Origin of the sequence: Roseobacter sp. SK209-2-6 (genome assembly GCF_000169455.1) — a bacterium.
Classification (GTDB): Bacteria; Pseudomonadota; Alphaproteobacteria; order Rhodobacterales; family Rhodobacteraceae; genus Pseudophaeobacter.
On record NZ_AAYC01000001.1, the window covers coordinates 377,844 to 434,195 of the forward strand.

Annotated in this window: 57 protein-coding genes (2 of these 57 running past the window's edge); 29 read left to right on the top strand and 28 right to left on the bottom strand. The window is 59.2% G+C overall.

Annotated features, from left to right (window positions below; translation table 11 throughout):
- The 11 genes from RSK20926_RS01930 to ftsH form a co-directional block, all read left to right on the top strand.
- Positions 1-97: the final stretch of a hypothetical protein gene (locus tag RSK20926_RS01930; RefSeq protein ID WP_037253290.1), read on the top strand. It extends 539 nt beyond the left edge of the window; the window shows 97 of its 636 coding nt (coding positions 540-636); its start codon lies off the left edge, out of view; its stop codon occupies positions 95-97.
- Positions 63-665 (top strand): RNA 2',3'-cyclic phosphodiesterase, encoded by a 603-nt coding sequence (gene thpR, locus RSK20926_RS01935; RefSeq protein ID WP_008204061.1) that lies wholly within the window; start codon positions 63-65, stop codon positions 663-665. The genes RSK20926_RS01930 and thpR overlap by 35 nt, the downstream gene beginning before the upstream one ends.
- A 94-nt stretch (positions 666-759) precedes the next feature.
- Positions 760-1,149: a tol-pal system-associated acyl-CoA thioesterase gene (gene ybgC, locus RSK20926_RS01940; protein WP_037253293.1), complete on the top strand. Its 390-nt coding sequence runs from the start codon at positions 760-762 to the stop codon at positions 1,147-1,149.
- 149 nt (positions 1,150-1,298) lie between these two features.
- Positions 1,299-1,994 (top strand): protein TolQ, encoded by a 696-nt coding sequence (gene tolQ, locus RSK20926_RS01945; RefSeq protein ID WP_008204063.1) that lies wholly within the window; start codon positions 1,299-1,301, stop codon positions 1,992-1,994.
- Between the two features lie 3 nt (positions 1,995-1,997).
- Positions 1,998-2,489 carry a protein TolR gene (gene tolR / locus RSK20926_RS01950; protein ID WP_008204064.1) on the top strand — a complete coding sequence of 164 codons (492 nt, stop codon included), beginning with the start codon at positions 1,998-2,000 and terminating at the stop codon, positions 2,487-2,489.
- A 15-nt stretch (positions 2,490-2,504) separates the two neighbouring features.
- On the top strand, positions 2,505-3,650 hold the full coding sequence (locus RSK20926_RS01955; protein WP_008204065.1) for a hypothetical protein: 1,146 nt from the start codon (positions 2,505-2,507) through the stop codon (positions 3,648-3,650).
- A gap of 130 nt (positions 3,651-3,780) precedes the next feature.
- The gene (tolB, locus tag RSK20926_RS01960) at positions 3,781-5,118 is read left to right on the top strand and encodes a Tol-Pal system beta propeller repeat protein TolB (protein WP_008204066.1); all 1,338 of its coding nucleotides are present in this window, start codon (positions 3,781-3,783) and stop codon (positions 5,116-5,118) included.
- 119 nt (positions 5,119-5,237) lie between these two features.
- Positions 5,238-5,735: a peptidoglycan-associated lipoprotein Pal gene (gene pal / locus RSK20926_RS01965; protein WP_037253522.1), complete on the top strand. Its 498-nt coding sequence runs from the start codon at positions 5,238-5,240 to the stop codon at positions 5,733-5,735.
- 4 nt (positions 5,736-5,739) lie between these two features.
- Positions 5,740-6,564: a tol-pal system protein YbgF gene (gene ybgF, locus RSK20926_RS01970; RefSeq protein WP_037253297.1), complete on the top strand. Its 825-nt coding sequence runs from the start codon at positions 5,740-5,742 to the stop codon at positions 6,562-6,564.
- Positions 6,561-7,817 carry a tRNA lysidine(34) synthetase TilS gene (gene tilS, locus RSK20926_RS01975; protein ID WP_008204069.1) on the top strand — a complete coding sequence of 419 codons (1,257 nt, stop codon included), beginning with the start codon at positions 6,561-6,563 and terminating at the stop codon, positions 7,815-7,817. Before ybgF ends, tilS begins: the two co-directional genes overlap by 4 nt.
- Before the next feature lie 75 nt (positions 7,818-7,892).
- Positions 7,893-9,812 carry an ATP-dependent zinc metalloprotease FtsH gene (ftsH, locus tag RSK20926_RS01980; RefSeq protein WP_008204070.1) on the top strand — a complete coding sequence of 640 codons (1,920 nt, stop codon included), beginning with the start codon at positions 7,893-7,895 and terminating at the stop codon, positions 9,810-9,812.
- Between the two features lie 157 nt (positions 9,813-9,969).
- On the opposite strand, the gene RSK20926_RS01985 is transcribed toward ftsH, so the two are convergent.
- Positions 9,970-11,187 carry an MFS transporter gene (locus RSK20926_RS01985; RefSeq protein ID WP_008204071.1) on the bottom strand — a complete coding sequence of 406 codons (1,218 nt, stop codon included), beginning with the start codon at positions 11,185-11,187 and terminating at the stop codon, positions 9,970-9,972.
- A gap of 193 nt (positions 11,188-11,380) precedes the next feature.
- On the opposite strand from RSK20926_RS01985, the gene RSK20926_RS01990 reads away from it, so the two are divergent.
- The 4 genes from RSK20926_RS01990 to folD all read left to right on the top strand — a co-directional run bounded on the left by RSK20926_RS01990 (position 11,381) and on the right by folD (position 15,221).
- Positions 11,381-11,956 (top strand): MOSC domain-containing protein, encoded by a 576-nt coding sequence (locus RSK20926_RS01990; RefSeq protein WP_037253300.1) that lies wholly within the window; start codon positions 11,381-11,383, stop codon positions 11,954-11,956.
- Between the two features lie 187 nt (positions 11,957-12,143).
- A complete protein-coding gene (locus RSK20926_RS01995; RefSeq protein ID WP_008204073.1) occupies positions 12,144-13,820 on the top strand; it encodes a formate--tetrahydrofolate ligase in 1,677 nt (558 codons plus the stop codon).
- Between the two features lie 162 nt (positions 13,821-13,982).
- Positions 13,983-14,288: a chorismate mutase gene (locus tag RSK20926_RS02000; RefSeq protein ID WP_008204074.1), complete on the top strand. Its 306-nt coding sequence runs from the start codon at positions 13,983-13,985 to the stop codon at positions 14,286-14,288.
- Between the two features lie 42 nt (positions 14,289-14,330).
- Positions 14,331-15,221: a bifunctional methylenetetrahydrofolate dehydrogenase/methenyltetrahydrofolate cyclohydrolase FolD gene (gene folD / locus RSK20926_RS02005; protein ID WP_008204075.1), complete on the top strand. Its 891-nt coding sequence runs from the start codon at positions 14,331-14,333 to the stop codon at positions 15,219-15,221.
- A gap of 149 nt (positions 15,222-15,370) precedes the next feature.
- Here folD and RSK20926_RS02010 read toward each other — a convergent pair whose 3' ends face one another.
- Complete coding sequence (locus RSK20926_RS02010; protein WP_008204076.1) at positions 15,371-15,871, bottom strand: hypothetical protein; 501 nt, start codon at positions 15,869-15,871, stop codon at positions 15,371-15,373.
- Between the two features lie 12 nt (positions 15,872-15,883).
- On the bottom strand, positions 15,884-16,282 hold the full coding sequence (locus RSK20926_RS02015) for a DUF2306 domain-containing protein (RefSeq protein ID WP_008204077.1): 399 nt from the start codon (positions 16,280-16,282) through the stop codon (positions 15,884-15,886).
- A 115-nt stretch (positions 16,283-16,397) separates the two neighbouring features.
- Here RSK20926_RS02015 and RSK20926_RS02020 point away from each other — a divergent pair, with 115 nt between their 5' ends.
- Complete coding sequence (locus tag RSK20926_RS02020) at positions 16,398-17,180, top strand: LytTR family DNA-binding domain-containing protein (RefSeq protein WP_008204078.1); 783 nt, start codon at positions 16,398-16,400, stop codon at positions 17,178-17,180.
- 20 nt (positions 17,181-17,200) lie between these two features.
- Here RSK20926_RS02020 and RSK20926_RS02025 read toward each other — a convergent pair whose 3' ends face one another.
- The 3 genes from RSK20926_RS02025 to RSK20926_RS02035 form a co-directional block, all read right to left on the bottom strand.
- Entirely contained in the window at positions 17,201-17,608 is a 408-nt protein-coding gene (locus RSK20926_RS02025) for a PaaI family thioesterase (protein WP_008204079.1), read from the bottom strand.
- 88 nt (positions 17,609-17,696) lie between these two features.
- Positions 17,697-18,350, bottom strand: coding sequence for a ligase-associated DNA damage response endonuclease PdeM (gene pdeM / locus RSK20926_RS02030; protein WP_008204080.1), 654 nt, complete (start codon positions 18,348-18,350; stop codon positions 17,697-17,699).
- A gap of 118 nt (positions 18,351-18,468) precedes the next feature.
- Entirely contained in the window at positions 18,469-20,883 is a 2,415-nt protein-coding gene (locus RSK20926_RS02035) for a ligase-associated DNA damage response DEXH box helicase (RefSeq protein ID WP_008204081.1), read from the bottom strand.
- Positions 20,884-20,991: 108 nt separating this feature from the next.
- Here RSK20926_RS02035 and RSK20926_RS02040 point away from each other — a divergent pair, with 108 nt between their 5' ends.
- Together RSK20926_RS02040 and RSK20926_RS02045 are read left to right on the top strand one after the other, a co-directional pair.
- Entirely contained in the window at positions 20,992-21,369 is a 378-nt protein-coding gene (locus RSK20926_RS02040; RefSeq protein ID WP_050773024.1) for a hypothetical protein, read from the top strand.
- Positions 21,370-21,668: 299 nt separating this feature from the next.
- Positions 21,669-22,013, top strand: a complete 345-nt coding sequence (locus tag RSK20926_RS02045) for a ribonuclease E inhibitor RraB (RefSeq protein WP_008204083.1) — start codon at positions 21,669-21,671, stop codon at positions 22,011-22,013.
- A 57-nt stretch (positions 22,014-22,070) separates the two neighbouring features.
- On the opposite strand, the gene RSK20926_RS02050 is transcribed toward RSK20926_RS02045, so the two are convergent.
- From RSK20926_RS02050 to RSK20926_RS02105, 13 genes are all read right to left on the bottom strand, one after another.
- Positions 22,071-23,378 (bottom strand): ATPase, encoded by a 1,308-nt coding sequence (locus tag RSK20926_RS02050; RefSeq protein ID WP_008204084.1) that lies wholly within the window; start codon positions 23,376-23,378, stop codon positions 22,071-22,073.
- 201 nt (positions 23,379-23,579) lie between these two features.
- On the bottom strand, positions 23,580-24,086 hold the full coding sequence (locus tag RSK20926_RS02055) for a prepilin peptidase (RefSeq protein ID WP_008204085.1): 507 nt from the start codon (positions 24,084-24,086) through the stop codon (positions 23,580-23,582).
- Positions 24,087-24,088: 2 nt separating this feature from the next.
- The gene (locus tag RSK20926_RS02060) at positions 24,089-24,937 is read right to left on the bottom strand and encodes a tetratricopeptide repeat protein (protein ID WP_008204086.1); all 849 of its coding nucleotides are present in this window, start codon (positions 24,935-24,937) and stop codon (positions 24,089-24,091) included.
- Positions 24,938-24,977: 40 nt separating this feature from the next.
- A complete protein-coding gene (locus tag RSK20926_RS02065; protein WP_008204087.1) occupies positions 24,978-25,580 on the bottom strand; it encodes a tetratricopeptide repeat protein in 603 nt (200 codons plus the stop codon).
- A 2-nt stretch (positions 25,581-25,582) separates the two neighbouring features.
- Positions 25,583-26,551 carry a type II secretion system F family protein gene (locus RSK20926_RS02070; protein WP_008204088.1) on the bottom strand — a complete coding sequence of 323 codons (969 nt, stop codon included), beginning with the start codon at positions 26,549-26,551 and terminating at the stop codon, positions 25,583-25,585.
- Positions 26,552-26,561: 10 nt separating this feature from the next.
- Positions 26,562-27,530 (bottom strand): type II secretion system F family protein, encoded by a 969-nt coding sequence (locus RSK20926_RS02075; protein WP_008204089.1) that lies wholly within the window; start codon positions 27,528-27,530, stop codon positions 26,562-26,564.
- A gap of 2 nt (positions 27,531-27,532) precedes the next feature.
- A complete protein-coding gene (locus RSK20926_RS02080; RefSeq protein ID WP_008204090.1) occupies positions 27,533-28,981 on the bottom strand; it encodes a CpaF family protein in 1,449 nt (482 codons plus the stop codon).
- Positions 28,982-29,010: 29 nt separating this feature from the next.
- Entirely contained in the window at positions 29,011-30,249 is a 1,239-nt protein-coding gene (locus RSK20926_RS02085) for an AAA family ATPase (protein WP_008204091.1), read from the bottom strand.
- Positions 30,250-30,414: 165 nt separating this feature from the next.
- Complete coding sequence (locus RSK20926_RS02090; protein ID WP_037253530.1) at positions 30,415-31,044, bottom strand: OmpA family protein; 630 nt, start codon at positions 31,042-31,044, stop codon at positions 30,415-30,417.
- A gap of 21 nt (positions 31,045-31,065) precedes the next feature.
- The gene (locus tag RSK20926_RS02095; protein ID WP_037253308.1) at positions 31,066-32,454 is read right to left on the bottom strand and encodes a type II and III secretion system protein family protein; all 1,389 of its coding nucleotides are present in this window, start codon (positions 32,452-32,454) and stop codon (positions 31,066-31,068) included.
- A gap of 215 nt (positions 32,455-32,669) precedes the next feature.
- Complete coding sequence (gene cpaB, locus RSK20926_RS02100) at positions 32,670-33,527, bottom strand: Flp pilus assembly protein CpaB (protein ID WP_008204094.1); 858 nt, start codon at positions 33,525-33,527, stop codon at positions 32,670-32,672.
- 109 nt (positions 33,528-33,636) lie between these two features.
- A complete protein-coding gene (locus RSK20926_RS22970; RefSeq protein ID WP_008204095.1) occupies positions 33,637-33,813 on the bottom strand; it encodes a hypothetical protein in 177 nt (58 codons plus the stop codon).
- 101 nt (positions 33,814-33,914) lie between these two features.
- Positions 33,915-34,109 (bottom strand): hypothetical protein, encoded by a 195-nt coding sequence (locus tag RSK20926_RS02105; protein WP_008204096.1) that lies wholly within the window; start codon positions 34,107-34,109, stop codon positions 33,915-33,917.
- Positions 34,110-34,467: 358 nt separating this feature from the next.
- On the opposite strand from RSK20926_RS02105, the gene RSK20926_RS02110 reads away from it, so the two are divergent.
- Positions 34,468-35,325 carry a lytic transglycosylase domain-containing protein gene (locus tag RSK20926_RS02110; RefSeq protein ID WP_008204097.1) on the top strand — a complete coding sequence of 286 codons (858 nt, stop codon included), beginning with the start codon at positions 34,468-34,470 and terminating at the stop codon, positions 35,323-35,325.
- An 84-nt stretch (positions 35,326-35,409) separates the two neighbouring features.
- Here RSK20926_RS02110 and RSK20926_RS02115 read toward each other — a convergent pair whose 3' ends face one another.
- The 7 genes from RSK20926_RS02115 to tldD form a co-directional block, all read right to left on the bottom strand.
- On the bottom strand, positions 35,410-36,444 hold the full coding sequence (locus tag RSK20926_RS02115; RefSeq protein ID WP_037253311.1) for a fatty acid desaturase: 1,035 nt from the start codon (positions 36,442-36,444) through the stop codon (positions 35,410-35,412).
- Between the two features lie 205 nt (positions 36,445-36,649).
- The gene (locus tag RSK20926_RS02120; RefSeq protein WP_083805710.1) at positions 36,650-37,663 is read right to left on the bottom strand and encodes an MBL fold metallo-hydrolase; all 1,014 of its coding nucleotides are present in this window, start codon (positions 37,661-37,663) and stop codon (positions 36,650-36,652) included.
- Positions 37,664-37,916: 253 nt separating this feature from the next.
- Complete coding sequence (locus RSK20926_RS02125) at positions 37,917-38,546, bottom strand: 3-oxoacid CoA-transferase subunit B (RefSeq protein WP_008204100.1); 630 nt, start codon at positions 38,544-38,546, stop codon at positions 37,917-37,919.
- Positions 38,547-38,549: 3 nt separating this feature from the next.
- The gene (locus RSK20926_RS02130; protein ID WP_008204101.1) at positions 38,550-39,269 is read right to left on the bottom strand and encodes a CoA transferase subunit A; all 720 of its coding nucleotides are present in this window, start codon (positions 39,267-39,269) and stop codon (positions 38,550-38,552) included.
- A 330-nt stretch (positions 39,270-39,599) separates the two neighbouring features.
- Complete coding sequence (gene topA, locus RSK20926_RS02135) at positions 39,600-42,284, bottom strand: type I DNA topoisomerase (RefSeq protein ID WP_008204102.1); 2,685 nt, start codon at positions 42,282-42,284, stop codon at positions 39,600-39,602.
- A gap of 273 nt (positions 42,285-42,557) precedes the next feature.
- Positions 42,558-43,829 (bottom strand): DNA-processing protein DprA, encoded by a 1,272-nt coding sequence (gene dprA, locus RSK20926_RS02140; RefSeq protein ID WP_008204103.1) that lies wholly within the window; start codon positions 43,827-43,829, stop codon positions 42,558-42,560.
- Positions 43,830-44,178: 349 nt separating this feature from the next.
- Entirely contained in the window at positions 44,179-45,600 is a 1,422-nt protein-coding gene (tldD, locus tag RSK20926_RS02145; protein ID WP_008204104.1) for a metalloprotease TldD, read from the bottom strand.
- A gap of 218 nt (positions 45,601-45,818) precedes the next feature.
- Here tldD and coxB point away from each other — a divergent pair, with 218 nt between their 5' ends.
- The 10 genes from coxB to RSK20926_RS02195 all read left to right on the top strand — a co-directional run bounded on the left by coxB (position 45,819) and on the right by RSK20926_RS02195 (position 54,979).
- Positions 45,819-46,658 carry a cytochrome c oxidase subunit II gene (gene coxB / locus RSK20926_RS02150; RefSeq protein WP_037253316.1) on the top strand — a complete coding sequence of 280 codons (840 nt, stop codon included), beginning with the start codon at positions 45,819-45,821 and terminating at the stop codon, positions 46,656-46,658.
- Positions 46,659-46,762: 104 nt separating this feature from the next.
- Positions 46,763-47,704, top strand: a complete 942-nt coding sequence (cyoE, locus tag RSK20926_RS02155) for a heme o synthase (RefSeq protein WP_037253539.1) — start codon at positions 46,763-46,765, stop codon at positions 47,702-47,704.
- A 1-nt stretch (position 47,705) separates the two neighbouring features.
- Positions 47,706-47,870, top strand: a complete 165-nt coding sequence (locus tag RSK20926_RS02160; protein WP_037253318.1) for a hypothetical protein — start codon at positions 47,706-47,708, stop codon at positions 47,868-47,870.
- Positions 47,870-48,457, top strand: coding sequence for a cytochrome c oxidase assembly protein (locus RSK20926_RS02165; protein ID WP_008204108.1), 588 nt, complete (start codon positions 47,870-47,872; stop codon positions 48,455-48,457). The genes RSK20926_RS02160 and RSK20926_RS02165 overlap by 1 nt, the downstream gene beginning before the upstream one ends.
- Before the next feature lie 24 nt (positions 48,458-48,481).
- Complete coding sequence (locus tag RSK20926_RS02170; RefSeq protein ID WP_008204109.1) at positions 48,482-49,291, top strand: cytochrome c oxidase subunit 3; 810 nt, start codon at positions 48,482-48,484, stop codon at positions 49,289-49,291.
- Positions 49,292-49,422: 131 nt separating this feature from the next.
- Positions 49,423-50,097, top strand: a complete 675-nt coding sequence (locus tag RSK20926_RS02175) for an SURF1 family protein (protein WP_008204110.1) — start codon at positions 49,423-49,425, stop codon at positions 50,095-50,097.
- A gap of 4 nt (positions 50,098-50,101) precedes the next feature.
- Positions 50,102-51,490: a threonine synthase gene (gene thrC, locus RSK20926_RS02180; protein WP_008204111.1), complete on the top strand. Its 1,389-nt coding sequence runs from the start codon at positions 50,102-50,104 to the stop codon at positions 51,488-51,490.
- Positions 51,487-52,749: a M16 family metallopeptidase gene (locus RSK20926_RS02185; protein WP_008204112.1), complete on the top strand. Its 1,263-nt coding sequence runs from the start codon at positions 51,487-51,489 to the stop codon at positions 52,747-52,749. The genes thrC and RSK20926_RS02185 overlap by 4 nt, the downstream gene beginning before the upstream one ends.
- Positions 52,749-53,333, top strand: a complete 585-nt coding sequence (locus RSK20926_RS02190; protein WP_008204113.1) for a GNAT family N-acetyltransferase — start codon at positions 52,749-52,751, stop codon at positions 53,331-53,333. Before RSK20926_RS02185 ends, RSK20926_RS02190 begins: the two co-directional genes overlap by 1 nt.
- A gap of 209 nt (positions 53,334-53,542) precedes the next feature.
- A complete protein-coding gene (locus tag RSK20926_RS02195) occupies positions 53,543-54,979 on the top strand; it encodes an FAD-binding oxidoreductase (protein WP_083805711.1) in 1,437 nt (478 codons plus the stop codon).
- A gap of 317 nt (positions 54,980-55,296) precedes the next feature.
- Here RSK20926_RS02195 and RSK20926_RS02200 read toward each other — a convergent pair whose 3' ends face one another.
- Positions 55,297-55,836: an adenine phosphoribosyltransferase gene (locus RSK20926_RS02200; protein WP_008204115.1), complete on the bottom strand. Its 540-nt coding sequence runs from the start codon at positions 55,834-55,836 to the stop codon at positions 55,297-55,299.
- A gap of 236 nt (positions 55,837-56,072) precedes the next feature.
- Positions 56,073-56,352, bottom strand: partial view of a LysE family translocator gene (locus tag RSK20926_RS02210; protein WP_008204117.1) — the 3' end only. The gene runs 356 nt beyond the window's last position; 280 of the gene's 636 nt are visible here — the last part of the coding sequence; the start codon falls outside the window, past its right edge — the gene reads right to left on this strand; its stop codon occupies positions 56,073-56,075.

A 56,352-nucleotide genomic window follows, 5' to 3' on the forward strand; every position in this document is an offset into this window, starting at 1 on the left:
GGCGGGTATCATCGCGGCCGCCTATGACCGGATGATGCCACCCAGTGCGGATGACGCCAGCCATGCGCTGCGGCTCTTTGCGCGGCTGCAGGGCTGAACCTGTGCGGGTCTTTCTGGCGCTGCCTCTGCCAGAGGCCCTGCGCGACGACCTAGAGGATCTGGCCCTGACCCTGCGGGCGGGGCGCCTGGTGCCTGCCGAAAACTATCACGTGACCCTTGCTTTTCTAGGGGAGCAAAGCGAGGCGGACCTGGAGCGACTTCACGTAGAACTCCAAAAGCTCTCCTCGGCGCCGTTTTCTCTGCAGATCGAAGGATTGGAAGCGCCTGGAAGCAAAGCGCCGCGCGTACTTTGGGCGAAACTCGCATCCAATCCAGAGCTAACGGCGCTCCACAAGGCGATCCGGGGAAGGCTGCGGCTCTGTGATATGGATCTCCCGCGAGAGAGATTTCGCCCACACATCACCCTGGCGCGTTTCGCCCGTCCGCTGCGGCGCGGGGACGCGATGGAGATTGCCTCTTTCTTGCAGGCGGAGGGCGGCTATCGCCCAAATGCCTTTCCTTACAGCGGTTTTGCACTGTACCAATCGCGGTTGACCTCGGATGGTGCCCTCTATGAGGAACTTGCGCATTACCCGTTTCAGTCAGAGCCTCAGGAAAACCCATGAAAAGCAGAACCCTACGGCAGAACCGCTAAGCTCCCTTGCTGATGCCGAGGCCAGCGCCTAGGGTGCCGCCGCAGTGAACAGGAGGTTCCCAGCCATGGCGCATCAGTTCCCTTTGAGGGTCTATTACGAAGATACGGACATGGGCGGCGTTGTGTATTACGCCAATTACCTACGCTTTATCGAACGTGCCCGCAGCGACTGGGTGCGCAACCTTGGCAATGATCAAAACGCCATGCGCGACGAGGGGTTGATCTGGGTGGTGCAGCGGGTTGAGGCGGATTACATTCAACCTGCCAAATTCGATGATGTTCTCCTGGTGGAAACCGAAGTGCTAAAGGTTTCGCCGGCGCGCCTGGTCATGGGGCAGGAAGTTTCCCGCGATGGCGAAGTGCTGTTTCGCGCCAAGGTCAATGTCGCCTGTATCCAGGCAGAGTCCGGCCGCCCGCAAAGGCTTCCGGCAGAGATTCGCGCATTGCTGCAATAATCACGCCTCTCACTCTTGTTTCATTGGCTTTTGCGCATGATCTGCGATAGCTTGAGGCCAAATAAGGCCGCAAAACAGGCCATCTCGGGGCAGAGCAACCCGGAAACTCATGAGGCGCTGGGATCACCAGCATAGAATAGAGCAGGCAAATGGAAGCAGAAACTCTGGCGCTGGCGCAGGAGATTGATTTCTCCATGTGGGGCCTTTTTGCGCGGGCAACCCTTACGGTCAAACTGGTGATGCTAATGCTGATCGTAGCGTCGATCTGGTCCTGGGGCATCATTTTCCAGAAGCTGATCAATTATCGCCTGGCTCGCAGCGAGGCGGCAGAGTTTGACCAGGCCTTCTGGTCGGGGGAACCTCTGGATGGGCTGTTTGATCACCTCGGGCCGGAACCTTCGGGGCGCGCGGCACGTATCTTTGCGGCTGGAATGGCGGAATGGCGGCGCAGCCACCGCAGCGACGGCGGCTTGATCCCCGGTGCCCAGGCAAGGATTGATCGCTCCATGGATGTGGCCATCGCCAAGGAAACCGAAGATCTGCAAAGTGGCCTTTCGATCCTGGCGACCGTGGGCTCCACCGCCCCCTTTATTGGCCTCTTTGGCACGGTCTGGGGGATCATGAACGCCTTTATCGAGATTGCCGAGCAACAAAACACCAACCTGGCTGTTGTGGCACCGGGCATTGCAGAGGCCCTGTTGGCGACGGGGCTTGGCTTGCTGGCAGCGATCCCGGCGGTGATTTTCTATAACAAGCTGAGTGCGGACAGCGATCGGATCCTGGGCGGCTACGAGGCCTTTGCCGATGAGTTCGCCACCATTCTTAGCCGTCAATTGGATTCCTGAGCGATGGGTGCCGCTGTACAGCAGCCGCAGGGAGGTGGCCCAAGACGTCGTGGGCGACGGCGCGGGCGCTCCAAGCCGATGGCAGAAATCAATGTGACCCCCTTTGTGGATGTCATGCTGGTGCTGCTGATCATCTTTATGGTGGCCGCCCCTCTCTTGACCGTAGGTGTTCCGGTTGACCTGCCCAAAACCGCCGCCGGAGCCTTGCCCGGTGAGCAGGAAGAGCCTCTGACTGTGACCATGTTGGCAAGCGGGGAGATCCAGATCCAGACCACTGCCGTGGCGCGCGAAGACCTGGTGGGTAAGCTGCGCGCCATCGCGGCAGAGCGGGACTCTGGCCGGGTCTATCTGCGTGCGGATGGGGCCATTTCCTATCATGATGTGATGCAGGTCATGGGCGCACTCAATGCGGGTGGCTTTGAAAATGTGGGGCTGGTGACCGATATCGGTGGATCAGCGCTGGACGCGGGCACGCCCGCTGTAGCTGGCCAATAGGCGAGGGATCTCTCGGTGCAGACCGGAACCAAAATCTCTCTGGCAGGACATGGGGTGCTGATGGGCTGGGCCGTCTTTGGCGGCTGGTTCTCTGCTGCGCCCGAAGCCGTGCAGGTGCAAGAGGTTTCGGTGATTTCAGCGGCTGATTTCGAACGGCTGAGCCAGCGCCCCGCAGCCCCGGTAATTGCGCCAGAGCCAGCAGCACTAAGCGAACCAGAACAGCCCGTAGAAGTTCCGCAGCTAAACACAACCGCCGAAACCCAAGTGGAAACTTCCCAGCCTGAGACGGTGCAGACGCCTGCTGTGGAAGTCCCGCCGGAGACCGTCCCGACGCCGGATCCCGCGCCAGAGGTTGCCCCGCAGCCCCCTGAGATCCTGGATGCGCCTGAAAGCAGCAGTATCATTGCGGCGCTGCCGGAACCGGAACAGCTGCGCCCAGCCGAACGGGTGGCACCAGAACCGGTTGCAGCGCCAGAGCCTGAAGTGGCAATTGATGATATCGTTCAGCCCGAGGTCTCTACGGATGTCGGCGCTGAGGCGGAACAGGAGGCGCAGGAAGAAACCGCCGAGGAAGCGGCCAGTGATCGAATTGTCACCGAGGCGAATGAAGATGAGGAGGCGGAGCTGGAACCTGCCCCTGTCGTCTCGGCGCCGAGCACCTCTTTGCGGCCACAGGTCAGGCCGCGCCGCCCACAGGCCCCAGAGCAACCGACCGAGGTTGCCGAGCCCCTGGATGATGCCGAAAGCGAGGCCCAGGATCAGGCAAGTGCAATCGAAGATGCGCTGGCTGCAGCCATCGCGGGCGGCGGCGAAGTAGAGGCGCCCGAGCCCTCTGGCCCGCCGCTCACCTCGGGTGAGAAAGACGCTCTGCGCGTTGCGGTCTCAAAGTGCTGGAATGTCGGCTCGCTCTCGTCAGACGCGCTGCGAACCACGGTCGAGGTTTCGGTCACCCTTAGCCAGGACGGCAAGCCTGATCCGGGCTCCATAAGGATGATCTCCAGCACCGGTGGCTCGAACTCGGCGGCCAAACAAGCCTATGAGGCCGCGCGCCGCGCAATCATTCGCTGTGGCGCGCGCGGTTTTCAGCTCCCAGCCGAGAAATACAGCCAATGGCGCGAAGTTGTGATGACCTTCAATCCAGAAAAGATGCGGATCAAATGAGACATGGCTCTATTTTCCAAAGGCGCGCCGGTTTCGATCCTGCGTCGAAAGAGCCGGAACTTCCCCTGACCCGGATAGCAAAACCCATGTTAATGACTTTGAAGCTTATTCAGAAAAGGACGCGGAGCATATGAGATCCAGTTCAACATCTCTTGCCGCAGGCCTGATGCTTGTACTTGCGGGGCTGTTTGCCGCCGCCTCTGCCCAGGCCCAGTCTGGTCCATTGCGCATTGAAATCACCGATGGTGTGATAGAACCTCTGCCCTATGCCGCGCCGAGTTTCATTGCCGATAACGCTGCTGCCGCTGAACTGGCGCGGGAAATCACCCGCGTGGTCGCCAGCGATCTGAGTGGGACAGGCCTGTTCCGAGAAGTTCCTGCATCCGCGCATATTTCCAAAGTGAGCGATTTCAATGCACCGGTGCGCTTTGCGGATTGGAAAGCGGTAAATGCTCAGGCGCTGATCACCGGATCTGTCTCCGCTCAGGGAAATCAGCTCACGGTGCGGTTTCGCGGCTATGACGTCTTTGCCGAGAAAGAGCTAGGCTCGGGCCTGCAATTCAACGGCACCAAAGAGGGTTGGCGCCGTATGGCGCATAAGGTGGCAGATGCGATTTACAGCAGGATCACCGGCGAGAGCGGCTATTTCGACAGTCGCGTGGTCTATGTCTCTGAGACGGGACCAAAGAACGACCGCCGCAAACGTTTGGCGATTATGGATTACGACGGCGCCAATGTGCAGTATCTGACCGATAGTTCTGCCCTGGTGCTGGCACCGCGCTTCTCTCCCACCGGGGATCGGGTGCTCTACACCAGCTATGAAAGCGGGTTTCCTCAGATTCATGTGTTGGATGTGGGGCGGGTGCAGCGCCGTGTCCTCTCTGCGGATCAGGGGATCATGACATTCGCACCGCGCTTTGCACCGGATGGCCGCACGGTGGTTTATTCGCAGACGGCAGGCGGCAACACCGATCTATTCACCATGGATATCGCAAATGGCAGTCGCAAACGGCTGACCAGTGCACCCTCGATCGAGACCGCACCCTCCTTTTCGCCAGATGGCAGTCAGATCGTCTTTGAAAGTGACCGTTCGGGCAGTCAGCAGCTTTACGTGATGCCCGCAAGTGGCGGCGAAGCCCGACGTATCAGCTTTGGCAAGGGGCGCTATGGAACCCCGGTCTGGTCGCCACGTGGGGATCTGATCGCCTTTACCAAGCAAAGCAAGGGGCGCTTTCATATCGGGGTCATGCGCACCGATGGCAGCGAAGAGCGCCTGCTGACGGCCTCTTTCCTGGATGAGGGGCCCAGCTGGTCCCCAAACGGGCGGGTCATCATGTTTACGCGTGAAACCCAGGGCGCCAATGGGCGGGCCTTGCTCTACTCCGTGGATATTCTGGGGCGGAACCTAAAGCCTGTCAGAACCCCGGATGGGGCCTCGGATCCGGCCTGGTCGCCACTACAGAAATAGCGGCGTAAGCAGATTGGCGCAGAAAAAACAAGGGCGGGAAGTCATGAATGGTTTAGCTGCCCGGCCTGTGTTAAATTGAGCAAAAGACGGGAAAAGGAATGGGCGGAATGGGCATAGTGATGAGCGGTTTGAAAAAGGCCACCTTGCTGGCAGTCGTGCTGGGCCTGTCGGCCTGTAGCAACGCTGTCTGGGACAATGCAGGCGGAAGTGGAACCGGCACAAGCCCGGGAGGATCCAATCTGGATCCGGCCAGCCCGGCCTATTTCCAGCAGGAGGTTGGGGATCGCGTGCTTTTCCCGGTTGATCAGTCGACGCTCTCGGCAGAAGCGACCACGATCCTTCAGGGGCAGGCCCGCTGGTTGACCGCCAATCCTGACTATGTGGTGACCATTCAGGGGCACGCTGATGAGCAGGGCACCCGCGAGTATAACCTTGCACTGGGCGCGCGTCGTGCAAATGAGGCACGGGATTTCCTGATCGGCCAGGGGATTGCTGGTACGCGTATCCAGGTTGTCAGCTTCGGCAAGGAACGCCCGCTGGAAATCTGCTCTGCCGAAAGCTGCTATGCCAAGAACCGCCGTGCAGTGACCGTGCTCGCAGGTGGATTGACGGGATAAGCCAATGCGTCTGATGCGAGCCCTTTTCCTTTCTACGGCCCTGATGGTGCCTCTGCCCCTGGCGGCGCAGGATCAAGAGACACTGGCGGATATTCGTCAGGAGCTGACGGTTCTGCATGTGGATATTCAGCGTCTGAAGCGAGAGCTCTCCACCACCGGAGGCGCCAGTTCCGGGGTAACCGCTGGTGGTTCTGTTCTCGATCGGGTCGGCGCGATTGAGCGTGCATTGCAGAGCCTGACTGCGCAGACTGAACAGTTGCAATATCGCATCAATCGCATCGTCAGTGATGGCACCAATCGGATTGGAGATCTGGAATTCCGTCTGGTTGAGCTGGAAGGCGGAGATATTGCCGCCCTGGGTGAAACCACCACATTAGGCGGTGAAGATCAGAGCACGCAGGTAGAAACCGGTCCTGAAGTTCAGCCGGGCGGCGGGACCGAACTTGCAATCGGCGAACAGGCAGATTTTGACACCGCCGCAGCCGCATTGGATGCGGGCGATCATCAGGTTGCCATCGATAAATTTGCGCTCTTTGCGCAGTCCTACCCCGGTAGTCCTTTGACACCTGCTGCGGATTTCAAACGCGGCAAGGCGCTGGACGGGCTGGGAGATACACGCGAAGCCGCAAGGGCCTATCTTGCGGCCTTCACGGGAAATGCCACCGGAGAGGTTGCGCCGAATGCTCTATTCGAGCTTGGCGCGGCTCTGGGACGTTTGGGGCAGGTAGAACAGGCCTGCATTACCCTGTCAGAAGTGGAAGTGCGCTTTCCTGGCCAGAGCATCGTTGCCCAGGCCGCTGTGGAGATGGCTGCACTCGGCTGCTCTTGACCAGGGCTGGCAGCGATATTGCGGCACTGCTGAGGTCGCAATTCGGGGCTTCGCCACCGCCTCGGGTCGGGGTTGCGGTATCCGGCGGCGGTGATTCCCTTGCGCTGCTCCATCTGCTCAAATCCTGTTTTGACGGTGAACCGGTAGAGATCCTGGCCGCAACTGTGGATCACGGGCTGCGCAAGGAGTCCGCCGAAGAAGCCAAATGGACTGCCGAAGTCGCACGCGGGCTTGGGCTGCGTCACGAGGTTTTGATCTGGGAGGATGGCCCAGAGGAAACCGGGAACCTGCAAGAGCAGGCCCGCCATGCCCGCTATTCCCTTTTGACCAACTGGGCCCGCAGGAATGGCATTCCGATCCTGACCCTTGGGCATACAGCTGATGACCAGGCAGAGACCGTCTTGATGCGGTTGAGCCGCGCTGGGGGAGTCAATGGTCTGGCTGGTATCCCGCAACGCCGTACTCTGAATGGTGTCACCCTTTTGCGGCCTTTGCTGGAGGTGCGTCGCGAAGCCCTGCGCAGCTATCTGCGTGACGAGGGGCACGATTGGATAGATGACCCAAGTAATGACGACAGCAGATTTGAGCGGGTGCGTTTTCGTAAAGCGCTAGAGAATCTGGCAGAGCTTGGGATCACCGTTCCAGCGCTTGCAACTGTTGCACAGAATATGAGTAAGGCGCGCAAGGCCCTGGATTGGCATGTTTTTCTGGCAGCGCGCGACATTGCACGATTTGAAGCTGGGGCAATGGTGTTTGACCTGCGCAAGTTCCGGACCCTACCGGATGAGATCGCGCATCGGTTGTTGCAGCAAGCAATCCAGTGGATTTCCGGAAACCCTTATCCTGCGCGGCGACTGCCAATGATTGAAGCCGCCGAGCAGGCCAGACGTGGCGGCTCTGCCACGCTTTCGGGCTGTCGAATCATGAGCCGGAAATGCGGCGTTTGGGTGTGCAGAGAATTTGCAGCCGTGGAACACAGTAGCGCCCCTTCGGGGGGGATCTGGGACGGGCGCTGGCGAGTCTTTGCCGGAGAATTCGGCCAAAGTGAATTGCGCCCGCTCGGGGCGGAAGGCATGAAACAGTGCCCCGAATGGCGTTCGCAAAACCTGCCTGGCCCGGTTCTGGAGGTCACGCCTGCGCTCTGGCAGGGCGGAAAATTGATCGCCGCACCACTGGCAGGATATGCCAAGGGAACCACCGCAGAATTGGTAAATAGCGAAGAAGAGTTCTTTGCATCGCTTTTATCGCATTGAACCTGACTGAATGTTCCTTATTTTAAGCGCAACGGGGCTGTCCTGGGAGGGCAGCCGGATATTGGGAGATTTGCCTTGGGCAACGCACGTAACATTGCATTCTGGGTTGTGCTTTTCCTGCTGGTCTTGGCGCTGTTCAATCTGTTCAGCGGATCTGGCAGCACGATGCAGAGCAACGAACGCACTTTTTCGGATTTTGTCACTGCAGTTGAAGATGGCAAGGTCGCTGCCGTCACGCTGGATGGTGAGCAGGTTCGTTTTAGGACGACCGATGATCAAAACCACGTCACGATCAAGCCGGCCGATGCAGAAGTCACAACTCTTCTGATCGAACATAACATTCCGGTTCGGGCCGAAAAGCAGCAGCAGTCTGGCTTCCAGTCCTTCCTGATCACGCTTCTGCCCTTCCTCTTGCTGATCGGTGTCTGGATCTATTTCATGAACCGGATGCAGGGCGGTGGCAAAGGTGGCGCCATGGGCTTTGGCAAATCCAAGGCCAAGATGCTGACCGAAAAGCACGGCCGTGTCACCTTTGACGATGTTGCAGGCATTGACGAAGCCAAGGAGGAGCTGGAAGAGATCGTCGAGTTCCTGCGCAACCCGCAGAAATTCTCCCGTCTCGGCGGCAAGATCCCCAAAGGCGCGCTGCTGGTGGGCCCTCCGGGTACTGGTAAGACGCTCTTGGCCCGTGCCATTGCAGGCGAGGCCGGCGTACCCTTCTTCACCATCTCGGGCTCTGACTTTGTTGAAATGTTCGTGGGTGTTGGTGCAAGCCGCGTGCGTGACATGTTCGAACAGGCGAAGAAAAACGCGCCTTGCATCGTTTTCATCGATGAAATCGACGCTGTGGGCCGTCACCGTGGTGCCGGTTATGGCGGCGGCAATGATGAGCGCGAGCAGACCCTGAACCAGCTCTTGGTTGAGATGGACGGTTTTGAAGCCAATGAAGGCGTCATCATCCTGGCCGCCACCAACCGTAAGGACGTGCTAGACCCCGCACTTCTGCGTCCTGGCCGTTTCGACCGCAACGTGACTGTCGGCAACCCTGATATCAAAGGCCGCGAAAAGATCCTGGGCGTGCATGCCCGCAAAACCCCGCTGGGCCCAGACGTGGACCTGCGCATCATCGCGCGTGGTACACCGGGTTTCTCTGGTGCGGATCTGGCCAATCTGGTCAATGAGGCCGCCCTGATGGCCGCCCGTGTTGGTCGCCGTTTTGTTACCATGGAAGATTTCGAATCTGCCAAGGATAAGGTGATGATGGGGGCAGAGCGCCGCTCGATGGTGCTGACCCAGGATCAAAAAGAAAAAACCGCCTATCATGAAGCCGGCCATGCCGTTGTCGGCTTGGCCCTACCGCTGTGTGACCCAGTCTATAAGGCTACGATCATTCCCCGTGGCGGCGCCCTGGGTATGGTTGTCTCGCTGCCAGAGATGGACCGGTTGAACTACCACCGCGATGAGTGTCAGGAAAAGCTGGCGATGACCATGGCGGGCAAAGCGGCTGAGGTCATCAAATACGGCGAAGACCATGTCTCGAACGGCCCTGCTGGTGACATCCAGCAGGCCAGCCAGCTGGCGCGCGCCATGGTGCTGCGTTGGGGGATGTCGGACAAAGTCGGCAATATCGACTATGCCGAAGCCCACGAAGGCTACTCCGGGAATACCGCAGGCTTCTCGGTCTCGGCCAATACCAAAGAGCTGATCGAAGACGAAGTTAAGCGCTTCATCCAGGAAGGCTATGACCGTGCTTTGCAGATCCTCAAGGACAAGAATGAGGAATGGGAGCGTCTGGCACAGGGGCTCTTGGAATATGAGACCCTCACCGGCGAAGAGATCAAACGCGTCATGAATGGCGAGCCGCCCAGCGAAAGCGGCGACGACGCGGATGACGAGGGCACCGGAACGGCCTCTGTCACAGCGATCCCCAAGGCCAAGCCCAAGAAAAGCTCGGGCGATGAAGCGGGTGACATGGAACCGGAACCCACTTCCTGATCTGACCTCCTACAAGAATATGAAACCCCGGCCCTTAGACAGCGGCCGGGGTTTTGTTTTGCGCCAGTTCCGTCTCCGGGTTCTGCAGTCAGGATGCATCCGTCCGGGCCGTTGCGAGGGCAGGAACTTGGGATGCGGTCTTGCAGCGCTGTGACGCTCAGTCCAACCGCAGCCGTGCCAAGGCATAGATCAACAAAACAGCGCAACAGAAGGCGGCCATCAGGAAGGGCGCACGTAGGGCGAGGTCCCGGCCCATTGGTTCTTCCAGAGCGGAGACGACAAAGCCACCGGCCATGGCGCCTAGCGGCATCGAACCCCAGCCAAAGAAGCGGTAGATGCTGTTCACCCGGCCCAGCAGTTCCGAGGGGATGCGCCGCTGGCGCCAGGAGACGGTGATGACATTCCACAGCATGGCGGCGGCGAGGACCGCAAACAGGGCTGCGGCCATAACCACAGCGCTGCTGCTGAAGCCAACAATGCCATAGCCGATGCCCCAGACCGCAATTCCCAGATACAGACAACGGTTCAGGCCGATCCAGCGGATGGCATAGGGGGCGGCGAGGCTACCGGTGATAGCGCCCAGGGCCTCAATCGAGAGGATTGCGCCGTATTCCGCAGCCCCCAGCCCCAGAACATCCTGAGCAAAGAGGATCTGTACGGTGATTGTCGCGGTGGCCAGAAAATTCGCGATCCCCAGAACGATCGCCAGCCGCAGGAGCTTGGGATCTTCCCGCATGAAGCGCATCCCCGCCAGCAGCGCTTCTTTGAAGCGCAGTCCTGAAGGGCGCGGAGGTTGCATTCGGATAAGGTAGACGCAGCCAGCCGCCAGGATGAGCGCAGCAATATCCAGCCCGAAGGGCAGCCCGATCCCGGCTGCTATCAGCACCCCGGCCAAAGGCGGGCCGATGAACTGGCCGGTCAGCTGCTCCGCGCTCCACATCTGCCCATTGGCGCGCTCCAGATCCTGCTCCCCAACAATTGAGGGAAGGATAGTCTGGGCAGCATTGTCGCGTAGCACCTCGGCAGATCCCAGCAGAAAGGCCAGTCCGGCAAGGATCCAGACACTGCCCTCAGCGGGTGTGCCCAGGGCGAGCAAGAGGATGCCTGCAACGATGCCAGCGCGCAGCAGATCAGCCTTCGCGATCAGGCTGCGCCGGTCGCTCCCGTCAATAAACACACCTGCGGGAACAGAAAAGAACAGCCAGGGAAGGCGGGTGGCTGCTGCAACTGCGGCAATGGCCGTCGGGTCGCGAGTCATCAATGAGGCCAGCCAGGGCAGGGCCAGGACAATCATGCCATCGCCAAGATTGGTCAGGGCACCTGCGGTGAACAGCAGCCGGTAGTTCCGGTTTCGAACTAAAAGCGGTGAGGCCATGGCCGCGCTCCTCTCAAAAGGTGGTGAATACCTGCCCGGTCATGATGTGGCGGTCAATGGCCTGCCAGTGCCTGATGCAGCGTCACTCAGGAGATTGCTGCGCTTTCCGGGCTTTTCATTGGAGTGGTACTCTCTATGGTTCGCGGCAACAGATCCGATGGGCGTGGGGCCCAGGAGAGACAGGAGCGCGAAAATGCCGGTATTGCTGGAAACAGAGTTTGTTGGGGAAATCATCTGGGCCGGAGCCACGGCGGCAGGCGGCGGATTGGCTTCGGAGATGACCGATCAGCTGGAACTAGGCTTCCACGGTCTCACCGGGGTGCGCCACGCGGGGGAGAACCGTGCCTCCTGTGTTCGGGTCAGTAATCTCTATCCCAAGGGCACCGAAATCCGCAATGTGCGCCAGCTGAGCATTCTGAGTGCCGAAGAGCTGGAACTGATCGCTGCCGATATGGGGCTGGAGGCTGTCAATCCAGCGGACCTTGGCGCCAATCTGGTGCTGAAGGGTATTCCCGACTTCACCTTTGTGCCGCCTTCTTCCCGTCTGCAGGCACCGGATGGGACGGTGCTCACCATTGATATGGAGAACCGTCCCTGCATCTTCCCGGGCAAGGAAATCGAGAAATCACATGCCGGTTTTGGCCCCAAGTTCAAACCGGCAGCCAGAAACCGGCGCGGTGTGACCGCCTGGGTCGAGCGCCCCGGTGCCCTGCGCATCGGTGATAAGCTGAAGCTGTTCATTCCGGACCAGCGCGCCTGGGCGCCCTGATTCCGGCGCGCTTGCAGGGCACGAATTTCATATTGTGGACATTCGTATCCCAATCTTTGGGGCGACGCCGCTTCACGGCCGGATAATGTCGGAAATCACGCGCGCTTTTTGACGCATTCTGGCTAAATCTGAGCCGGAATCGGCGTCTCGGCGTCGGTATAGGATTTTCACATTCAGGAACCAGGCCATGAGCTACAAGAGTGATATCGAGATCGCCCGTGAGGCGAATAAGCTCCCGATCCAGGAGATCGGTGCAAAGATCGGCATGTCGAACGACGACCTGCTGCCCTATGGCCACGACAAGGCCAAGGTGAGCCAGGAGTTCATCAACTCCGTGCAGGGCAAAGAGGACGGCAAGCTGATCCTCGTCACCGCGATCAACCCGACCCCGGCGGGCGAAGGCAAGACCACCACCACCGTGGGTCTGGGCGACGGCCTGAACCGCATCGGCAAAAACGCGATGATCTGCATCCGCGAAGCCTCCCTCGGCCCGAACTTCGGTATGAAGGGTGGCGCTGCAGGTGGCGGCTACGCACAGGTTGTGCCGATGGAGGAAATGAACCTCCACTTCACCGGCGACTTCCACGCCATCACCTCTGCCCACTCGCTGCTGTCGGCCATGATCGACAACCACATCTACTGGGGCAACGAGTGCGACATCGACGTGCGCCGCGTTGCATGGCGTCGTGTGGTCGACATGAACGACCGTGCCTTGCGCACCATCACCGCCTCTCTGGGTGGCGTGTCCAACGGCTTCCCACGTGAAGCAGGCTTTGACATCACCGTGGCTTCCGAAGTTATGGCGATCCTCTGCCTGGCAAACGACCTGAAAGACCTGGAAAAGCGCCTGGGCGACATCATCGTTGCTTACCGCCGTGACAAGACCCCGGTCTACTGCCGCGACATCAAGGCAGAAGGCGCAATGACCGTTCTGCTGAAAGACGCGATGCAGCCAAACCTGGTACAGACCCTGGAAAACAACCCAGCGTTCGTGCACGGCGGGCCCTTCGCCAACATCGCACACGGCTGTAACTCCGTGATCGCAACCAAAACCGCGCTGAAACTGGCTGACTATGTTGTCACCGAAGCGGGCTTTGGTGCGGACCTCGGTGCTGAGAAGTTCATGAACATCAAGTGCCGCAAGGCAGGCATCGCACCTTCCGCGGTTGTCCTGGTTGCGACCGTGCGCGCGATGAAGATGAACGGCGGCGTTGCCAAGGCTGACCTCGGCGGCGAAAACGTCGACGCGGTTGTCAATGGCTGTGCAAACCTCGGCCGTCACATCGAGAACGTCAAATCCTTCGGCGTGCCGGTTGTTGTGGGTATCAACCACTTCGTCACCGACACCGACGCAGAAGTTCAGGCCGTGAAAGACTACTGTGCGGAGCACGGTGTTGAGGCGGTTCTGTCCCGTCACTGGGAGTTGGGCTCCGAAGGTTCCGCGCCGCTGGCGGAAAAAGTTGTCGAGATCGTTGAAGGTGGCACCGCCAACTTCGCACCGATCTATCCCGACGACATGCCGCTCTTCGAGAAGATCGAAACCATCGCCAAGCGCATCTACCGCGCTGACGAGGTGCTGGCGGACAACAAGATCCGCAACCAGCTGAAAGAATGGGAAGCAGCGGGCTACGGTAACCTGCCGGTCTGCATGGCGAAAACCCAGTACTCGTTCTCCACCGATCCGTCCCTGCGCGGCGCGCCAACCGGTCACTCAGTTCCAGTGCGTGAGGTTCGCCTCTCTGCCGGTGCTGGCTTTATCGTCGCAGTCTGCGGTGAGATCATGACCATGCCAGGTCTGCCCCGCAAACCTGCAGCGGAAAGCATCTGCCTCAATGACGATGGCCAGATCGAAGGTCTGTTCTAAGACATTGCAAGCGAACTCAGCGGCCCGGGATTTTCTCGGGCCGCAAGAGTTTTGGGCGCAGGTCAAATTGCCGAACGCGGCTATTTGGCGAATTTGCACCCCCAGTGAAAAAGGGTTAGAGCCTCGAACAGCCCTATGCAGCAATAGCCGAGGCTCTGACTGATGACCAAACTGATCCCTCCGCAGGACTGTTCCGACATGCCGGAGCTGCGCCGCCAGATCGACGAACTGGACGAGATGCTGGTGGAGCTGCTGACGAAGCGCGCGGGCTATATTGACCGCGCCATCGAACTCAAGAGCCAGAATGGCTGGCCGGCCCGGATTCCTGCACGCGTCGAAGAGGTCATCGCAAATGCCCGCGCCAAGGCGGGCCAAGCTGGCCTGGACCCCGATTTGATCGAAGGGCTGTGGCGCCAGCTGGTGGAATGGTCGATCATGCGCGAAGCGCGCGTGATTCACGAGACATAAGGCAGACCCGCATTTCGGGGCTGCGGCAAAAGGAAGAGTGAAATGGCAGCAAATATCATCGACGGCAAAGCATTCGCCGCCACTGTCCGCGAAAAAGTGGCTGGCCATGTGGCCCGCCTGAAGGAAGAACATGACATCACCCCCGGCCTCGCCGTGGTGCTGGTGGGTGAAGATCCTGCCTCTCAGGTTTATGTGCGCTCCAAGGGCAAACAGACCGTCGAAGTCGGCATGAACTCCTTTGAGCACAAGCTGGACGCCGACACCTCCGAAGCGGATTTGCTGGCTGTTGTCGACAAGCTGAACAATGATCCCACCGTGCATGGTATCCTGGTGCAGCTGCCGCTGCCGGGTCATCTGAACGAAGACCTGATCATCAACTCCATCGCGCCTGAAAAGGACGTGGACGGTTTCCACATCTCCAACGTGGGCCTCTTGGGCACTGGTCAGAAATCCATGGTTCCCTGCACCCCGCTGGGCTGCCTGATGATGCTGCGCGACTACCACGGGTCCCTGTCGGGCATGGATGCGGTTGTCATCGGTCGTTCCAACATCGTGGGCAAGCCAATGGCGCAGCTGCTCTTAGGGGATAGCTGCACCGTGACCATCGCGCATAGCCGCACCAAGGATCTGCCCGAAGTGGTCCGTCGTGCCGACATCGTTGTTGCCGCCGTGGGCCGCCCTGAAATGGTGCCAGGCGACTGGATCAAGGAAGGCGCCACCGTCATTGACGTGGGCATCAACCGGATCGAGCGTGACGGCAAGAACAAGCTGGTGGGTGACGTCGATTTCGCCTCTGCCGCTGAGCGCGCCGGCGCCATCACACCGGTTCCCGGTGGCGTTGGCCCGATGACCATTGCTTGCCTGCTGGCCAACACTGTCACCGCCTGCTGCCGCGCTAATGGCCTGGCAGAGCCGGAAGGCCTGACCGCCTGATTTCAGATCTATGTCTGCGAGGACTGGAAAGGGCTCCCTTTGGGGGCCCTTTTGTTTTTGCGACGAGGGAAGGCACCGATCGCGGGTGGGGGGGAAGCCCCCGCCCATGGGGGCGGTCGGGGGCTGCCCGCCCTGCGGCCGGGTGTTTACTACTGTGTGGATGCGCGGGTTTGTCCTGCCCACAAAACAATCCGCAGCGGCCGACCCAGAAAGGTGCCGGAGGCCAGTCCCAGCAACGCGGGAAAACCGATGCCATAGGCCGCCTGCGCAGTGACCTCGGGCGCGAGGGCGTCCAGCAGGCCATTGGCAAAGTTCGCCCAGAACAACAGCATCATCACCGTGAGGCTCAGCCATTCGCCCGTAACCTTGGCCCGCAATCCCCGGCGCCAGAGGGTCCAGCGCCCCTGCAGGGCAAAGCCGACAATAGCCCCACAGGCATAGGCCAGTCCCCAGGCGAGAAAGGCGCGCTCTGGCTGGCTTTGCGCCAGGAGGGTGGGCACATTGGTCAAGGCAATGAGGGGCATGGCAAAATAGGGCAGGATCAGCATCTCCCGTGTCCTGCTGGCGTGAAGCCCCAGAAGCACCAGCAGCAAGAGCAGAGGCCAGATCCAAACCGGTGCGCTGGTGAAAATTCCAACGATAATTTCCATGGTTGAATTCCTTTAAAGGCCAAAGAGAACGGCATGCATCAGCCGGCCGGGCAGGAGGGTGAAGGCCCCGGCCCCCATCAGAGCGCCATAGGTGAGCCAGGTCATCGCCCGGCGATGGGCAATGATGCGTCTGTGTCGTGCCGCAACAATTGCTGCCGCCAGGGCGCCAAGGGTGAAGAGAGACAACAGATGGACCGGGCTGAAATTGCCGATGAGCTTGATTTCCTGGATCCAAAAACTGCTGACTGCGACCAAACCCATCAGCAAGACCCAGCTCCACCCCATCCAACGATGCAGCCCGGTGCCCCGCGGCAGCGCGAACTGGGCGATCGTCAGGGGGATTAGCGTAAAGGCAGCAAAGGCGTGTAGTTGGATGGCGAGCGGGGCCGAAAGAAGGGGCGTGAGAGTCATTCCATGTCCTTGGTTGAATATCCTGGCCCAGACGTGGCAGGGTTCGCGTCAACGAGGCAAAGACCTTTGCGCCAATGCCCTTTGAAATTCGCGAGTTGCAGGGAAGTCTGGACAGATGTCATTCACGATGCGTCAAAGGATGGGGGCGCCAAAGCTCGTCTTTCTGTGGCTGCTGATCACCGGTTTTGCGGCTGCGACCGGGCCCTTTGGGACCTTTGAAGATATGGGCCTGCCAATGCGCTGCGCCTATTGGGGCTTCATATCCGGGGTTTCGATACTGCTCACGCTGCTACAGCAGCATCTTTTGCGTGGCCGACCAGAGGGGTGGCGCTTGCTAGCGCAACTTCCCTATGGAGTTTTGCTCGCATCACTGGCCCATGGCATGAACCTATGGATCTTTCCCGGCTGGGGCGGCTGGAATGACTTTGGCTTCCTGCTGGCAGTGACCCTGTCCGTCGTGCTGCTGGTAGAGATCGCAGTTTTTGTCCTGCGAAATTACTTTTTGCAGCCTGGCCCGCAAACAGATCCGCCATCAGGGCAGGCGCTGCCGGAAGAAGCAGGCCAAGCGCAGAGCGAGGTTGATCCGCAAGAAAACTTCCTCAGACGTTTGCCACTGGAGAAACGCGCCGCGCTGGTCCGTTTGGAGGCGCAGGATCACTACCTACTGGTGGTGACGGCCAAAGGCAGTGAGACCCTGCTGATGCGCATGGCGGACGCCGAAGCAGAACTGCAGGGCGCGGGGCTGCGTGTGCACCGCTCCCATTGGGTTGCACCTGCGGGCGTCACTCGGCATCTGCGCCAAAAGGGACGCGACTTCCTGGTCACGCAGGATGGCAGCGAGATACCGGTGAGCCGCAGCTACCGTCCAGCGGCACAGGAGGCCGGGCTGATTACCTGATCCCGTTGCGGGCCTCTGGTTTAGGCGCTGACAGGAACCATGGTGCCTTGCAAAATCGCGATCAGCTTTTCATCAGAGCCCGTCACGGCGTGAACCTCGGCGCTGACCACCACCAGGCGACGCCCCGGTTTGATCACCTTGCCTGTCGCGCGCAGGTAGTCCCCAGCGCCGGGTGCGAGCAGGTTGATCTTGATCTCGGCAGTCATCACCTCCTGATCCTCTGGCAAGAGCGTCAGGGCAGCGTAGCCGGCCGCGCTGTCACCAATGGCAAATGTCAGGGCCGCATGGGCGACCCCATGTTGCTGGCGGCTGCCGGGTAAGATCGGAGCCGTGATAACCACATGACCTGCACCAACCTCCTTCAGCTCTGCGCCCAGGGTTTGCATCATGCTTTGACCTGCGAAACTCTTGCGGATGCGCAATTCCATTGGCTGACCTCTCCTGATTTTCTTGGCTCTCTATCTAAGGGAAAAACCAAGATGCGGCAGCCGGAACGCTGCGACCTGCTTATTACCACTATCGACGTGGCATTGGGATGGGCATAGGCTGCTTGCCCGTCAGGATCGCCAGCGCGCCTGGCTGCATCAACCCGCTGAGTGCGGGATCACTGCTGCGCAAACCCCCGGTAAAGGTGCCAAAGGCGGGCAGGATCAATCGCCTCTTATCCAACAGGAAAGCGGGCCTGGATGTGCCCCGCAACCGCGCTTTGGGATGATAATGCCCCGAGATCTCAGCCTCCGCCGCAGGATTGGCGATATGGCGGAATGTCAGAGGCCCAAGCGCAAATTCAGCAAGATGTTCGCCCCCAAATGGGGTTGGGCAGGGATCATGATTGCCCTCGACCCAGATCCAGCGTCTGCCACGGGTGAGGTGATCCAGATGGTCCTTATCTTGCTGTGTCAGCGCCAGGGCGGCTGCATCATCGTCAAAACTATCACCCAAGCAGATCACGCATTGGGGTGAGAACTGCGCTATCAACTGCTGCAGGCGATCCAGGGTATCGCGGGTTTCATAAGGGGGAAGCGCAGTGCCGCCACGCCGGGCCTGACGCTCTGCCTTGCCCAAATGCAGATCAGAGACACAAAGACAGCCCTCTGCATCCCACCAGAGTGCCGCGGAGCCTAGCGCGGTAAGCTGCGCGCCTGCAAAAGTGAACTCAAATCCTGACATGCCCTGTCTTTGCCGGAACTGGCGACAAGTGCAACCCAGTCTTGCGCAGAACTGGCCAGCTCGATCCGGGACCCCAAAAGGCCTGACTGGGACATGGATAGCGGCAGTCGGCACAGCATCAGGGCAGGCTGCTCAAGCCCGACTTTTCCATCAATGCCGCAGCATCCCGTTGCAGGAGTTTTTCTTCGGCAGCACCTTTTACCGGAACCTTGCCCATCTCCAGGAGCAGAGGGGCCGCAAGTGGGGAGATCCGCTCAAGACGTTTGAGGGTAACACGGCCATCGATCCGTTTGATCATCTCTTCGATGCGGCCAAAATCCACCAACCCGCGCCGGGCCTCTTCGCGGGTGATTTCCATCAGCAGATGGTCGGGGTCGTATTTGCGCAGCGTGTCATAGAGGATATCGGAAGAGAATGTGGCCTGGCGTCCATTCTTGCGCGCCCCCGGCGTGTTACGCTCTATCAGCCCTGCGATTGTCGCGGCCCCGCGGAAGGCGCGTTTCATCACCGCATTGCCCGCAAGCCACCCCTCTAGCCCATCGCGCAAAGCCGCAAGATCAAAGAGCGGCGCCGGATCTTTCAACGCCTCCAATCCCCAAATCAGAGTAGCATAGTCCGTTGCGACAAAGCCCAAGGGATCCAGCCCCAGCTCCTCCATCCGTTTGGTGAGCAATAGCCCCAGGGTCTGCTGCGCATTGCGTCCGGCGAAGCCATAGATGCAGGCGTGTTCGCGCGCCTCGTGGGGGAAGCTCTCGATCAGCAATTCGCCTGTGCGGGGCAGCTGTGAAACCTGGGCCTGCAGCTCCAGCCAGTCGGTGGTATGTGCGGGCAAACCGTTCCAATCCTGTTGTCTGAACAGCTCCAGAATGCGGCTGCTCAGCTGTGTTGAGGTGGCAAATTTGGTGCCGGAGAAAACCGCGATTTTGGGCCTTTTACCGGCATTGCGACTGACCTCAACAGTCATTTCGCGCAGGCCTTCATAGCGAACGGTCTGGCCTCCAATCAGGAATGTATCACCGGGGGTGAGAGTGGCGGCAAAGGCCTCTTCGATCTCGCCTAGGGGTTTGCCGCCCCGGCTGCGTTTCAGGCGGACCTTCATCAGGTCCGCATCCTGAATAGTGCCAATATTCATCCGAATGCGTTGCGCTGACCGTGGGTCGCGCAGCTGCCAAAGACCGTCGGGGCGCTGCAGAAGGCGCTGCCATTGATCATAGGCGCGCAGGGCATAGCCACCGGTGGCGCAGAACTGCAGGCAGGCGTCGAATTCATCGCGCGTTAGCCCGGAGTAGGGGCCGCAGGAAGTAACTTCGCGGTAGAGCTCTTCGGCGGCAAAGGGGCCTGCGCAGGCGCGGATCAGGATGTGTTGGCAGAGGACATCACGCGGGCCTGTGCCCCGCACCTCCCCATCGAGGGTCCCTTCCTGAACCGCTTCCAGAGCTGCGCGGCATTCCACCACCTCAAATCGGTTGGCAGGCACCAGCAAGGCTTTTGAGGGGGCATTGTAGCGGTGATTGGCCCGGCCGATCCGCTGCACCAGGCGTTTGACATTCTTGGGCGCGCCGATCTGCACCACCAGGTCGACATCGCCCCAATCGATGCCCAGATCCAGCGAGCCGGTGCAGACCACCGCCCGCAACTCTCCGCGCTGCATGGCGGCTTCGACCCGTTCGCGCTGATGCCGGTCAAGGGAGCCATGATGGATACCGATGGGCAGTGCTTCGTCATTGGCCAGCCAGAGGTTTCGGAAAAAGATCTCTGCCTGGGCGCGGGTATTGTGAAAGATCAGCGTGGTCTTATGCACCCTGATTTGCGCCATGACAGCAGGGATGGCATGGGCGGCACCGCCGCCAGCCCAGGGCGGGGCGGTGTCCGTCTCCAGCATCTGGATATCGGGCTTGGGTCCGGGATCCGCTGTCAGGATTTCACAAGGCGAGGGATGGTTGGCCAGGTAGTCGGCAATCGCCTGAGGATCATCAACGGTGGCTGAAAGACCCACCCGCCGAAGGTCCGGACAGAGGCCCTGCAACCGACTGAGAGCCAGCATCAGCTGATCGCCTCGTTTGCTCTCGGCCAGGGCGTGGATCTCATCCACAATCACCCGTCTGAGGCCGTTAAAAATGCGCGGAGCATCTTCATAAGAGGTCAGTAGCGCCAGGCTTTCGGGTGTGGTCAGCAGGATATGCGGCGGGTCGGCGCGCTGGCGCTTACGGCGGGATTGCGTGGTGTCGCCGGTGCGGTCTTCGATACGGATCGGCAGGCCCATTTCCTCGACAGGGGCGCGCAGGTTGCGTTTGATATCCGCCGCCAGAGCTTTGAGCGGTGAAATGTAAAGCGTGTGCAGCCCCTGGTGGCTGCCTTCTGCGAGATCGGCAAGGGTGGGCAAAAAGCCAGCCATAGTCTTGCCCCCGCCTGTGGGCGCGATGAGCAGGGTCGCGGGCTGCCTTGCACGCGCCAGCATCGCCATTTGATGGGGATGGATCTGCCAGCCACGGGCCTCGAACCAGGCGCTGATTTCCAGGGGGAGTTGTGTCATTCCAGCAGCTTAACCAAAGGCGACAGCAAGCGGAACTTTTTTGCGCCGTAGGGCGATGGAAAGGGGCTGGCGCAGCGTTACGGAAGTGAAACCACTTAGAAGGCAGGAGTGTCTGATGCAGGAGTGTCTGATGTCCTCTTCCATATCTTTGCGCACCTGGCGCTGAACTGGCGGCCTTTCGAGAGCTATCTGAAACGCCCCACCGTGCAGGCTTTTCTGGGGGGGAGCGCGCTGCTTTTGCTGCTTTCCTTTTGGCCGGGAGGACAGGAGGGTGGCAATATCCAGCAAAAGGTCTTTGAAATCCTGACAACGGCAGAAATCGAGACGGTTATTCTCCTCTGCGGTCAAGAACTTGATGCGGGGCTGAGGTCACTACAAGCGGCCGGTCTGGAGGTCACGGGAGAGACTTCGATTTCAACGCTGGCAGAGGGGCATCGCGGAAAGGAAATGCGGATCCTGCGGCTTCTCTTTGCCGGAGATGCCTAAGGCTTGATAGATGAGGCCAAATGCTCCCGCGTCTGCAGGTGCCTTTGCCTGGCGTCAAAGTCCCCTTGGCCGACTTGGGCCTTGCCTTCGGCCCTGACCCAGGGCCGAAGGCTGCACCGTGCGGCAGCACGGTGCCATGCCCAACGGGAGCGGTTCATGTGAATGAACCGGCGACTGGCGGGAGCGCTTTGGGGAAATAGCAAGTCGCAGATCGGGCAGGGGGCTGCGCTGTTGCCTGCAAAACTCCATTGCAAAGCAAACACAGCAACTTATGGTTGAATGGAAATGGAGGTATAGGTTTGGATCATGATTTCAACGCTCAACGACGGGAAACGGAAAACACCCTAGTTGATCTGGCCGAAAGAAATTGCCCTTTGCCTGCGATAGCGGATTTTGATTTCTATTTTGTTTCCAATGGGTCGGGCGCGCGTCCAGAACCTGCGGTGTCAGATCTGAAGCGACAGGGATATGCTGCCGTTTACAGTGAGGAATACAATGAGATTCAGGTGGTAGTCTATGCCCTCAGCGTGCTGCCGGAAGCGATCTGGCAACGTGAAAAGCTCTTGACGGAGATTTGCCTGCGCCAGGGGTTCACCCCTGATGGCTGGGGGTTCTTGAACAGTTCCAAACTAAACGAGGTCTGAGCGCAGTCCCCCAAATTGGCACATTCCTGCAATTCTTTTGCAGGAATGTGCAGCAACCTACTTCACGATATGCTCGTCCTTCACGAACATATTTGCCCAGGCGCGGTCGATCAGCTCCGGTGACATTTGATAGGGGATGCCCTCAAACTCGCAAATAGCGATCATCTGATCGATCAGAAACACCGGCTGGTAATTGGCGTAGATATTGTCGATTTCCGGGTAGCGAACCCGCAACAGATGCACCAGGGCGGCCTCATCCAGAGGCATGCCTTTCTTGCGGGCGACCATGGCAAAGATCTTGAGGAAGTTCTCCTGGTTTGGCCCGTCGATTTTGATCTTAAAGAAGATCCGGCGCAGGGCCGCCTGGTCGAAGATCTCATTCGGGTGAAAGTTGGTGGAGAAGATCACCAAGGTGTCAAAGGGCACCTCGAACTTTTCGCCGGATTGCAGCGCCAGGATGTCCTTGCTTTCTTCCAGGGGCACAATCCAGCGGTTGACCAGCGACTGCGGCGGTTCCGCCTGACGGCCAAGGTCGTCAACGATGAAGATGCCGCCAGTGGATTTCAGCTGCAAAGGCGCCTGATAGGTGCGCGCGGTTGGATTGTAGACCAGGTCGAGCATATCGAGCGAGAGTTCACCACCGGTAATCACAGTGGGGCGTTCGCATTTTACATAGCGGGTATCGAAGCCTTTGCGGCGGCGCAGTGCATTGGGATCCTCAGGCGCATCTTCGACAGCCGTATGTACAATCGGGTCATAGACCGTGATCACCTGGCCTGCATATTCGATGGCGCGGGGCACATAGACATGATCCCCCAGAGCATCACGAATACCGTTCGAGATCGAGGATTTACCATTCCCGGGCGGGCCATACATCAGGATGGAGCGCCCGGCACTGACCGCTGGCCCCAGATGACTGAGCAGGCTGTCGGGTAGGACCAGATGCCCCATGGCGCTGGTCAGTTGATCCCGTGTCACCATGATATTGCGGATCGACTGGCGTTTGACCTGCTCACGGTAGACATCCAGGGGCACCGGCATGGCGCCAAAATATTCTGATTGGGCCAGAGCATCCAGGGCGCGGGCTTTGCCAGCGTCGGTCAGTTGATACCCCATTTCAGAGCCGCTATTGGCGCTGAGCGTGCCGGTGGCCTCCAGCAGTTTTTGTTCACGCGCCAGATCAATCAGCTCTTGGGTCACTATACCGGGCAGGCACAGGGCCTCGGCCAATCCGGTTACCATGTTGATGTTCTTGCGGAATATCGTCTTGAGCAGAATATCCCGCATCATCACGATCGGGAGCTGCATTTCCGCCATGCCCTTTGGGGCGGGTGGCGCAATAACCGGAGTGTTCTGCATGTTCATGGCGGGACCTGCTCTTGCCTGGGTGCCTCCCGAAGGGGGCGGATTTGGACAACAGTCTATTCACCACTGTGGCAGGATGAGGGCGCAGTCAGAGCATTTCCGCGAAACCTCTGGTGCAATTTGATCGATATTTTCAAAGAGCGCAGACTGGAAAGGACTACAGCGTGTTTCTGTGGCCGCCGGGCTAGGCTCCGGGCTAGGCTAATGCCCGAAAAAAGCGGTCAAGATCATATAGATTGACAGTGTCGCCCCCAGGCAGAGCCCCATGGGGAACTTGCTGCCGGTGTTCCAGCTTTTCCACCCCGGCGCGAGGCGCCGCAGGCCCGTGTGTTTGACTAGCCGGTGCGTTGCAAAGGCCGCCAGGAGATTGGCGCAGAAAATGGTCATCAGGGCGGGGAGATCACTAAAGGCGATGAAAGGCGCTGCCGCTCCGGCAAATTTCGCATCGCCAGCCCCGATCATGCCGGAGGAATAGAACAGAAAGCCAAAGGCAATGCCAATCGGAAGATGCAGCAACTGCCAGCCATAGTCTGCCCATGTCGGCATAACAAACAGCCCCACCAGAACATAGACCGCCGCAAGGCTGTCATTGATCCAGTTGGGGATACGCATGCCACGCAGATCGGTCAGGGCTGCCGCATAGCAAAGCGGCAGCACAAAAGGCAGAAACCAAAGCGCGGCTTTGGCTTGGCCAGCAAGGATCACCATGATCAGCTGTTCTCCAGCGCTTCCAGTGCCTTGGCGGCCGCCTCAAAATACTGTGGATGGGTGGCAACCGCGTCACGCAGCAGGCTTTCGCCCTTTTTCACATCGCCCTGTTTGACCGCAGTCAGTGCCAGGGTATGCAGCAGTTCAGCCTGTTCGCGTTGGCTCATCGGAACCACTGGCAGGGTGTAGTTGCGCTGCGCTCCTCGTGCGAGCACCAGATTGTTCTTGGCGGTAAAGAGGCTCTGATCCTGGCGGATGGCCTCGCCAAAGAGGCGTTCGGCGGCGGCAAAGTCACCGCGGGCCAATTTGGAATAACCCCAGTTATTCATAACCTTAGCCGGGCGAGTGGTTAGACCAGTTGCAATCTCATAGAAACTGTCAGCCTTTTTCCAATCCTTGTTTGCATCCGCAACAACGGCTTCCAGGCGGTAGCGTTGATAGGTCTCAAGGGTGGGTGGGATGCTGTCCAGCACCTCCTTGGCGTCTGTCCAGCTGTTGGTGCGGATCAGGGCATCTGCCAAGCCCAGGCGATCTTCGTCGCTGGCCCCTTCCAGGGTCAGGGTGCGTCTCCAGGCGGGAACCGCTTCGGTAAAGCGCTTGGCCCGAACCAGTGAGATGGCGAGGCCGCGTTGCAGATCAATCCGATCCGGGGCGCCTTTCAGCGTGGTTCGAAAATGTGCGACGGCCTCATTTGGATCGGCAACAGTCAACATCACATCGTTGAGATTGCTCTCATCAATGACATTCACGTCCTGAAAGGCGCGCTCAACTGAGTCATCGGCTTTGGGGGCGCAGGCCGACAGCGCAACAGCGCCTGCCAAGCATGCGGAAATAAATCCTGTGTGGCGCATGTTTCTGCGTCCTTTTTCTGCTCTGCCTGGGTGCACTCTCTCAGAGTGAGCTACGAATCAGATAGCTCCCTCCGTGCTGGCGCACCAATTTGAAGTCATTATTATTATTGCTCTGCGGATCACTATGGGCCGAATTTTCGAATTTTTCGAGGGCTAAGCGCAAATTATCCCGAATTGCGTCACTTTCGCCATTATCCAGCGCATAGGCACGTTTGAAAACCTGCACCGCTTCGGCGGTTTCGCCCTGTTCCATCAAGACGATGCCCAGGTTGTTTTGCGCCGCAGGCCAGTCCGGGCTTTCCTTGGCGGCACGGCGCAGCAGATCCTCTGCCTGGCCCAATCGTCCCAATCCCAGATTGGCACTGCCCAACCCAGAGAGCACCTCGGCGGTGAACCCATGTTCCAGTGCCGCACGGGAGAAGGCATCCAGCGCCAGTTCATATTGGCCGGCAGCCATCAGGCGATGGCCAACAATCAGGCCGTCTTCGGCCTCCTTGCGCAGGTCGACGCCCGGTGCCCAGACACCATTCGCGCCCGGATTTGGCGCAGCTGTGGAACAGGAAACCGCCGCTGATGCGAGTGCAAGAGCGGCGGCGGCTTTAAGGATGCGCTGAACGGAAGGGGCCCGTTCGGATCGTGTCATGGCTAGTTGCCTGTATTGCCCATATTCAGAATGCCCTGCACCGAGGGGCCAACCAGAATGATCAGCAGCGGCGGCACGGTCAGCATCATTGTGGCAAGTGTCATCTTCACTGGCAACTTGTTTGCGGCTTCTTCTGCGCGCATGACCCTTTTGTCGCGCATTTCTCCGGCATAGACCCGCAGGGCATCTGCGATTGAGGTACCAAAACTCTGCGACTGGATCATCACGGTGACAAAAGAGGAAATATCCTGCACGCCGCATCGGGTTCCCATGTCTCGCAGCACTTTCTCCTTGTCCTTACCAGCCTTCATTTCCTGGGCGACGATCTCGAACTCATAGGCGAGATCCGGAAAGGAGGCGCGCAATTCGGTTGCAACGCGGACGATGGACTGGTCCAGCGATTGACCGGCTTCGACGCAGACCAGCATCATATCAAGCGAGTCCGGGAAACCCTGTTCGATCTTCTGGCGGCGCTCTTCCACCCGGCGGGTGACCCAGTATTTGGGCAGCATATAGCCCACGGCGCCAGGGCCGACGATGCGGATCAACAGCTGTTGGGTATCAAAGGTCATGTCTGCGTTCAGCACATAGACATAGAACATGCCCCCAGCCAAACCGATGAGCGCCAGTGCCAATTGCGCAAAGAAGAAGAAGCGCACCGCGTCTTTGGACAGGTAACCCGCCTGACGCAGTTTCAGCTCCATCGCGGAGAGTTCTTCTGCGTCCTGTGGTTCCAGAAAGGTGGCAAATTTCTGCAGCTGTTCGTTGCGATCATTCTGACGCAACCGTTCTTTGCTGGCGCTTTTGCGGGTCTCCGGCGCTATGTTGCGCTGGAGCTTTTTCAATGGATCCTCTGGCTGCCGGATCAGATAGATCGCAGCAAAGGCAATGAGGGCAAACCCGAAGAACCCAAGCACCAGGAGGGGGCCGAAGGGGCCGAGTTGGTTTTCCAGACCAGAAAGAATGTTCATTTCGGCCTCCTTATACCTTGATATCGGTGAGGATGCGCATCACCAGCAGATTGACCGCGAGCATGATCCCAACGGCAAAGCAGGCCGGAATGAAATAGGGATGATCCATGACGCTATCATAGTAATTGGGGTCCTTGACCAGAATGGCGATCAGCGCCAGCAAGGGGAAGGCAGAGAGGAACTTGCCTGACCACTTTGCCTCGGCGGTGATAGCTTTCACCTTGCGGAACAGGCGGAAACGGGCGCGGATAACACCGGCAAGACCAGCGAGAACCTCTGCCAGGTTACCACCCGATTGCTGTTGGATCGTGACCGCAACCGAGAGGAAGCGCAGATCCTGAATGTTCAGGCGTTCCGCCATTTCCTTCAATGCTTCGCCAATATCGCGACCATAGGCGCTCTCATCGGCGATGATGCCAAATTCCGTCGCCAGGGGGTCTTCGATCTCATCCGATACGATCTGCACGGTGGAGGTGAATGGGTGACCAACCCGCAGGGAGCGCACCATCAGTTCAACCGCATCCGGCAGCTGCTCTTCGATCTTGGCCATGCGGGTGGCGGCTTTCTTGTTGACCCAGAAGAAGACGCCACCAACCCCGATAACAATCGACGCCATGATGCGCAGCGGCAATCCGGTGCTGGTGCCAACAGAAAGACCGGCAAAGGCAAAGGCAGCCACACCCATCATGATGAGCATCAGCTGCTGCGGGGAAAAGGCGATGGCCGCTTTCTGCGCGCGTTCCGCCAACATGGAGTAGAGCGGGATGGTTTTGGTCTTGCCGTGCTGACCGATCTCTTTGCGCAGCTGTTCCAGCACTTGTTCACGGGTGCCGCCTTTTTCCATCATCGACAGACGGCGGTTCACCTGGCTGTTGCGGCTGATCGATTTGCCAAAGGTAACAAGGTAGAGCCCTTCGACGAAGACAACAACGCCGACAAAGATCAGGATATAGATGACTGGTTCTATGGGGATCTGCATCTTCAGCCCTCCATCACGGTGGGTTCATAAATCGAGGGTGGCAGGTCATATCCCCAGAGGCGGAAGCGCTCTGAATAGTGGCTGCGGACACCGGTGGCGGTGAAATGGCCGATGATCTTATTGTCCGGCGTCAGGCCAACGCGCTGAAAGCGGAAGATCTCCTGCATCGAGATGACATCGCCCTCCATCCCGGTGATTTCGGTGATCGAGGTCATCCGGCGAGAACCATCCTGCAGGCGTGAGGCCTGAACGATCACATTGACAGCGGAAGAGATCTGGCTGCGCACCGCCTTGATTGGCATTTCGATGCCTGCCATGGCGATCATGTTCTCCAGGCGCGAAATACCATCGCGGGCGGAGTTGGCGTGAATGGTGGTCATCGACCCGTCATGGCCGGTGTTCATCGCCTGCAGCATGTCGATAACTTCTTCGCCGCGGGTTTCCCCCACGATAATGCGGTCCGGGCGCATCCGCAGGGCGTTCTTCAGACAGTCACGGGGGGAGACTTCGCCCTTGCCCTCGACGTTGGGGGGGCGGCTTTCCATCCGGCCCACATGGGTCTGTTGCAACTGCAGTTCCGCCGTATCCTCGATGGTGAGGATGCGCTCGGCATTGTCGATAAAGCTCGAAAGCGCGTTGAGCGTGGTGGTCTTACCGGAGCCGGTACCGCCAGAGACGATCACATTCAGACGGGTCGAGACGGCGGCCTGCAAATAGGCGGCCATTTCTTCGGTGAAGGCACCGAATTCAACCAGATCATCAATCGCCAGTTTGTCTTTTTTGAATTTCCGGATCGACACCAGGGATCCATCCACCGCAACCGGTGGCACCATGGCGTTGAAGCGCGAACCATCCTGCAAGCGAGCATCCACATAGGGGTTGCTCTCATCGACGCGACGCCCCACTGCCGAGACGATCTTGTCGATGATCCGCATCAGGTGCTTTTCATCTTTGAAGGCGATGTTGCTCAGCTGCAGTTTGCCGTCGCGTTCAATAAAGATCTGATGTGGGCCGTTGACCAGAATATCGCTGACAGTCTCGTCCTGCAGCAGCGCTTCCAGCGGGCCGAGGCCTTTGACCTCGTCATAGAGTTCTTTGTTGAGCTGCTGGCGATCTTCCCGGTTCAGAACGATGCTTTTCTCTTCGAGGATCTCGGTCGCAATGGCCGAAATCTCGTTGCGCAGCTCTTTCTCGGTGGCGTTTTCAAGGGCCGCCAGGTTGAGGTTGTCCAGGAGCTCGCGGTGCAGCTGGACCTTGATTTCGTTCATGCGCTCTTTGCGCTTGCGCTCTTTGTCCTGGCTGCCCACCTCGGCGGCAAGGCGCGCGATAGGGCGCCGGAGCGATGTCGAGGCGGATTGGGTTGGCGCCGCAGCTGCAGGGCTGGGCGCCGCAGCGGCCGGCGCTGGCGCGGCTTTGGGTTTAGACGCTTGCTTCTTGTATTTGGAAAACATGTGAGACCCCCCGGTTTCTCAATGATGCTCTAGGCTGCCGCCTCGGTTTCACCCGCACCCAGGTCATGCAGGGACCGCGCCAGTTTGGCGATTTCCTTGCGCAATGGGTTCTTTGGGTTCGAGACTGCAAGAGGCTGACCGTGATCACAGCTTTGCGTGATCGGCTTGCCGCCGTCGGGCAGTTGCAAATCGATAGAAATGCCGAGGCTTTCCGCCATCCGCTTGACCCGGCTTTTGCCGCTGAGGTCGGTGAATTTCGGGGCCCTGTTCAGGGCAAAACGCAGTTTTTCAAAGGGCAGGCCTTCGGACTGCAGCGCGCGCTTCAGGCGCAGTGCATTCTGGGCCGAGCGCATGTCCAGCTCGATCGTGGAGAAATAGACATGGGCCATCTGCAGCACGGTTTCAGACCATTGCACCAATGTGTGGGGCATGTCGATGATGACAAAGTCAAAATGGCTGCGGGCCATCTCGACCACGCGTTCGATATCTTCAACCGTCAGAAAATCCAGCGGGATCATATCGCTAGGAGCGGTGAGAACCTGCAATTTGTCCTGAAAGGACAAGAGCGCCTGACCAAAGAGATCGGCATCCATGCTCTCCGTTTCGCCCAGCATTTCCATGACCGCTTCGCGGCGGGGCAGGTCCAGATAGGTCGAAACCGATCCCTGCTGCAGATCCAGGTCCAGCAGACAGACAGAGGGTGTTTTGGCAGAGCTCAACTCTGCCAGTTCCCAGGCTAGATTGACCGCAAGGGTGGTAGAGCCGGTGCCGCCTGCCAGACCGTGGCAGACAATGACCGCACCTTCGCGACGGTTGTCTGCCTGTAACTGATGGGTGGCCTCAGCTGGGGCTGGCTCTGGCTCTGGCGTGCTAAGGCGGGTGATGGCTGCCTGCAACTCCTGCTCTGGCAGAGGGTAGGGGATGAACTCATCCGCGCCCTGGCGCAGCAGCGTGTGCAGGGAGGCAGGGCTGACTTCTTCTGCGATCAGAATGACCTTGATGCCGCGCGATTTTGCCTGAGTGATAATCTCACCCATCAGGCCCAGGTTTTCCTCATCGTCGGCATCTAGTGCCATCGCGATGAATTCCAGCGCCTCCGCCTCGCTCTGACCAAAAAAGGCCAGCGCCTCATTAAAGCCGAGGTCACCCCAGGATTCGCCGAGAGCGGTTTCCATGTCTTCAATCAGCAGGTCGAAATTCTGCACGTCACGGCTGACGGTGCAGGCAACAATTGCGGATGTTTCGGCTTGCGGCTGATCGCTGCTCATCGGTTATTCCCCTTTCTCGGAAAGCCGCCCATCCAGGATTCTGGATACAGGCCGCCTCTGATAGGAATGTCGATGAAGATCTGGGCGATATTGGGGCCAAAAAGCCCCAATTATTGGGAATTGTTAAGAGTTCTTAAGCCTCAGCGAGCCTAAGCAAAACCGTTGCTATTCATTGTCATATGCGACCGAATGGGTGGTCGTTGTCGCAGGAATAGCGCTCGCCAGATACTCGCGATAGACGATCTGGGCATATTTCCCATCCAAAACAGTGGGATGGCGCTTGAGGAAACCACTTACCTCGGTCACAGTCCGGCGGTTCCGGCGTTCGCGATGCGCGGTGACAATGACCGGGCGCGTTTCGCCAAAGGAAACCAAGGCCTCCAGCCTGTGGCGGCTGATCCCCTGGCGCACCAGGTAGTTAACTGCGGCCTGCGCTCTGCGGCGCCCCAGGCGTTTGTTATAGGCATCAGAGCCAACCGAATCGGTATGTCCATAGACCCGGAAGCGCACTTCTGGGAATTGCTTGATCCAATGGGCCTGGCGATCCAACGCTGCCCGAGCGGTTGCATCCAGTTGCGCACTGTCGAAATCAAAGGTGATGGTCGAAGGCACTTCTTTTGCAAAGCGCTTTGCAAGTTGAATGGCAAAGCTGAGATCACCACTCATCACGGCGGAGTTCTCATTGGCTGCCTTGCCAAAAATCTCGTCACCCAGTGGTTCACCGGCTTCGCGGTGAGTACAGGCAGTGAGGGAGAAGGCCAGCCCCAGTCCCAGAAGTGTTGTGCGTTTCATCATCATCAGGCCTGTCCTTTTGCCTTAGTCCAGCACATAGCCGTAAGAGCCGTTATAGTCCTGACCCGCGACCTCATTCACAGGGCCAGAGCGGTTGTGCTCGGTACGGCCAAAGAGGAAGAGTTCATTCTCGCTGGGCGGTTTGACCCGATCTGTTGGCAAGGTCAGCGCTTCGCCGCGGGTTGGGGTGACCAGATGGGCGCTGACAATGATAACCAGCTCTGTCTGTTCACGCTGATAGCTTGCGCTCCGGAAAAGGGCGCCAATGATAGGGATGTCGCCCACCCATGGCACCTGACCATTGCTATCGGTGAACTCATCCTGAACCAGCCCGGCGATGGCAAAGCTCTCACCATCACGTAGCTCGACGGTGGTTGAAGTGGCGCGGCGGGTGAAACCGTTGATCGTCAAGCCATTTTGGACAACGGTCGTGGTCGGGTCGATCGCTGAGACAACCGCTTCCAGTTCCAGGTTGATGACATCCTGATCAACCACGCGCGGAATGAAGTCGAGTTCGATTCCGAAAGGTTTGTACTCAATGCCAATGCCGTCAGCGTCAACCACGGGAATGGGATATTCCCCGCCCGCCAGGAAGGAAGCTTCCTGACCCGATAGGGCTGAAAGATTGGGTTCTGCCAGGGTGCGGACAATGCCCTTTTGTTCCAGGGCTTCCAAGAGGACGCCAACCCTGAAAGAACCAGCGCCAAAGCTGATCGCTACGGCCCCTTCTGTACCTTGAGTGACCTGAACCGGGTTGCCAAGACCATTGTTGCCATCCAGCCAGGTGCCGGTTTCACCAATCACATCGCCACTGTTGCCAAAGGCAAGGGAAGAGGAAAGGGTCTTGGAGACAGAGCGCTCCATCTCCGCAAAGCGAACCTTGAGCATGACCTGTTGCACGCCGCCGACGCTCATCAGGTTGCTGACGCGTTCTGGGGCGTAGCGTTCTGCCAGGTCCAGGGCGCGCTGCAAGCGGGCGGAGCTGGAGACCGTGCCTGACAGTACGATACCGTCATTGGCGGTGCGCACTTCGATTTTCTCACCCGGTAGGATCTGGCGCAGGCGTTCTTTGAACTCGGAAACATCGGCCGCGACGCGCACATTCACATTGGTGATCAGCTTTCCGGCGCCATCCAGGAGTGTCAGCGTGGTCAGACCAGGCGATTTACCCAGCACATAGATGGTGCGGTCGGACAAAGAGGAAATATCGGCGATATTCGGGTTTGCAATGCTCAACTCTGCAAAAGGAGCATCGCTTTCCACCACTATCGCACGGTTCATGGGAACATCCAGCGTGATGGAGGTTCCCTGTTTCACAACCCTCAGCCCATTGGCCTGTGCAGGCTCTGCCACAGGCAAAGCCATGAGCGAAAGCCCAGTCAGGACTGCCGCGCAAAATCGACGAATTTTCATGTGACCTGCCTTTCCGATCACGCCTCAATATCGGGTCTTTGTCGCCCGTTCTTTTGCCACAGTCTGGGGTAGTTTACGTTTTATTGCAAGAATCAAAGGCTTCGCGCCAGAAATTGAGGTGAAACCTCTGTGGGGTGAGAGCAACAGCAAAGACCGGGCTCCCTTTTGCAGGGAACCCGGTGGATCAGGTAAGCGGCTGAATTTTGAGCGTATTTTTAGTCTGCGCAGGGAATTGGGATTGCTACGACCTCTGCCCCACGACGGGTGCGGATGGTGCAGACCCTGTCTTCCTTGATCGCTTCTGGTGTCTGAACAGCGCCCAAGCCCAGGAGTTTGCGTTGGTCTACCTCGATGGCGGAGGCTACTGTGTCATCACCTGCCCCGACCAGAGACAGCGACAGGCGACCGGTTGTCTGCGCCTGCGCCAAGGCTGCGACCTGTTCTGGTTGCACCGCAACAGTAACGGTTCGTGCAATCATCGCCCCGTTCACATCGGTGCTGGCGCTTTGGTCAACGGCGATCAGTTCGATACTGGATTCGATCAGCCGGGTCATTTCCCCGTCTTGACCACTTGCGCCCCGTGCAACACCGGTCCAATAGACATCAACCCGGTCCCCCGGGCGCAGGAAGCCGGAGACGCCAGAGGTCACATCCACCTTGATTGCAAAGGCGCGCATGCCGCGCTGCAACTGGGATGTGATCCCCGCATCTTCACCGGGTTTTGTCACCTTGACCGCTAGAATGGCTTCATTGGGTTCAATCATGCGCAGAACCACACGCTGATCGCTTGGCTTTGCGGTTGGAAAGAGCTCTGCTTCCATCTCAAAGGCGCCTTCGGGCAGAGATTCCGTTGGCCAGCGAACTTTCTTTACCGCTTCAGCGGTCAAGCGCTCGCCGTATTTCAACTGCTTCACCGCAACATAGATTTCGGTGGTTGGTATGACCTCAGCTCGGTTGGCACGTTCATGCGCCAAAGCAGCCTGGTGAGCAGAGATGTATTTTTTGGCCATCATGACGGCACCGCCTGCGAGAGCAACACCAACAATCAGAACCAGTCCAAAAACTGCACGCATCCTGTGACCTCATTTGGTTATGGCAGGCCCCTTGCAGAAAGGGGCCTGCTGATAAGTCAATCATGTCGCGTCCTGAGTACTGCCTTCTGGCAGGCCAGATCGGAAGTGATCAGCCAAAACTCCAGTTAGTCATAAAGGCAGCAACCGTATTCGCCAGGCCCATCGCCCCTCCTTCAATCATGGAGGAGATGAGGGCAGCCAGGCCCGCGAGTGCAGCGGCGAGGATGACCCAGTCAACGGTCACGGCGCCATCATCACTTGCGATAAACGACCAAAATTTACCCATGTTAACCCCCGCTTCATGCTCGGCTAGGGAAAAGGGGCCACGTCTTGCCTTTGAAGACGCGGCCCCAAAACTATACTAGGTTAGGTAAAGCGAATGGCCGCTTAGTTACCTTGGGTACCCAGGTAAGACTCGGTGTTGTCTGCCAGGCTGGAAGCACCATCTTCAACGGCCTGGTAAACAGCAGCGGCCATCGCAGCAACGGCGGCGGTCAGAACAACCCAGTCAACGGTCACGGCGCCAGATTCGTCTTTGCGGAAGTCTTTTGCAGTGCGGAAGCTTTTGATGAATTTGATCATTGTTTAGTCCCTCCAAAGGATCTCTAAGTGTTTCGTTATCCCGCCGTCCTGATTGGGTCTGTCTCTCTCTTTCACCGACCCTGTCCGGCTTGGATGAGTACATATAGCCGGTAGAGCGTGGCAGGATTTGGGCTGGAATCTGGAATTTGCGCGCAAATTTTAACGATCTCGCAATATTTTCCATAACCCTCTGAAAGGAATTAATTTTTGCTTTAACTATTCGTTCATATACGGTGAGGCGTTGTGGCGGAATTGGCGAAATGTGGCAGATCTGCCTGAATTCCGGCCCAAATTCTAGTGTTTTCAACCGGACCAAGCGAAGGTAGCAGTGAGTTTTCACATCCCTTGGGCGGTATTTATGGGCAGAAAATTGGTGAAACAGCTTGCTGGCCCCCTGTTTTGGGGGTGGGCTATCTGTATGGGCGGTGCAGGGCTGGCTCAGGAGGGGGGCGATTCTGCTGTTGCGGCGCAACCCTCCGCCTTTCCAGAGTTTTCGGCCAAGCGGATTCGCGCACCAAAGCCGGGGACACCGCCCAAGATCAACATCCAGATCGAAACCGCGCCACAATCCTCTTTGACACAGGCAAGACCTGCCGAAACCACGGATGGGCAAGATCAGGCGCCAAGCAGCCGCTACAGCTGGTTCTGGGAGCGTGTTCCTGCGGCAATCTCGGATGTGGGGGCCGTTCAGCGCTTTGACGCGGCTATGGCGGCCCTGCGCACCGCCTCTGCGCCGGTACCGGCACCTCGGTTGCAACTGCTGCAGGAGATCATAGAGGCGCAGCAGGTGCCCATTCTTCTGTCCAGCGTTGGCAAGCAGGTCTCACCTGCGCTGGTGCTGGCCGTCATATCTGTCGAGTCGGCGGGCAAGGCAGAGGCTGTCAGCTCTGCCGGGGCGCAAGGGCTGATGCAGTTGATGCCAGACACCGCCGCGCGCTTTGACGTCAGTGACGCTCTGGTCCCTGAGCAGAACATTGCAGGTGGGATCGCCTATCTGGACTGGCTCCTGCAGGAGTTCGAGGGCGACGCGATCCTTGCGCTTGCGGGCTACAATGCAGGGGAGGGGGCTGTTCGGGCTCATCAGGGGGTTCCTCCCTTTGCCGAGACGCGGGACTATGTGCCCAAGGTTCTTGCGGCCTACGATGTGGCCCGCAAGCTGTGTAAGACGCCACCGGAATTTATCAGCGATGGCTGCGTGTTCCAGACCTTCAAATGAAATGATCTGCAGGTCGCAACAAAAGCAAAAGGCGCCCCTGCAAGAGAGCGCCTTTGGATTGGAAACTATGAGAATGCGGCGGGCTTAGCCGTAGAGGGCGCGTGCCTGTGCAAAGGACAGGAGGCGTCGGCTGTCCTCATCCCAGAGGTGCAGTTTCGCGCAGGCGATGCTCTCCCGGATGGTGAGCCGGTTGTTTTCGGCCAATTCGCTGTAATCCTCCAGAACCTGGGGGAGGCGATAAAAGGGGATACGGCTGTAAAGATGGTGCACCTGATGGATGCCGATATTGGCGCTGAACCATTGCAGTACCTTGGGCAACACATAGTAAGAGCTGCCATGCAGGGCGGCATCATGCAGTTGCCAATCGGTCTGGCTGTCCCAATGGGTGGTCTCAAACTGGTGCTGCACATAGAACAGCCAAAGCCCAAGGGTCGCGGCCAGCAGGGTTGAGGGCAGGAAAATCAGCAGGATCGGCATCCAGCCGCCAAAATACCAGATCGTGCCAAGGATTAGCACCAGGGTCAGATTGGTTCCCATGGCGCTGAACCAATAGCGTGCATGGGTCATCAGCCCATAGGGAATGCGGTTCTGCAGCAAGAAGACATAGCTTGGCGCCAGCACAAAGAGGGTCAGCGGATGGCGGTAGAGGCGGTACTGCAGCTTCCACAGCGGCGAGAGAGCCCGGTACTCAGCAACGGTCTTGGTATAGATGTCGCCCATGCCCCGTTTGTCCAGGTTGCCAGCGGCACTGTGGTGTTCTGAATGGGTCCGGCGCCAGACATCATAGGGGGTGACGGTCATGACACCCAAGATACGGCCAACCCAATCGCTCACCGCACGGTTTTTGAAAAAGGCGCCATGGCCACAATCATGCTGGATGGTGAAAAGCCGCAGCAAAAAACAGGCATTCAGCAAAGAAATCCCAAAGGCGAGCCAATAGCTCACAGAGAGTGACCACCAGGCCAGCGCCCAGAGCGCAAGAAAGGGCAGGGCCGTAACCGCCAGCTCAAAGCTGCTGCGTCCCAGGTTGGGCTCGCGGTATTGCGCCAGGATCTTCACCCAATCGCGGGCGGAACGCATTTGAGGTTTGTCTGCGGATGTCGGTGTACTCTCGGTCATGCGCCTGCCATGAATTTTCTATGAGACCCCGATAAACTACTTCTGCCGCATGGCAAGCCATTATTGACCCTGCGGCAAAGAGAGCGCGGCGATGCCGTCTAAAACAGAACACTTCGCCGTGATTTCACTGCCAAGAGTGAAGCTATCGAAAGGTCATTTCTCTTGTCTTCGCCTTAGCCGGGCAAAGTGGTGATTTGTGATCTCTCTAATCGTGCGACAGAGGCGATTGCGGCGAAAGCTGTCCAACAGCAAGATTCATCGTTTGACCGATTTTCATCACCTGTGCGTTTTCAGCTCCAAGCCCAATCCGCTCAGCTGCATCGCGAAACAACTCAGGTGCTTCGAATGGATTCTCTGGTGTTAGTGAGATTGTCCCCCAATGCATACCGATAGCGGTCCCCGCCCCCAGCTTCTGCGCCAGGGCGGCGGCCTCTGCCGGGTTGATATGGGCGCCTTTCATCAATTTGCGCGGCTCATAGGCCCCAATTGCCACCAGGGCGAGGTCAAAAGGAGCTTCGCGGGCGGTAATCTCGTCAAAGATCGGCCCATCCGCCGTATCGCCGGAAAACCAGATGCGGCCCTCGTCGGTTGCGATGCCAAAGCTGGCCCAGAGGGTTTTGTTTCGATCCCCCAGACCACGGCCCGAGTTATGGATTGCGGGCAAGGTGGTGATCTGTAGCCCGGTACTCTGCCAGCTCTCCCACCAGTCATGTTCAACAACCCTGCGGTAACCCAGCTGGGTAAAGTAGCGCCCCAGCCCAAGGGGCGTGATGACCGTCACCTCTTCTTTGTAGCGGTAGGCCCGAAGCGTCGGCAGGTCGAGGTGGTCATAATGCCCATGGCTCAGCAGCAGAACATCGGCTTTTGGCAGCTCAGCACCGCTGATCGGGGCAGGGACATAGCGTTTTGGGCCAAAGCCGACAGGACCGGCCCGCTGCCCCAAATAGGGGTCCGTGAGGATGGTTTTGCCATTGAGGCGGATGATAAAGGCTGAATGACCCAGCCAGGTCACGCTGGGATTGCTGGCCGCTTCCAATTGCCGCCTGAACTCCGCCTGATCCAGCACATGACCCGCGGGGATCGGCCGATTGAACTTGCTGAGCATCTGCTTGCGGATGAAAGCCCACATCTCCCCTTTGCTGCCTTCGCGTCTGGGGCTGCCGGGCGGGTTGCAAAACCTCCCGTGCGATGTGTGGTGACTGGGGCGTGTCAACGTCATACTCTCCCTGCTCAAAACAGCATCCAGTTCTCTGCTGGTCTGATCTGCATATGGGGCGAGTTTGCAGGAATGTCAGTGGCTGGCCTGTGTTTTTTACTTCGTCCCTGCCGGCAATGCCGAGGAAACTCAGAGGGAAGAGAGCGCAGCGCAGGGCAATAGCGCGCCTTCGACACAGGGTCCCAACAAAGACAGAGGCCCGCTGCCAAAAGACAACGGGCCTCTCTATGTTTTTTGGGATCTTGGTGGAAATCGCTTAGTTGACGATTGTCGCCTCAGTTGCAGCGCGCAGCTCGTCTTCGCTGACGCCCTCGGCGCATTCAACGATCTTCAAGCCACCTTCGACCACGTCCAGCACGCCTAGGTTGGTGATGATGCGGTCGACGACGCCTCTGCCGGTCAGCGGCAGGGTGCATTCCTTCAGCACCTTGGACTGGCCGTGCTTGTTGGCGTGGTCCATCACCACGACAACACGGCCTACGCCGGCCACCAGATCCATCGCGCCGCCCATGCCTTTGACCAGCTTGCCGGGGATCATCCAGTTGGCGAGATCGCCATTCTCGGCCACTTCCATCGCGCCCAGGATCGCCATGGCGATCTTGCCGCCGCGGATCATCGCAAAAGACTGCGCTGAGTCGAAATAGGCAGTCTGCGGCAGTTCGGTAATGGTCTGCTTGCCCGCGTTGATCAGGTCAGCATCCTCTTCACCCTCGATCGGGAAAGGGCCCATGCCCAGCATGCCGTTTTCCGATTGCAGGGTCACTTCCACACCTTCGGGGATATAGTTCGAAACCAGCGTCGGGATGCCGATGCCGAGGTTCACATACCAGCCGTCCTGCAGTTCCTGCGCTGCGCGGGCGGCCATTTGATTGCGGTCCCATGCCATGGATCAAGCCTCCTTCTGGCGCACAGTGCGCTGTTCGATGCGTTTTTCGTGCTGCCCTTGAATGATGCGGTGCACATAGATGCCGGGCAGGTGGATGCTGTCGGGGTCCAGGCTGCCGGTGGGCACGATTTCCTCGACCTCAACCACGCAGACCTTGCCGCAGGTGGCAGCAGGCGCGTTGAAGTTGCGCGCGGTCTTGCGGAACACCAGGTTGCCGGTCTCGTCGGCTTTCCAGGCTTTGACGATGGCGAGATCGGCAAAGAGGCCCTCTTCCATGATATAGTCTTCCACGGCGCCATCTTCGCCGGTGGGGAATTGCTTCTCCATCTTTCCCTCGGCAATCACGGTGCCAACGCCAGTCTTGGTGAAGAAGCCGGGGATGCCCGCACCACCGGCGCGCATACGCTCGGCCAGGGTGCCCTGCGGGTTGAATTCCAGCTCCAGCTCGCCAGAGAGGTACTGGCGCATGAACTCGGCGTTCTCACCCACATAAGAAGAGATCATCTTCTTCACTTGTTTGGTCTGCAACAGGATGCCGATGCCAAAATCATCAACGCCCGCATTATTGGAGGCAAAGGTCAGATCCTTGGTGCCCGCCTCTTTGATTGCATCGAGCAGAAGCTCGGGAATGCCGCAGAGGCCAAAGCCACCCGCCGCAATGAACATGCCGTCATGAAGCAGCCCATCGAGCGCTTCAGCGGCATTGGAATAGACCTTTTTCATGGAAATCTCCCATCGGCTGCCAGTTGCCTCTGGTTCTGGCCCCGAGACTGGGCAGAGTCAACAATACGGAGGGCGGCACGTATTACTACGGATCGCCAGAAAGGGGTAGGGCCTGGAGCCGGGTCAAGGGCGGCAAGGCCGCCGCGCCAGCGGCTTGCCCTTGAGGCGACGGAAGGCCGCAATAGCATGGGTTGCGCCCTTGCTGGGCAAACCTGCCCTTCAAGGGCCTCTCAGCAAAAAGAAAACGTCGCGCGATAGCGCGACGCTGGGCCCAACCGGGGAAGGGGGTCTTTCAGATCCTCTGAGACGGGCGGGAGCCCCCCGTTGATGTCATTCGCTTTCGGCGGCCTTCTTGGCGGGCGCTTTCTTTGCAGTGCTTTTCTTTGTGGTCTTTTTCGCCGCGGTTTTCTTCGCCGGAGCCTTCTTCTTTGCCGCGGGCTTTTTCTTGGCACCCGACTTCGCTGATTTCTCAGCGATCAGCGCCACGGCCATTTCCATGGTGACATCCGCAGGCTCCACGTCCTTGGGCAGTGTCGCATTGACTTTCTCCCATTTGACATAAGGCCCGTAACGCCCATCCATGATATTGATGGCGCCGCCATCTTCGGGATGCTCGCCCAGCTCTTTCAGCGGTTTGGCAGCAGCACCGCTACCCCGGCGGCCCGGGTTGGCGCGTTTTTCTGCCAGCAGTTCCACTGCGTGGTTCATGCCCACCTCGAACATCTCATGCCATTGCTTGAGGTTCACATAGGTAGGTTTCTCCGCCTCCGGCAGCTTATGCATGATATAGGGACCAAAACGCCCCAGATTGGCGCTGATCCGTCCGCCTTCCGGGTGGTCACCCACATTGCGCGGCAGGCTCAGGAGCTGCAGCGCGCGTTCCAGCGTGGTCTCTTCCTTGGGCCAGCCGCCATGACGGGTCTGCGGCAGCGAGCTACGTTTGGGCTTTTTGTTCTCAGGCGTGGCTTCGCCGCGCTGCACATAAGGGCCGTAGCGCCCGTCCTTCAGCCAGATCTCGTCTTCGCCGTCACTGCCCAGCAGTTTCTCTTCCCCCTCAGCGCCTTCACCCGCGATGGGGCGGGTATAGGTGCATTCGGGGTAATTGCCGCAGCCGACAAACCCGCCGGTGCGGGAGGTTTTCAGATGCAGCTGGCCTGCACCGCATTTGGGGCAGACGCGCGGGTCGCTGCCATCTTCGCGCGGCGGGTAAAGTTGCGGCGCCAGGGCGTCGTCCAGCACGTCGAGAACTTCGGTGATGCGTAGATCAGAAGTTTCAGAGATTGCCGCTGAAAAATCGCGCCAGAACCGGCCCAGCAATTCCTTGTAGTCGCGGCTGCCCGCTGAGACATCATCCAGCTCACCCTCAAGGTTGGCGGTGAACTCATAGCCCACATAGGTGCGGAAGAAATTCAACAGGAAGATGGTAACGATCCGGCCCTTGTCCTCGGGGAAGAGGCGGTTCTTGTCCTTGCGAACATATTCGCGGTCCTGAATCGTGGTAATGACGCTCGCGTAGGTCGAGGGACGCCCGATGCCCAGCTCCTCCATCCGCTTGACCAAGGTGGCCTCAGTAAAGCGCGGGGGCGGCTGGGTGTGATGTTGCAGGCCCAGAACGGCCTTGTCTTCCGACAGACAGGATCCGGTGGGGCCGGCCTTCTCGGCCTGTGCCGCCAGGGAAGAGGCGAATTTCAGCGCTTCGCCCTGCATGATTTGCGGCAGGCGCTTGTCGTCCTCATCGACCACATCATCGCGGCCCTCTTCATAGACGCGCATGAAACCGTCAAAAAGCATCACCTGACCGGTGGCGCGCAACCCGACCTGACCATCGTCAGAGCCGAGGTCAACGGTGGTGCGCTCCAGCCTTGCGCCGGCCATCTGGCAGGCGAGGGTCCGCTTCCAAATCAGGTCATAAAGCTTACGCTGGTCATCTTCCGAGACCTTAAGGCTCTTGGCGTCGCGACTCATATCCGTGGGGCGGATACATTCGTGCGCCTCCTGGGCGTTCTTGGCCTTGTTCTTATAGATTCGCGGGCTGTCGGGCACATATTCAGCGCCATAGCGGGTGCCGATCTCTTCGCGGGCGGCCTGTACCGCCTCGGGCGCCATATCGATGCCGTCGGTCCGCATATAGGTGATGAGACCCGCCTCATAGAGGCGCTGGGCCGCGTTCATGCATTGCTTGGCGCCCATGCCGAATTTGCGGCTGGCTTCCTGCTGCAGGGTCGAGGTCATGAAAGGCGCGGATGGATTGCGCGCGGCTGGCTTGGCTTCAACCGATTTGACTGAGAGCGCACGGGAGGAAACCGCCTGCACCGCCAGCTCAGCTGCGGTGGAATTGGCCAGGCTGTATTTGTCCAGCTTGTCGCCGCCCAGGATCGTCAGGCGCGCCTCAAATTCCTGACCGCGCGGGGTGGCCAGGCTGGCCTTCACCGACCAGTACTCCTGCGGATTGAAAGCCTCGATCTCCATCTCGCGCTCAACGATGAGGCGCAGACAGACCGACTGCACCCTGCCAGCGGATCTGGCACCAGGCAGCTTGCGCCAGAGGACCGGCGAGAGGTTGAAGCCCACAAGATAGTCCAGCGCGCGGCGGGCCAGATAGGCCTCGACCAGGGGCATATCCACCTGGCGCGGGTTGGCCATGGCGTCGAGGACTGCCTCTTTGGTGATGGCGTTGAAGGTTACGCGGGACACCGGGGTGTCCTTCTTGATCGAACGGCGCTTGGTCAGGGCTTCCTGCAGGTGCCAGCTGATTGCCTCTCCTTCGCGATCGGGGTCGGTCGCGAGAATGAGCGCATTGTCTTCTTTCAGTGCATCGGCAATGGCGCGGACATGTTTCTTGCTTGCCTCGGCCACCTGCCAGGTCATCTCAAATTCATTCTCGGTATCCACCGAGCCATCCTTTGGCGGCAGGTCGCGCACATGGCCATAAGAGGCCAGAACCGTGTAGTCGGAGCCCAGGTATTTATTGATTGTTTTGGCTTTGGCTGGGGATTCGACAACTACAACTGGCATGTAAATCTATGTTCTCTTTCGTGCTCACTAGCGCGTTCTATGGCTGGGCCGGGCCTGCTGCGCAAGGGGAGAATAACATTGCTGAGGCCAGGCGCGCAGGATTTGCAACAGGAAATCAAGCCGCTGCCCCCTTTGTCGCGCCTGCAATCCGAAGGGGGGTGACGGCCCGGCAAGTGGGGTCTGGAGGGGTAAAACAAGCGAATCGCAACGCGGTGGTTGTGTCTGTTCCGGGGGCATTGCCCTGTTGGCCAATTGGAAAAGTGAGACGCGTCATCAGGGTCCGCCGTTCCTTTTCCCATCCCCGGGCGTCAGCAAGCCACCGGGCAACCGCTCGATCCGCCCATCGAGTTCCAGATCCGTCAGCGCACTGCCAAACTGCGGCGGGGTCGCGTTGAGATCACGCATCAACAGATCCGCGGGCACCGGAGTGGTCCCCAATCGGTTTAGGATCTGCTGATGCAGCGCATTGGTCTCTTGCAGGTTGCGTTTTTCAGGTGGTGGCACTGGCAAAGAAGACAAGAGCTGCCTTGCCTCCGCGTTGCTTGGACCCGCAGGAGAGCGGGGCGCTGGAGGCATTTGCAACAGTGGGAGATCCACCTGCGCCGGTAGTGATGGGGTATCCGCAGTGGGTTGAAGCTCGGTAAGATGCTGCATGGGCGGCAGGGCGGCCAGCACATCTTCGGCATTGCGTACCAATGGGGCGCCATCACGGATCAGCATGTTGCATCCGGCGGCACGCGCATCAAAAGGATGTCCGGGAACGGCCAGAACCTCCCGTCCCAGGTCCAGTGCATCGCGGGCCGTGATCAGGCTGCCGGAACGGCCCGCGGCCTCAATCACGATAACGGCCTGGGCCAGGCCCGCGATGATGCGATTGCGCCGGGGAAAATCGCGCGCGCGGGGCCAAAGACCCATGGGTTGCTCCGACAGGCGTAGCCCCTGCGTGGCGATTTCCACCCCCAGCTCGGTGTTCTCTGTCGGATATATCCGGTCGCAGCCCCCGGCCATGACCGCAATAGTGCCTGTTTCCAGCGCCGCGTGATGAGCGGCTGTGTCAATGCCTCTGGCCAGACCTGAAACCACAACATAGCCGGCCTCCCCCAGATCGCGCGACAGGTTTCGGGCCATGCGAATACCCAAGGACGAGGCATTTCGCGCCCCAACCAGAGCAATCATGGGGCGGCGCAAGAGAGTGAGGTCGCCAATCGCCCATAAGAGTGGCGGCGCGGTTGCAAGGGCCGCAAGCAGGTTGGGATAGAGAGGGTCATCAAAACACAAAAGCCGCGCTTTGGCGGCTTTTGCGGTTTTGACTTCTGTGTCAATTTTGCCTGCGGGGCATGTTTCATACCCTGCAATTCCGGCTGCGTCTGCCATTTTAGGCAGCGCGTCCAGCACGTTCTGCGCTGAACCATATTGACCAATCAGGCGTCGGAAGTTTACCGGGCCGATCCGTCGGGAGCGCAGCAGGCGGAGTCTAGAATACCAAAGATCTTCCGTGGTGGGTGGGAGTGGGGGGTGAGTGGAAGAATGTGCTTCCTCGGTCATCCGTTGCTCCGCCGTGCTGCAAGACAATATTTACCCTGAAAACGGTTAACAGGTGGTGAATGGTTGAAAATTTTCCTTAGATTTTCGGAAATCTTCGACGACCTTGAGTTGACCGGATGCGAAAGAAGTTAATTTCCTGAATCATCAGAGAAATTCCATGGGGTTCTCAGGAAATACTGCCATGGAATCGGATTTCAAATTCAAAAAATCACAATAAAAAACCGCATCCCAATGGTCCAATCATGATTAAAGGTGCACGTGGAAGGCGGGTTTTTCGCGTTTTGCCGACTGGTGTGATTCCAGATTGGGAACGGCAGGCGAGACCCGCCTGCCGCAGCAAAGAATCTGCCTAGGTCGCTGAGCCACCCACGGTCAGACCGCTCATCAGCACCGAGGGTTGGCCAACGCCGACCGGAACCCATTGCCCCTGTTTGCCGCAATTGCCCATGCCGGGGTCCAGCTCCATGTCATTGCCAAGGGCGCGGATCTGTTTCAGCGCGGTGGCGCCATCGCCGATCAGGGTCGCGCCTTTGACGGGCTCACCAACCTTGCCATCTCTGACGCGGTAGGCCTCGGTGCAGGAGAAGACGAATTTGCCATTGGTGATATCCACCTGGCCGCCGCCAAAGCCCACGGCCCAGATGCCATCTTTCATGCCCGCCACCAGATCCGCTGGGTCACTGTCGCCACCCAGCATATAGGTATTGGTCATCCGCGGCATCGGCGCATGGGCGTAGCTCTGCCGCCGACCATTGCCGGTGGAGGCAACCCCCATGAGGCGCGCATTCTGGCGGTCCTGCATAAAGCCAACCAGCCTGCCATCTTCAATCAGAGTGGTCTTCTGCGAAGGGGTGCCCTCATCATCGATAGAGATCGAGCCGCGCCGGTCGGCAATGGTGCCGTCATCCAGCACGGTCACCCCCTTGGCGGCGATCTGCCGCCCCATGAGGCCGGCAAAGGCTGAGGATCCCTTGCGATTGAAATCCCCCTCCAACCCATGGCCGATGGCCTCATGCAGCAGGATGCCGGGCCAGCCGGGCCCAAGGACGACGTCCAGCTCACCCGCCGGGGCAGGGACCGCTTCGAGGTTGACCAGGGCAATGCGCAGGGCCTCACGTACTTTTGCCTGCCAGGAGGCTGGCTCGATCAACCCGTCAAGGCCAACCCGACCGCCCCCTCCGGCCGAGCCGCTCTCGCGGCGACCGTCTTTTTCGACAATGACAGAGACATTGAGCCGCGCCATTGGGCGCACGTCCTGCACCCGCACCCCATCAGCGCGCAGGATCTCAATCTCCTGCAAGGAAGCCGCAAGCGAAGCCGAGACCTGAACCACTTTTTGATCCAGATCACGCGCAAAGGCGTCAATCTCCCGCAACGTCTCCACTTTCACCGGGAAGGGTTCGGCGCTGATCGGATCCGCATCGGTATAGAGTTTTACATTGGTTGCCTGGGGCGCATCCGCATAGGTTCCGCCACCTTCACCAACCGCCAAACGCGCGGTTTCGGCGGCGCGCTTCAGCGCCTCTATCGAGACATCGGTGGAATGGGCATATCCGGCCACATCCCCCTTCACAGCCCTTAAACCAAAGCCTTCGGAGGCATCATAGCTGGCGCTGCGCAATCTGCCATCGTCAAAGACCAGGCTTTCCGACTTGTGACGTTCGGCAAAGATTTCACCATCATCGGCACCTGCCAGCGCGGACTGCAGCACGGGCAGCGCCTCTTCCTCTGCGAGGGCGGTTTCAAAAGGGCGGAAGGCTGAGTTTTCCATGTCACGGACCTCGGTTTTTTTGATCTAAATCAAGAAAGCGACGCTTTGACGCTCGCCTCCCTCTTTATCTGTACGTCTGAATATGATTTTAAGCAGCGTCAAAGACAACGGGGTTGGCGCGTTTTGTGGAATCATTGCTTTCGAGTTGCGGAAGTAGCGGTTCCAGATAGCGCGATCAGGCTCAGGGACAATGCGATCACGCAAGATCAGGACATGATATGAAGAATGCTTTGATGCTTTCGGGCCTTTTTGCGGGCCTTTCAAGCCTTCCAGCTATGGCGCAAGAGGCTCTGGAAACCATTGGCAAGCCGGTTGACGGCGGCCTGAACTTCCAGCCCGCAGCGACTTCGCTGATGGAGGGAATCATCCAGCTGGACAATCTCCTGCTCTGGATCATCACAATCGTCTGCGTTTTTGTTGGTGCTTTGCTGCTTTACGCAATTCTGCGTTTCAACAGGCGCGCCAACCCAGAGGCGGCCAGCTTCACCCACAATACCCCAATTGAAATCGCCTGGACCCTGATCCCGATCCTGATCCTGGTTTTCATCGGCTCCTTCTCCCTGCCAGAGCTGTTCCGCCAGCAGGAGATCCCCGAAGGTGACGTGACCATCAAGGTGACCGGCTACCAGTGGTATTGGGGTTATGAATACGTTGACCATGAGTTTGGCTTTGAAAGCTTCCTGCTGGGCAAAGATGAACTGGCAGAAAATGGCTATGCCGAAGATGAGTATCTGCTGGCCACCGACACCGCAGTTGTTGTGCCTGTCGGCAAAACCATCGTGATGCAAGTGACCGCCGCAGATGTGATCCACTCCTGGGCGATGCCTTCCTTTGGCGTAAAGCAGGACGGCGTGCCTGGTCGTCTGGCGGAACTCTGGTTCAAGGCCGACAAAGAAGGCATCTATTTTGGCCAGTGCTCCGAGCTTTGCGGCAAGGACCACGCCTATATGCCGATCACCGTCAAGGTGGTCAGCCAGGAAGCCTATGACGCATGGCTGAAGGGCGCGATCGAGGAATATGCGGGCAAGCCGCTCTCCTATCAGGTTGCATCCAACTAAGGACGAGTTTGGGCGCTTGAGGGAGTGCCCAGCTTCGGACCTGCTGTAAAATTGCCGGATGTGTGGGGAGGCTCGCGCATCCAACTGCCGCAAAAGGGACCATGATGAGCGACGCAAGCATCAATGCCAGCAACATCCGTGAGGACGAGGCCGGATTCGGCGATTACTTCGCCCTGCTTAAACCGCGTGTGATGTCGCTGGTGGTTTTCACCGCTTTTGTGGGCCTGCTGGCCTCTCCTGTTTCCGTGCACCCTGTGATCGGCTTCTGTGCTGTCTTGTTCATCGCCATCGGCGGTGGTGCCTCTGGTGCGCTGAACATGTGGTGGGACGCCGATATTGACCGGGTGATGAAACGCACCAAGGGTCGCCCTATCCCTGCTGGCAAGGTGGAAGAGGGTGAAGCGCTGAGTCTTGGCCTGGCGCTCTCTGGCCTCTCGGTGATCATGCTGGCGCTGGCGACCAATGTCTTTGCCGGTGCCTTCTTGGCCTTCACCATCTTCTTCTATGTGGTCATCTACACCATGTGGCTGAAGCGGGCGACGCCGCAGAACATCGTGATCGGTGGCGCGGCCGGTGCCTTCCCGCCTGTCATCGGCTGGATTGCCGCGACTGGCACCATGTCGGTAGAGCCCTGGCTGATGTTTGCCCTGACCTTCATGTGGACGCCGCCGCATTTCTGGGCGCTGGCTCTGTTCATGCGCTCTGATTATGACGATGCGGGCGTTCCCATGCTGACCGTGACCCATGGCCGCCGCGCTACCCGCGTGCATATCCTGATCTATACCGTGCTGCTGGCTCTCCTGGCCGTTGGCACTTCTTTCTCCGGCATCGGTGGTCCGATCTATCTGGCGGTTGCCGTGGTGATGAACGCGCTGTTCCTGGCCGGTGCCTGGAAGATCTCGCGCCGTAATGAAGACATGTCCGAAGAGGACAACTTCAAGGCCGAGCGCAGCTTCTTCAAACTGTCGCTGCTCTATCTCTTCCTGCATTTTGGCGCGATTCTCGCCGAAGCGCTGCTGAAGCCCTATGGGCTGGGAGGCTGGTAAGATGGCTCTGCGCAAGGATCACGAGCTGCACAAGCGCCGCTTTGGTCGCAACATGGGCGTAGGCCTGTTGCTGGCGGGTTTTGTGGTGCTGGTGATGGTGCTGACCATCGTCAAGGTCTCGCAGCCCGGTTTCCAATTGCCCCAGGTCGAAGCGGGGCAGAACTGATGGCGCTGCAGGGACCCCAGAAAACCGTTGTACAGCTGGTCGGCGTTGTCGTCCTGATGGGCGGTCTTTCCTGGGCCTCGGTCCCCTTTTACGACTGGTTCTGCCGGGTCACCGGCTTCGGCGGCGTTACTGGCGTGGCCGAACAGGGATCGGATACGGTGCTGGATCAGACCATCACCGTGCGCTTCGATGCCTCCAAGGAACGCGGCATGGCCTGGGAGTTCAAACCCACCCAGCGCGAGATGGAGATCAAGATCGGCGAGACCGGCCTTGCCTTCTATGAGGCCTATAATCCAACCGACCGGCCCATCGCGGGCCAGGCCTCTTACAATGTCACCCCCTATGCGGCGGGCGGCTTCTTTGAAAAAATCGATTGCTTCTGCTTTACCGAGCAGGTGCTGGAACCAGGGGAGCGGGTGCAGATGCCCGTGACCTTCTTTGTCGACCCGGAAATCGTAACCGACCGGGACGGAAAATACGTGCATACGATCACGCTTTCGTACACGTTTTATGAAACCGATCTGCCCGAGGGCTATGCCGCTCTCGAAACCGGGGATACATCCGGGGCAGGGACTGCAACGAACTAGGCCGCTTTGGTGAGGGACACTTAAATGGCGCACGCTAAAAATCACGATTTTCACATTCTGCCACCGTCCTGGAAGCCTCTGGCTGCAGCATTGGGTGGCTTCATCATGCTCTTTGGTGCCGTGCTCTGGATGCATGACATCACGGCTTGGTTGTTTTGGGCCGGTCTTGTTCTGACACTCTATGTCTCCTTTGCCTGGTGGGCGGAGATGGTTGACGAAGCTCGTCAGGGCGACCACGCACCGGTGGTGCGCATCGGTCTGCGCTATGGCTTTATCCTGTTTGTAATGTCCGAGGTGATGTTCTTCTTCGCCTGGTTCTGGTCCTTCTTCAAACATGCCATGTACCCGATGGAAGAATATGTCGGCACCGAATATGTCGCCCCGGCGATCTATCCGGTTGATGCGCTGCACCTGCCGCTTATCAACACTCTGGTGCTGCTGCTCTCGGGCTGTGCCGTGACCTGGGCGCACCATGCGCTGGTTCACAACAATGACCGCAAGGCGCTGATCCAGGGCCTCTCCATCGGTATCGTTCTGGGCATCTTCTTCACCTTCCTGCAGGGCTATGAGTACGCTCACCTGCTGCACGAAGGCTGGCAGTTCGGCGCTGATGAGTTCTACTCGAACTTCTTCATGGCCACCGGCTTCCACGGCTTCCACGTGATCCTCGGCACCATCTTCCTGATCGTCTGCCTGGTGCGCGCGATGAAGGGGGACTTCACCCCTGAGCAGCACGTCGGTTTTGAGACCGCTGCCTGGTACTGGCACTTCGTGGACGTTGTCTGGCTCTTCCTCTTCTTTGCCGTCTACCTCTGGGGCACCGCCGGTCTGTAACCGGGAATGCCTGGCCAAAATCTGGCCAAATGTAAGGGGTACATCTTTGTGGTTTCAAAAACCGCAGAGAGGCCGTATCTAGCTCAGCGCGCGGGATCTGACCCGCGCGCTGTCTGCGTTCAGAGGGTGCCATGCGGCGACTGATTTTCTTTCTGGTGATAGGGGGGCTGGGGCTGGCGGCATTGCTGAGCCTGGGCATCTGGCAGATCCAGCGCCAGGTTTGGAAAGAGGATCTGTTGCAAACCATCGAAACCCGTATCACAGCGGCTCCAGTTGCGGTTCCGCTCGCGCCAAGTGCAGAGCAAGACAACTACAGGACCGTCACCGCAGCAGGCGCGCTGGGTGAGCAGGAGCTGCATGTTTTCTGGGTCACCAAAGAGGGCGAGCCGGGCTATCGTGTGATCTCGGTCCTTGAAATGGAGAACGGGCGTCGCCTGCTCCTCGACCGGGGCTTTATCCTTGCCGCAGACAAGAATGAGGTCCGCAGCGCCGGGCAGGTTTCTGTCACTGGCAATCTTCTGTGGTCGGACGAGGGCGACTGGACAACGCCTGATCCCGAAGTCGATACCAATATCCTCTATGCCCGCGATGTCACCTATATGGCCAATCGGCTGGAGACTGAGCCGGTGCTGATTGTCGCGCGCACGATCGCACCTGAGACATCCGCGACACCACAACCGGTGACATCGGCGGGCATCCCGAACAACCACTTGCAATATGCGATCACCTGGTTTTCGCTGGCCCTGATCTGGGCTTTGATGACCGGTTCTTTCCTCTGGCGTTCGCGCGCCAAATCCGAAGGCTGAAACGATGAAATATATCTCAACCCGGGGCCAGGCGCCCGAGCTGACATTTGAAGAGGCCATGCTGACAGGGCTGGCCCGTGACGGCGGGCTTTATGTGCCGGCCGAGATCCCGACCCTCAGCCGGGAAGAGATCGCTGGCCTGGCGGGGCTCTCTTATGAGGAAACCGCCTTTCGGGTGATGAAGCCTTTTATTGGCGATTGCTTCACCGATGAAGAATTCCGCGGCATCATCTCCCGTGCCTATGAAGGTTTCGGCCATGCCGCCCGCGCGCCGCTGAAGCAGCTGGCGCCGAACCATTTCCTGCTAGAGCTGTTCCATGGGCCCACCCTGGCTTTCAAGGACTTTGCCATGCAACTCATCGGCCAGCTGTTCCAGACCGCTCTGGCGCGCCGTGGTGATCGAGTGACCATCGCTGGCGCCACCTCGGGTGATACCGGCTCTGCCGCGATGGAGGCCTTTCGTGGCCTTTCCAATGTGGATGTCTTTATCCTTTATCCCCATGGCCGCGTCTCTGAGGTGCAGCGCCGTCAGATGACCACCCCGCAGGATGCCAATGTGCATGCGCTGGCGGTGGATGGCGATTTCGACGATTGCCAGGCGCGCGTCAAAGACATGTTCAATGATTTCGACTTCCGCGACGGTGTGAAACTGGCGGGGGTCAACTCGATCAATATCGCCCGTGTGCTGGCGCAGGTGGTCTATTACTTCTCCTCTGCTGTTTCCCTGGGCGCGCCAGAGCGTGAGGTCTCCTTCACTGTGCCCACCGGCAACTTTGGCGACATCTTTGCGGGCTATATCGCCCAGCAGATGGGCCTGCCGATCAAGGATCTGGTGGTGGCCACCAACCAGAACGACATTCTGCACCGCTGCCTCGAGGGGCAGGGCTATCACAAGGGGGATACCCAGCCCTCGATCAGCCCTTCGATGGACATTCAGGTCTCTTCCAACTTTGAACGCGCGCTCTATTTTGCCTATGGCAAAGACAGCGGCGCTGTGGCGCAGTTGATGGATGAACTGAAGAGCGGCGGCTTTGAGGTCAGCCAGGGTGCCATGCAGGCGCTGGGTGAGACCTATAAATCCGGCCGCGCCTCGGAAGAGGAAACCCTAGCGACGATCACATCCGAACTGGCCGCCTCTGGTGAACTGATCTGCCCCCATGGTGCGGTGGCGGTTAAGGTTGCGAATGAACAGCGTGAGGCTGCGGTACCGATGGTGACCTTGGCCACTGCCCATCCGGCCAAGTTCCCGGCGGCGGTGAAACAGGCCTCTGGCATCCACCCGGATCTGCCCGCGCGTATGGGCGACCTCTTTGAACGGGACGAGCGGGTGACGCGGATCGCCAATGACCTTGCTGCTCTTGAGGCGCATATCAAAGCGAATATCGCATCGTGAGCTTGCGTCAGGACACTCTGCCCAACGGTTTTCGCATCGTCAGCGAAGATATTCCGGGGCTGCAATCGGCCTCGATCGGGATCTGGGTCACGGCGGGCGGACGCAATGAGCGGCTGGAGCAGAACGGCATTGCCCATTTTCTGGAGCATATGGCCTTTAAGGGCACCAAAAAGCGCAGCGCTTTGCAGATTGCCGAGGCGGTCGAGGATGTGGGCGGCTATATCAACGCCTATACCAGCCGCGAGGTGACCGCCTATTATGCGCGGGTGCTGAAGGACGACGTGCCACTGGCGCTGGATGTGCTGGCGGATATCCTGCTGAACCCGGTGTTTGATCCGCATGAGATCGAGGTCGAGCGCGGGGTGATCCTGCAAGAGATCGGCCAGGCGCTGGATACGCCGGATGATGTGATCTTTGACTGGCTGCAGGAAGAGAGCTACCGCAACCAGCCGCTCGGGCGCACGATCCTGGGCCCTGCTGAGCGCGTGAGCGCCTTTAGCCGCGATGATCTCACCCAGTTTGTGGCTGAACATTATGGCCCTGAGCAGATGATCCTCTCAGCCTCGGGGGCTGTGGATCATGACGCGCTGGTCAAGATGGCCGGCGACCTCTTTGGCGGCATGAAGTCGCGCCCGGCCCTGGCGATGGAGCCTGCGCGCTTTACCGGTGGAGAGGCACGGCAGGAAAAGGCGCTGGAGCAGGCGCATTTTGCCCTGTCCTTTGAGAGCCCCGGTTATCGGGATGATGCGATTTACACCGCGCAGATCTATGCCGGCATCATGGGCGGCGGCATGTCGAGCCGCCTGTTCCAGGAGGTGCGCGAAAAGCGCGGGCTCTGCTATACGATCTTTGCCCAGGCCGGTGCCCATGCGGATACCGGCTGCACCACGATCTATGCGGGCACCTCCGGTGAGCAACTGGCGGAACTGGCACATATCACCGTGGATGAGATGAAGCGCGCCGCCGAGGATCTGAGCGATGCGGAGGTGGAACGCGCGCGCGCCCAGATGAAGGCGGGCCTCCTGATGGGGCTTGAGAGCCCCACCAACCGGGCCGAGCGTCTGGCGCGTCTGGTGCAGATCTGGGGCAGGGTGCCCTCGCTGGAGGATACCGTGCGTCTGATCGATGCGGTGCAGAACGAAGATGTGCGCGCCCTGGCCGAGAAACTGGCGTTGCAGGCGCCTGTCGCCATGGCGCTTTATGGGCCCGTCAGCGGGGCGCCGGATCTGACAGCATTGAAGGAGCGGCGCGCGGGCTGATGCTGCTGGGGCGGAAGAAACTGAAGCTGGAGACCGAGCGGCTGACCCTGCGTCTGCCGGTGCATTCGGATTTTCAGCAATGGTCCGCCCTGCGGCTGGCCAGCCAGCCCTTTCTAACCCCCTGGGAGCCCGCCTGGGCGGCGGACCATCTGGGGCGCAAGAGCTTTACCAACCGGGTCTACTGGGCGCGGCGATCCATGACTGGTGGCACTGCATTGCCGCTGTTTCTGATCCGGCGTGCGGATCAGGTGCTGGTTGGGGCGATCACGCTGGATAATATCCGCCGTGGTCCGGCACAGGCCGGAACGCTTGGTTATTGGACCGGGCAGCCTTTTGTACGTCAGGGCTATATGCGGGAAGCTATTGGCTCCATTGTGCATCATGCCTTTACCCAGATGGATCTGAGCCGGATTGAAGCTGCCTGCCTGCCGGAAAACGCGCCCTCACGCGGGCTTCTGGAAAAATCAGGTTTCAAATATGAGGGCGTAGCGCAGTCCTATCTGCAGATTGACGGCCGCTGGCGCACCCATGTGCTTTATGCCGCCCTGAGACACGACCGCCGGGGGCGCACCCAGACCGGGTGAGATTGTATATTCCTCTTCCGTCGTGAGGCGCAGCGGGTGAGTGCTCCCGCCTCCGGCAGCCCCCCTGGCATATGCCAGGGCCGCAGCAGCGGAGTTGGGCCCGGCGCCGTGCTCTGACGAGCGCGGCGCGCCACAGATCCAGCGGCCCAGCAGAGAAATCCGGCTGCCAGGTCTTGCCTTGCGGGCGCTGATTGCCGATGCAGGTAGGCATGACATATGCACCTGCCGATTCCGCCTTTGCCGCCCATCTGTCGAGCCTCCTGCCAGAGGGGGTGCTTTGTCCGGTTGAACCGCGCTATCTGGAAGAGCCGCGCGGGCGCTATCAAGGTACGGCAGGCTTGCTGGCGAAACCAAGCAGGGTTGAGGAGGTCTCTCTCCTGCTGCGTGAAGCCAATGCTGCGGGGGTAGCGGTTGTGCCCTATGGCGGCGGCACAGGCCTCGTTGGGGGGCAGGTCCTGCCCGAGGGGCCCGCGCCGTTGATCCTGTCTCTGGAGCGGATGAACCGGATCAGGGGCGTCTACCCGCAGGAAAATGCGCTTATCGCTGAGGCAGGCGCCATTCTGGCGGATGTACAATCTGCTGCAGAGGGGGCGGAGCGTCTCTTCCCGCTCTCGCTGGCCTCGGAAGGGACCGCGCAGATTGGCGGCAATCTGGCGACCAATGCAGGCGGGGTGAATGTGCTGCGCTATGGAAATGCGCGAGACCTCTGTCTTGGACTGGAAGCAGTACTGCCCTCGGGCGAGATCTGGCATGGGCTCAGTCGTCTGCGAAAGGACAATACGGGCTATGATCTGCGCAACTTGCTGATCGGCGCCGAAGGCACATTGGGGGTGATCACCGCGGCTGCGCTAAAACTGGCGCCCCTGCCTGCACAGCAGGGGACGGCGCTCTTTGTGGTGCCATCGCCTGAGGCGGCTATTGCGCTGCTGGCGATGGCGCGCAACCTGCTGGGAGATGGGGTCAGCGCCTTTGAACTTATCCACCGGCAGGGGCTGGAGTTTCTGACAGAACATCTGCCGGAACTGCGTCAGCCTTTTGAGAGGCGCCCAGAGTGGTCAGTGCTGATTGATCTGGGACTGCCACCAGGTCCGGGGCCGGAGGAGGGGCTGACAGAACTCTTTGAGCGAGCCCTGGAGAGTGATCTGGCGCTGGATGGTGTGATTGCCCAATCCGAGGGTCAGCGCCAGGCTCTGTGGAACCTACGTGAGCATATCCCGGAGGGGAACCGACGGGTGGGTGCGATCTCCAGCCATGATATTTCGGTTCCGATTTCGGAAATTCCGGCGTTCATTCAGCGTGGGGCAGAGGTCATAGCCCGGATCGGAGAAGGAGATATGCGGATCAACTGCTTTGGCCACCTTGGGGATGGCAACCTGCACTACAATGTGTTTCCGGCCAAGGGCCGAGGGCGGGAAGACTATGACGGGCTGCGATCGGTGGTGAAGGTTGCCGTGCATGACTTGGTTGCCGAATTCGATGGCTCCTTTAGCGCGGAACACGGAGTTGGGCGGATGAAAGTCGAGGACCTGGAAATCTATGGGGATCCGATGAAACTGTCAGCGATGCATGCCATCAAACAAGCACTCGACCCCAAGGGGATTATGAACCCGGGCGCAGTTTTCCGGTTGTCGTCTTCGGATAAATAAGAACGCTTTTCGAGCGGGGGCTCCCGCGCGGCCTTAGGAACCTCCCTTTCGGAGCTTCCTGGCCCCTTGGGCCCGGCGCCGTCCCGAAGGGACGGCGCGCATTTTGAGCTTGCAAAGCTCAAAATGCCATGCCCAACCGGAGAGGTTTCAAACATGAAACGCTCAACGGGCGGGAGCTACCCGTTCCAAATCCTCTGGCAAATCCCCGATCCAGGCCTGTTTCAGGACTTCAGACTGGCAAGTGGGCAGGCGAGAGCAGAGCAACGCTGCTTCTCCCTTTGCTTTATTGCATAGTGTCCACTGCCTGAGGATACCTCTTAGAGCCCGTCGAACTCACATAGGACATGCACATCCATGCCCATCTCTTCCAACAATTTGCGCCCGCCCAGTTCCGGAAGGTCGACAATGAAAGCGCAAGAGATGATTTCGCCACCGAGGCGTTCGATCAGCTTGATCCCGGCACCAGCGGTCCCACCGGTGGCCAGGAGGTCATCAACCACCAGAATCTTCTCACCGGGCTGGATGGCATCGTCATGGATCTCAACGATGGCCTCGCCATATTCCAGTTTGTAGTCCTGGCTGATGGTGGTACCAGGCAGCTTGCCCTTCTTGCGGATCGGCACAAAACCGACGCTCAGCTGATGGGCAATGGCCCCGCCCAGGATAAAGCCGCGTGCTTCCAGTCCCACAACCTTGTCGATACGTTCGCCCGCATAGGGGTGCAGCATCTGGTCAATCGCCATGCGAAAACCGCGTGGGTCGGCAAAGAGCGTGGTGACATCGCGGAACATGATCCCCTCATGTGGGAAGTCAACGATGGTGCGGATGTAGTCCTTGACGGCGGGCTTCTTGGGCATGGGGGCTTCCACTGCTGCTGCTTCTCTCAGAGCCCTGATTGCGCCGGTGCGGCAAAGGGCCAAAGGGGGTTTGGCCGAAGAAAAGCGCGCTGGCAAGGGCCAAGCGCGCGGATCAGGTGGAATTCACCTGCTGCTGTGGCGTGAAACCCAGCGGCAGGGCGGTGGTGCGAAAACTTGGCGCAAGACTCTGGACCAGCATCAGGGCCGGGACCCTGGAGCTTGCCCCAGCTAGGCGTTTAAGCCGTGGGACGGCGCAGGAAGGCGGTGGCCAGCCCCATGGCAGCCAGCGCCAGCCCGCCAGCCCTGGTCAGATGTGCGGTGACACTGGGGCGCGCAATCCAGACCCGCATGCGATCTGCCAGAAGGGCATAGGCCAGCGCATTCACCCCCGCGAGAATGACAAAGGTCGCAATCAGGATCCCGAACTGCGGGGCCAGGTTCTCCGCTGGGCGCAGGAACTGCGGCACAAAGGCGATGAAAAAGGCAATGGACTTCGGGTTGAGTGCTGTCACAACC

Coding starts and splice junctions, on each gene's coding strand:
- thpR (WP_008204061.1), top strand. CDS start 63: ATGCGCTGCGGCTCTTTGCGCGGCTGCAGGGCTGAACCTGTGCGGGTC.
- ybgC (WP_037253293.1), top strand. CDS start 760: ATGGCGCATCAGTTCCCTTTGAGGGTCTATTACGAAGATACGGACATG.
- tolQ (WP_008204063.1), top strand. CDS start 1,299: ATGGAAGCAGAAACTCTGGCGCTGGCGCAGGAGATTGATTTCTCCATG.
- tolR (WP_008204064.1), top strand. CDS start 1,998: ATGGGTGCCGCTGTACAGCAGCCGCAGGGAGGTGGCCCAAGACGTCGT.
- tolB (WP_008204066.1), top strand. CDS start 3,781: ATGAGATCCAGTTCAACATCTCTTGCCGCAGGCCTGATGCTTGTACTT.
- pal (WP_037253522.1), top strand. CDS start 5,238: ATGAGCGGTTTGAAAAAGGCCACCTTGCTGGCAGTCGTGCTGGGCCTG.
- ybgF (WP_037253297.1), top strand. CDS start 5,740: ATGCGTCTGATGCGAGCCCTTTTCCTTTCTACGGCCCTGATGGTGCCT.
- RSK20926_RS01985 (WP_008204071.1), bottom strand. CDS start 11,187: ATGGCCTCACCGCTTTTAGTTCGAAACCGGAACTACCGGCTGCTGTTC.
- RSK20926_RS01990 (WP_037253300.1), top strand. CDS start 11,381: ATGCCGGTATTGCTGGAAACAGAGTTTGTTGGGGAAATCATCTGGGCC.
- RSK20926_RS01995 (WP_008204073.1), top strand. CDS start 12,144: ATGAGCTACAAGAGTGATATCGAGATCGCCCGTGAGGCGAATAAGCTC.
- RSK20926_RS02000 (WP_008204074.1), top strand. CDS start 13,983: ATGACCAAACTGATCCCTCCGCAGGACTGTTCCGACATGCCGGAGCTG.
- folD (WP_008204075.1), top strand. CDS start 14,331: ATGGCAGCAAATATCATCGACGGCAAAGCATTCGCCGCCACTGTCCGC.
- RSK20926_RS02010 (WP_008204076.1), bottom strand. CDS start 15,871: ATGGAAATTATCGTTGGAATTTTCACCAGCGCACCGGTTTGGATCTGG.
- RSK20926_RS02015 (WP_008204077.1), bottom strand. CDS start 16,282: ATGACTCTCACGCCCCTTCTTTCGGCCCCGCTCGCCATCCAACTACAC.
- RSK20926_RS02020 (WP_008204078.1), top strand. CDS start 16,398: ATGTCATTCACGATGCGTCAAAGGATGGGGGCGCCAAAGCTCGTCTTT.
- RSK20926_RS02025 (WP_008204079.1), bottom strand. CDS start 17,608: ATGGAATTGCGCATCCGCAAGAGTTTCGCAGGTCAAAGCATGATGCAA.
- pdeM (WP_008204080.1), bottom strand. CDS start 18,350: ATGTCAGGATTTGAGTTCACTTTTGCAGGCGCGCAGCTTACCGCGCTA.
- RSK20926_RS02035 (WP_008204081.1), bottom strand. CDS start 20,883: ATGACACAACTCCCCCTGGAAATCAGCGCCTGGTTCGAGGCCCGTGGC.
- RSK20926_RS02050 (WP_008204084.1), bottom strand. CDS start 23,378: ATGAACATGCAGAACACTCCGGTTATTGCGCCACCCGCCCCAAAGGGC.
- RSK20926_RS02055 (WP_008204085.1), bottom strand. CDS start 24,086: ATGGTGATCCTTGCTGGCCAAGCCAAAGCCGCGCTTTGGTTTCTGCCT.
- RSK20926_RS02060 (WP_008204086.1), bottom strand. CDS start 24,937: ATGCGCCACACAGGATTTATTTCCGCATGCTTGGCAGGCGCTGTTGCG.
- RSK20926_RS02065 (WP_008204087.1), bottom strand. CDS start 25,580: ATGACACGATCCGAACGGGCCCCTTCCGTTCAGCGCATCCTTAAAGCC.
- RSK20926_RS02070 (WP_008204088.1), bottom strand. CDS start 26,551: ATGAACATTCTTTCTGGTCTGGAAAACCAACTCGGCCCCTTCGGCCCC.
- RSK20926_RS02075 (WP_008204089.1), bottom strand. CDS start 27,530: ATGCAGATCCCCATAGAACCAGTCATCTATATCCTGATCTTTGTCGGC.
- RSK20926_RS02080 (WP_008204090.1), bottom strand. CDS start 28,981: ATGTTTTCCAAATACAAGAAGCAAGCGTCTAAACCCAAAGCCGCGCCA.
- RSK20926_RS02085 (WP_008204091.1), bottom strand. CDS start 30,249: ATGAGCAGCGATCAGCCGCAAGCCGAAACATCCGCAATTGTTGCCTGC.
- RSK20926_RS02090 (WP_037253530.1), bottom strand. CDS start 31,044: ATGATGAAACGCACAACACTTCTGGGACTGGGGCTGGCCTTCTCCCTC.
- RSK20926_RS02095 (WP_037253308.1), bottom strand. CDS start 32,454: ATGAAAATTCGTCGATTTTGCGCGGCAGTCCTGACTGGGCTTTCGCTC.
- cpaB (WP_008204094.1), bottom strand. CDS start 33,527: ATGCGTGCAGTTTTTGGACTGGTTCTGATTGTTGGTGTTGCTCTCGCA.
- RSK20926_RS22970 (WP_008204095.1), bottom strand. CDS start 33,813: ATGGGTAAATTTTGGTCGTTTATCGCAAGTGATGATGGCGCCGTGACC.
- RSK20926_RS02105 (WP_008204096.1), bottom strand. CDS start 34,109: ATGATCAAATTCATCAAAAGCTTCCGCACTGCAAAAGACTTCCGCAAA.
- RSK20926_RS02110 (WP_008204097.1), top strand. CDS start 34,468: ATGGGCAGAAAATTGGTGAAACAGCTTGCTGGCCCCCTGTTTTGGGGG.
- RSK20926_RS02115 (WP_037253311.1), bottom strand. CDS start 36,444: ATGACCGAGAGTACACCGACATCCGCAGACAAACCTCAAATGCGTTCC.
- RSK20926_RS02120 (WP_083805710.1), bottom strand. CDS start 37,663: ATGACGTTGACACGCCCCAGTCACCACACATCGCACGGGAGGTTTTGC.
- RSK20926_RS02125 (WP_008204100.1), bottom strand. CDS start 38,546: ATGGCATGGGACCGCAATCAAATGGCCGCCCGCGCAGCGCAGGAACTG.
- RSK20926_RS02130 (WP_008204101.1), bottom strand. CDS start 39,269: ATGAAAAAGGTCTATTCCAATGCCGCTGAAGCGCTCGATGGGCTGCTT.
- topA (WP_008204102.1), bottom strand. CDS start 42,284: ATGCCAGTTGTAGTTGTCGAATCCCCAGCCAAAGCCAAAACAATCAAT.
- dprA (WP_008204103.1), bottom strand. CDS start 43,829: ATGACCGAGGAAGCACATTCTTCCACTCACCCCCCACTCCCACCCACC.
- tldD (WP_008204104.1), bottom strand. CDS start 45,600: ATGGAAAACTCAGCCTTCCGCCCTTTTGAAACCGCCCTCGCAGAGGAA.
- coxB (WP_037253316.1), top strand. CDS start 45,819: ATGAAGAATGCTTTGATGCTTTCGGGCCTTTTTGCGGGCCTTTCAAGC.
- cyoE (WP_037253539.1), top strand. CDS start 46,763: ATGAGCGACGCAAGCATCAATGCCAGCAACATCCGTGAGGACGAGGCC.
- RSK20926_RS02160 (WP_037253318.1), top strand. CDS start 47,706: ATGGCTCTGCGCAAGGATCACGAGCTGCACAAGCGCCGCTTTGGTCGC.
- RSK20926_RS02165 (WP_008204108.1), top strand. CDS start 47,870: ATGGCGCTGCAGGGACCCCAGAAAACCGTTGTACAGCTGGTCGGCGTT.
- RSK20926_RS02170 (WP_008204109.1), top strand. CDS start 48,482: ATGGCGCACGCTAAAAATCACGATTTTCACATTCTGCCACCGTCCTGG.
- RSK20926_RS02175 (WP_008204110.1), top strand. CDS start 49,423: ATGCGGCGACTGATTTTCTTTCTGGTGATAGGGGGGCTGGGGCTGGCG.
- thrC (WP_008204111.1), top strand. CDS start 50,102: ATGAAATATATCTCAACCCGGGGCCAGGCGCCCGAGCTGACATTTGAA.
- RSK20926_RS02190 (WP_008204113.1), top strand. CDS start 52,749: ATGCTGCTGGGGCGGAAGAAACTGAAGCTGGAGACCGAGCGGCTGACC.
- RSK20926_RS02195 (WP_083805711.1), top strand. CDS start 53,543: ATGACATATGCACCTGCCGATTCCGCCTTTGCCGCCCATCTGTCGAGC.
- RSK20926_RS02200 (WP_008204115.1), bottom strand. CDS start 55,836: ATGCCCAAGAAGCCCGCCGTCAAGGACTACATCCGCACCATCGTTGAC.